This window comes from Escherichia sp. GZ89 (assembly GCF_019366485.1).
Lineage (GTDB): Bacteria > Pseudomonadota > Gammaproteobacteria > Enterobacterales > Enterobacteriaceae > Escherichia > Escherichia fergusonii.
On sequence record NZ_JAEOHX010000008.1, the window covers coordinates 172,632 to 230,302 of the forward strand.

Annotated in this window: 34 protein-coding genes and 2 pseudogenes (1 of these 36 only partly in view); 11 read left to right on the plus strand and 25 right to left on the minus strand. The window is 54.5% G+C overall.

Annotation, left to right across the window (positions count from 1 at the left end; translation table 11 throughout):
* From K0335_RS14500 to K0335_RS14515, 6 genes and pseudogenes are all read right to left on the minus strand, one after another.
* A protein-coding gene (locus K0335_RS14500) for a type I secretion system permease/ATPase (RefSeq protein WP_104919591.1) crosses the window boundary here: on the minus strand, positions 1-41 show its 5' end (the start). The gene continues 2,122 nt to the left of window position 1, outside the view; only the first 41 of its 2,163 coding nucleotides appear in the window; it begins with the start codon at positions 39-41; its stop codon lies off the left edge, out of view.
* 3 nt (positions 42-44) lie between these two features.
* On the minus strand, positions 45-17,678 hold the full coding sequence (locus K0335_RS14505; RefSeq protein WP_374940497.1) for an Ig-like domain-containing protein: 17,634 nt from the start codon (positions 17,676-17,678) through the stop codon (positions 45-47).
* 33 nt (positions 17,679-17,711) lie between these two features.
* Positions 17,712-18,005 (minus strand): annotated as a pseudogene (locus tag K0335_RS22715) (Ig-like domain-containing protein); the annotation flags it as partial.
* Positions 17,979-21,416: pseudogene (locus tag K0335_RS22720) on the minus strand (Ig-like domain-containing protein); the annotation flags it as partial. The pseudogenes K0335_RS22720 and K0335_RS22715, both read right to left, overlap by 27 nt.
* Positions 21,417-21,524: 108 nt before the next feature.
* On the minus strand, positions 21,525-22,880 hold the full coding sequence (locus K0335_RS14510; RefSeq protein ID WP_001196206.1) for a TolC family outer membrane protein: 1,356 nt from the start codon (positions 22,878-22,880) through the stop codon (positions 21,525-21,527).
* Positions 22,881-23,226: 346 nt separating this feature from the next.
* Complete coding sequence (locus tag K0335_RS14515) at positions 23,227-24,516, minus strand: APC family permease (RefSeq protein ID WP_000102764.1); 1,290 nt, start codon at positions 24,514-24,516, stop codon at positions 23,227-23,229.
* 306 nt (positions 24,517-24,822) lie between these two features.
* Here K0335_RS14515 and copA point away from each other — a divergent pair, with 306 nt between their 5' ends.
* The gene (copA, locus tag K0335_RS14520) at positions 24,823-27,327 is read left to right on the plus strand and encodes a copper-exporting P-type ATPase CopA (protein ID WP_000083946.1); all 2,505 of its coding nucleotides are present in this window, start codon (positions 24,823-24,825) and stop codon (positions 27,325-27,327) included.
* A 113-nt stretch (positions 27,328-27,440) separates the two neighbouring features.
* Here the strand turns inward: copA and K0335_RS14525 are convergent, their stop codons facing one another.
* Complete coding sequence (locus tag K0335_RS14525) at positions 27,441-27,782, minus strand: HigA family addiction module antitoxin (protein WP_000806440.1); 342 nt, start codon at positions 27,780-27,782, stop codon at positions 27,441-27,443.
* A 35-nt stretch (positions 27,783-27,817) separates the two neighbouring features.
* A complete protein-coding gene (locus K0335_RS14530; RefSeq protein ID WP_002431667.1) occupies positions 27,818-28,120 on the minus strand; it encodes a type II toxin-antitoxin system RelE/ParE family toxin in 303 nt (100 codons plus the stop codon).
* A gap of 132 nt (positions 28,121-28,252) precedes the next feature.
* Here K0335_RS14530 and K0335_RS14535 point away from each other — a divergent pair, with 132 nt between their 5' ends.
* The 4 genes from K0335_RS14535 (at position 28,253) to K0335_RS14550 (ending at position 31,054) form a co-directional block, all read left to right on the plus strand.
* Positions 28,253-29,047 carry a TraB/GumN family protein gene (locus K0335_RS14535; protein WP_046081753.1) on the plus strand — a complete coding sequence of 265 codons (795 nt, stop codon included), beginning with the start codon at positions 28,253-28,255 and terminating at the stop codon, positions 29,045-29,047.
* A gap of 203 nt (positions 29,048-29,250) precedes the next feature.
* Complete coding sequence (ybaK, locus tag K0335_RS14540) at positions 29,251-29,730, plus strand: Cys-tRNA(Pro)/Cys-tRNA(Cys) deacylase YbaK (RefSeq protein ID WP_219393891.1); 480 nt, start codon at positions 29,251-29,253, stop codon at positions 29,728-29,730.
* A 167-nt stretch (positions 29,731-29,897) separates the two neighbouring features.
* Entirely contained in the window at positions 29,898-30,554 is a 657-nt protein-coding gene (locus K0335_RS14545) for a DUF6896 domain-containing protein (RefSeq protein WP_181674165.1), read from the plus strand.
* Positions 30,551-31,054, plus strand: a complete 504-nt coding sequence (locus tag K0335_RS14550; RefSeq protein ID WP_000667001.1) for a hypothetical protein — start codon at positions 30,551-30,553, stop codon at positions 31,052-31,054. The genes K0335_RS14545 and K0335_RS14550 overlap by 4 nt, the downstream gene beginning before the upstream one ends.
* A gap of 37 nt (positions 31,055-31,091) precedes the next feature.
* On the opposite strand, the gene ushA is transcribed toward K0335_RS14550, so the two are convergent.
* Positions 31,092-32,744 (minus strand): bifunctional UDP-sugar hydrolase/5'-nucleotidase, encoded by a 1,653-nt coding sequence (gene ushA, locus K0335_RS14555; RefSeq protein WP_160193899.1) that lies wholly within the window; start codon positions 32,742-32,744, stop codon positions 31,092-31,094.
* Positions 32,745-32,918: 174 nt separating this feature from the next.
* On the opposite strand from ushA, the gene K0335_RS14560 reads away from it, so the two are divergent.
* Together K0335_RS14560 and ybaL are read left to right on the plus strand one after the other, a co-directional pair.
* Complete coding sequence (locus K0335_RS14560; RefSeq protein ID WP_001007961.1) at positions 32,919-34,127, plus strand: MFS transporter; 1,209 nt, start codon at positions 32,919-32,921, stop codon at positions 34,125-34,127.
* A gap of 233 nt (positions 34,128-34,360) precedes the next feature.
* Complete coding sequence (gene ybaL / locus K0335_RS14565; protein ID WP_219393892.1) at positions 34,361-36,037, plus strand: YbaL family putative K(+) efflux transporter; 1,677 nt, start codon at positions 34,361-34,363, stop codon at positions 36,035-36,037.
* A gap of 73 nt (positions 36,038-36,110) precedes the next feature.
* Here ybaL and gsk read toward each other — a convergent pair whose 3' ends face one another.
* Positions 36,111-37,415 carry an inosine/guanosine kinase gene (gene gsk / locus K0335_RS14570; RefSeq protein WP_000671574.1) on the minus strand — a complete coding sequence of 435 codons (1,305 nt, stop codon included), beginning with the start codon at positions 37,413-37,415 and terminating at the stop codon, positions 36,111-36,113.
* A gap of 151 nt (positions 37,416-37,566) precedes the next feature.
* Between gsk and aes the strand changes: the two genes are divergently transcribed.
* Positions 37,567-38,535, plus strand: coding sequence for an acetyl esterase (gene aes, locus K0335_RS14575; RefSeq protein ID WP_046081760.1), 969 nt, complete (start codon positions 37,567-37,569; stop codon positions 38,533-38,535).
* Here the strand turns inward: aes and hemH are convergent.
* The 7 genes from hemH to purL all read right to left on the minus strand — a co-directional run bounded on the left by hemH (position 38,510) and on the right by purL (position 48,973).
* Positions 38,510-39,472 (minus strand): ferrochelatase, encoded by a 963-nt coding sequence (gene hemH, locus K0335_RS14580; RefSeq protein WP_001250100.1) that lies wholly within the window; start codon positions 39,470-39,472, stop codon positions 38,510-38,512. The genes aes and hemH overlap by 26 nt on opposite strands.
* A 131-nt stretch (positions 39,473-39,603) precedes the next feature.
* Entirely contained in the window at positions 39,604-40,248 is a 645-nt protein-coding gene (gene adk, locus K0335_RS14585) for an adenylate kinase (protein WP_001220233.1), read from the minus strand.
* Positions 40,249-40,498: 250 nt separating this feature from the next.
* Complete coding sequence (gene glnB / locus K0335_RS14590; protein WP_000717691.1) at positions 40,499-40,837, minus strand: nitrogen regulatory protein P-II; 339 nt, start codon at positions 40,835-40,837, stop codon at positions 40,499-40,501.
* 60 nt (positions 40,838-40,897) lie between these two features.
* Positions 40,898-42,232 carry a two-component system response regulator GlrR gene (glrR, locus tag K0335_RS14595; protein WP_012599921.1) on the minus strand — a complete coding sequence of 445 codons (1,335 nt, stop codon included), beginning with the start codon at positions 42,230-42,232 and terminating at the stop codon, positions 40,898-40,900.
* Entirely contained in the window at positions 42,222-42,935 is a 714-nt protein-coding gene (gene qseG, locus K0335_RS14600) for a two-component system QseEF-associated lipoprotein QseG (RefSeq protein WP_001215896.1), read from the minus strand. The genes glrR and qseG overlap by 11 nt, the downstream gene beginning before the upstream one ends.
* Before the next feature lie 164 nt (positions 42,936-43,099).
* Positions 43,100-44,527: a two component system sensor histidine kinase QseE/GlrK gene (qseE, locus tag K0335_RS14605; RefSeq protein ID WP_001353026.1), complete on the minus strand. Its 1,428-nt coding sequence runs from the start codon at positions 44,525-44,527 to the stop codon at positions 43,100-43,102.
* A gap of 558 nt (positions 44,528-45,085) precedes the next feature.
* Positions 45,086-48,973, minus strand: a complete 3,888-nt coding sequence (gene purL / locus K0335_RS14610; protein ID WP_160193897.1) for a phosphoribosylformylglycinamidine synthase — start codon at positions 48,971-48,973, stop codon at positions 45,086-45,088.
* A 258-nt stretch (positions 48,974-49,231) separates the two neighbouring features.
* On the opposite strand from purL, the gene mltF reads away from it, so the two are divergent.
* Complete coding sequence (mltF, locus tag K0335_RS14615) at positions 49,232-50,788, plus strand: membrane-bound lytic murein transglycosylase MltF (RefSeq protein ID WP_000734229.1); 1,557 nt, start codon at positions 49,232-49,234, stop codon at positions 50,786-50,788.
* On the opposite strand, the gene tadA is transcribed toward mltF, so the two are convergent.
* A complete protein-coding gene (gene tadA / locus K0335_RS14620; RefSeq protein WP_207105686.1) occupies positions 50,785-51,288 on the minus strand; it encodes a tRNA adenosine(34) deaminase TadA in 504 nt (167 codons plus the stop codon). The genes mltF and tadA overlap by 4 nt on opposite strands.
* A 57-nt stretch (positions 51,289-51,345) precedes the next feature.
* Entirely contained in the window at positions 51,346-51,981 is a 636-nt protein-coding gene (gene yfhb / locus K0335_RS14625) for a phosphatidylglycerophosphatase C (protein WP_000190668.1), read from the minus strand.
* Between the two features lie 208 nt (positions 51,982-52,189).
* Here yfhb and K0335_RS14630 point away from each other — a divergent pair, with 208 nt between their 5' ends.
* Both K0335_RS14630 and yfhL read left to right on the plus strand, forming a co-directional pair.
* Complete coding sequence (locus tag K0335_RS14630; protein ID WP_104919595.1) at positions 52,190-53,038, plus strand: MurR/RpiR family transcriptional regulator; 849 nt, start codon at positions 52,190-52,192, stop codon at positions 53,036-53,038.
* 55 nt (positions 53,039-53,093) lie between these two features.
* Positions 53,094-53,354 carry a 4Fe-4S dicluster ferredoxin YfhL gene (gene yfhL, locus K0335_RS14635; protein WP_001196294.1) on the plus strand — a complete coding sequence of 87 codons (261 nt, stop codon included), beginning with the start codon at positions 53,094-53,096 and terminating at the stop codon, positions 53,352-53,354.
* 193 nt (positions 53,355-53,547) lie between these two features.
* Here the strand turns inward: yfhL and shoB are convergent, their stop codons facing one another.
* The 6 genes from shoB to rnc all read right to left on the minus strand — a co-directional run bounded on the left by shoB (position 53,548) and on the right by rnc (position 57,494).
* Positions 53,548-53,628 carry a type I toxin-antitoxin system toxin ShoB gene (gene shoB, locus K0335_RS14640; protein ID WP_000128779.1) on the minus strand — a complete coding sequence of 27 codons (81 nt, stop codon included), beginning with the start codon at positions 53,626-53,628 and terminating at the stop codon, positions 53,548-53,550.
* 420 nt (positions 53,629-54,048) lie between these two features.
* The gene (gene acpS, locus K0335_RS14645) at positions 54,049-54,429 is read right to left on the minus strand and encodes a holo-ACP synthase (protein ID WP_000986038.1); all 381 of its coding nucleotides are present in this window, start codon (positions 54,427-54,429) and stop codon (positions 54,049-54,051) included.
* Positions 54,429-55,160, minus strand: coding sequence for a pyridoxine 5'-phosphate synthase (gene pdxJ / locus K0335_RS14650; protein WP_010349139.1), 732 nt, complete (start codon positions 55,158-55,160; stop codon positions 54,429-54,431). Before pdxJ ends, acpS begins: the two co-directional genes overlap by 1 nt.
* A gap of 11 nt (positions 55,161-55,171) precedes the next feature.
* Positions 55,172-55,900 (minus strand): DNA repair protein RecO, encoded by a 729-nt coding sequence (gene recO, locus K0335_RS14655; RefSeq protein ID WP_000399393.1) that lies wholly within the window; start codon positions 55,898-55,900, stop codon positions 55,172-55,174.
* Positions 55,901-55,911: 11 nt separating this feature from the next.
* A complete protein-coding gene (gene era / locus K0335_RS14660; RefSeq protein ID WP_000063883.1) occupies positions 55,912-56,817 on the minus strand; it encodes a GTPase Era in 906 nt (301 codons plus the stop codon).
* Complete coding sequence (rnc, locus tag K0335_RS14665; protein WP_001068343.1) at positions 56,814-57,494, minus strand: ribonuclease III; 681 nt, start codon at positions 57,492-57,494, stop codon at positions 56,814-56,816. Before rnc ends, era begins: the two co-directional genes overlap by 4 nt.
* Positions 57,495-57,671 lie beyond the last annotated feature (177 nt).

Sequence of the window (57,671 nt, forward strand, 5' to 3'; positions counted from 1 at the left end):
GCCTCCAGCCAGGCTTCCACGGACTGGGCATTTTTTTTCATTCTCTACACCACCATCAACTGATGATTCGCCAGTAAGGTGGCGAGGTCGGTGTGCACGCCCGTCAGCGTGACCACGTTAGCTGTCGCAAAATTGCCGCCCGTGCCATCGCGGTCGATCTGCACGATGGTGTCGCTGCCGCTCTGGGTGACTTTGACAAAATCACCGATGTTTCCGGCCTGCGCATCCAGCGTTGCCACGCCGTTGACATAGCTGGCTTTGCCGTTTCCGGTGTAGCCGCTGCCCTGTAACAGTTCACGAATATCAATGCGATCGGTGTCGGCGGTGCCTTCCCAGGTGCCTACCGTAAAGCCATTCACCACGTCCGATCCGTTGCCGCCGGTAGCGTCACTGGCGCTGAGCAGTTTATAGAGCAAGGTGTCGTGACCGCCGTTACCGATATTAATGGTGTCGTTACCGCCGCGCCCTTCCAGTTGGTTATCGCCGCTGCTGCCGGTCAGAGTGTCATTAAAATTCGAGCCGGAAATCCCCTCGATATTGGTAAATGTCGAGGTATTAAAACCTGTGGCCTGGGCGGTGGTGACGCTTAAGTTAGCGGTCACGCCCACCGTTGAGAGACGGAAATCGACCACGTCCATGCCGCCGTTCGCCAGCCAGGTTCCTGTGCCGGAGCTGTACACCCAGCCGCCGGAGCCGTCGTAGGTGTCGGTGCCTGCGGTGGCGAAGAAGGTGTCGTTATAGCCAGTGCCGACAAACTTGCCGTTGTTGCTCGCCGTACCCGCTTCAGCACTGAGATCGTAAGCGTGAGTAGCATCGGTGGCCTGTAAGCCGCCCCAGCTGGTATTCACCGTCTGGTCGATATTGCTGGCGGTAGTGCCGGTGGATTTGATCAGCACCGCGTTGTAGGTTTCTCCAGCGTTAAGTCCGTAGAAGTTGACCAGCGCCGAGGTGTCGTTAACGCCCATTCCCGACTGCGGGTTGATGATTTGTGTGGCAACCAGCACGCCCGCCGAGTTGTACAGCTTCACGGTATTGCCGTAATAGACGTTAATACCGTTAGGATCGGTGATACGCAGGTGCAGCGAGGTGCCGTAGCTCACCGTGTTAGTGTTACGGATGAGGAACACGCTGCCCGACTGTTTGGTTACCAGCACATCCACCGCGCCGTCCCAGTCGTAGTCCATTGCCGCCACGCCGCTGGTGGTACCGCTCTGGCTGCCACCGAGTGCCGATTGTGTCCAGTTACTGGCGTTGCTGACGTTAGTATAAAGATACGACTGCCCGGTCTGGGCGATACGGGCGATATCCATTAACCCGTCATGATCCCAGTCGACGGCCAGGCTGAATTGACTGGCATAGGTGGTTGCCGTCGCGCCCACCGCCACCGGGCTACCCAGCACGCCGTTGGTGTTGAATAACAGCGAGCCGTAGTTAGCTCTTCCCTGGCTGGCGGGCAGGAAGAGATCCATATCGCCGTCACCATCGAAATCGGCCCATGTCATGGAAACGGATGTCGAGTTTCCCCCCGAGCCAGGACTACTGAGGAAAGTATTGATGGTGTTTTGTCCCCAGACGAAGGTGCCATTGCCCTGGCTTATCAACGATGAGAGGGTGAAGTTGTTGTTCAGGTTGAAAGTGTGCTGAACCAGGTCAATCCTGCCGTCATTATTAAGATCGACACCGGAACCTTCGTTGAGTGACAAATAACCTGTCACCGCCCCACCGACCGTAGCACTCCCCCCGTTATTAGCAGTGGTGGAGTTGCCTGTCAGGGTGCCGGCGTTGTTCCACAGGAAAGTGTTGGAGTCCGGCCCCCCGGCGTCGCCAATCCAGAAATCAAGATAACCGTCGCCCTCTTTATCAAACGCCACAATCGAGCCATACCACGTCAGGGTGCCAACGTTCACCTGGATGGCGCTGGAAAACGTACCATCGCCGTTATTAGTAAAGCCGTTGATATACCCCGTGCCGTAGTCATCGCGAGTAATAAACAGATCGCCCGTACCGTTACGGTTGTAATCGGCGATGGAGCTGGTGGCATAGTTGTTGCCACTTTGCACCAGCGTCAGGGCGGTTTTCGACCAGGTGAGCGGATCGGTGGATTGCATAATTTGCTGGTTGGCCAGCACCGTCCACATCCCGTGTGTGTCGAGGCCGTAGGTCAGCCCCCAGGCGGTGGATTTGCTGGTGGTGGTCCAGGCTGGTGTGTAATCAATTGCCGCGTTAACAGTGACTGTGCCGTTGCTGACGTTAGCGGTATTGCCGTTGCCCGCCGAGCTTTTCACCTGCGCGGTGACGTTATAGGCGGTCGCAGACGCCGCCAGCGCGTCGGTATCCGGCAGTTGCACATACCAGGTGTTGTGCGCCGGATCGACCACCACCGCACCACCCGGTTGCGAGGTGTAAGTTTTACCGTTGATCACCACTTCAACATACTGCCCGCTGGCGAGCGCGGCGGTGATCACCCCGCTGATAATCGGCGTGGTATCGCGCGTAGTTTGATTGGTGATTTGCGCAAGCGTCGTCGGAATAGAAGTATCGACCGTCAGAACAAAATCGCTGGAGGAGGTTATATTCCCTGCCAGATCCACCACTCGTGCGCTGTAGGTATAGGCACCGCTGACCAGACCACTGTCGCTGTAAGTCCAGTTCAGCGCGCCGACCATCGTTACCGCACCTAACAGCAGACCGTTACGGTAGAGGTAAACGACTTCACCGCTGGCAAGCGGCGCAGAGAGCACGCCATTGAGCAACGGCGTGGTGTCGTCGGTGGCCTGCGAATTGCTAAACGTCCCCTGCCGCTGCCCGACATCATCGGTATACGACACAATGGTCGGCGTGGCGGTGGGGTTAATCGTATCGACCACCACCGTTTTCGATACCACCGGGCCTGTATTTCCCGCCAGATCCAGCACCCGTACCTGATAAACGTAGCTGCCGTCGGTCAGCGTGCGGCTGTCAGTGTAAGTCCACTGCGTACCGTTGGTGGTGAGCGTGGTCCAGGTCGCGCCGCCATCGAGGCTAATCTGCGCCACTTCGCCGCTGGCAAGCCCCGCCCCCAGCGAACCGGTCAGCGTGAGCGTGGTATCGCTGGTGATAAAGTCGGTGGCCGAACTCCCCGTATCGGTGCTGATGCTGGCGATGGTGAGCACCTGCGCCGGGTTAACGGTGTCAATCTGCGCCGACTGGCTGCCGGTTGCGCCAACGTTGCCCGCTAAATCAACCACCCGCACCTGCCAGGTGGTGGTGCCGTTGGTCAGCGTACGCCCGTCCACATATGTCCAGTTCAGACCGTCTGCGGCAACGGTCACGTTCACCCAGGTTGCGCCGTTGTCGGTACTGATTTGCGCGAACTCATTAGCGCCGAGCGCCGCGCCCAGCACGCCGCGCACGGTAAGCGTGGTGTCGCTGGTAATAAAATCGCTGCTGCTGGCTCCGGTGTCATCGCTGATACCGGTAATAGTGATGCTTTTCGCCGCTTCCGGGCTGATGGTGTCGACCACCACATTTTGCGTCGCGGTCTGCCCGACATTCCCCGCCAGATCTACCAACCGCACCGTGTAGTTCCAGGTGCCGTCGGTGAGCGTGCGACTATCGGCATAGCTCCAGTTGGTGCCGATAACGGTTAACGTAGTCCAGGTGACACCGCCATCAAGGCTGATTTGCGCCCGTTCATCTGCCGCCAGCGCCGCGCCGAGCGTCCCGCGCACGGTCAGCGTAGTGTCACGGGTCACAAAATCGCTGCTGCTTAACCCGGTGTCATCGCTGATGCCCGCAATGACGATGGTTTTGCTCGCCAGCGGCGCGGTGGTATCCACGGTGACTATCTGGCTGGCGGTCGCGCCGATATTTCCGGCGGTGTCGATCACCCGTACCTGATAGTTGTAGTTACCGTCGGTCAGCGTGCGCCCGTCAAGATAAGTCCAGGTTAATCCATTTACCGCCAGATTCTGCCAGGTGGTGCCGCCATCGATACTGATTTGCGCGAACTCACCAGCAGAGAGCGGCGCGCCGAGCGTACCACTCACCGCAAGCGTCGTGTCGCTGGTGACAAAATCATTAGTAATCAGACCTGTATCGGTGGTGATCGCGCTAATGGCGATGGTTTTCACCGCTGGATCTGGCGCAGTAGTGTCGATCACCACATTCTGGCTATCAGTCGCCCCGACGTTGCCCGCCGCATCAATCACCCGCACCTGATAGAGATAGTTACCATCGGTCAGCGTGCGGCTGTCGTTATAGCGCCAGGTCGTGCCAGTAACGGTAAGCGTGCTCCAGGTTACACCGCCGTCGATACTGATTTGCGCCGTCTCGTTACTGGCAAGCGCGGCGGTGAGTGAGCCGTTGACCACCACCGGGCTGACGCTGGTGATAAAGTCGCTGGCGCTAAGGCCAGTGTCGGCTTGCAGGGAATCAATATTAATGCCCATCGCCGGGGCGCTGAGATCGACGGTAATGGTGTGATTGCTGCTACCGATGTTGCCAATGGCATTGCTCACCGAAGCGTTAATCACCCAGGCATTGCCGTCCGCCAGCGCGGTGACATCGGCGCTGCCGAGGGTGTAGCTCCAGCTACCACCGGTCTGCACCGTAGTGGTGTAGGTTTTGCCGTTTAAGGTCAGGGTCAGCGTCTGCCCGACCGGGGCGGTGGTGGTGCCGCTGATGGTCTGCCCGGCAAGCTGTTCGGCGTTGTTGATAATATCGTCACCCGCCACCGTAGCGATGGTGACCGTCGGCGCAACGGTGTCAACAGTCAGGGCGTGCGTGGTTTGACCGGGGTTACCGGCGCGATCGTTCACGCTGGCGGTAATGGTCTGCGCGCCTTGCCCGAGTGCTGCCAGATCCGCCGCAGGCACGTTCAGCGCCCAGGTGCCATTGGCGGCAACCGTGGCGGTATAGGTTTTGCCGCCAAAGGTGACAGTGACCGTCTGCCCCACTTCCGCGCTGGTCGAGCCGTTAAGGGTTAACGGCTGCTGCTGTTCGGCGGCGTTGAGTCGGTCATCCGTCGAAACGGTATTAATGTTGATAACCGGTGCGGTGAGATCCACGGCCACGCTGCGCGAGGCCGTGGCGCTGTTTCCTGCGCTGTCCTGGGCGGAGGCGCTAACCGTGTAGCTGGTGCCATCCGCCAGTGCCGCGACGTCTGCCGCCGACACATTCACGCTCCAGCTCCCGTTGTTCTGAATGGTGGCGCTGTAGCCCTTGCCATTAAGCAACACGGTCACCACCGTGCCTGCGGCAAAGTTCGTTCCGGTACCGCTCAGGGTCAGCGCACTGCCTGCTTCGGCGGCGTTAATAATATTATCGCCACTGATGGTGCTGACTGAGAGCGACACCACCGCCGTATTGACCTGCACGTTGTGCGTCTGCGTGCTGCTGTTGCCTGCGCTGTCGGTGATGGTGGCGCTGATGGTCACCGTACCGTCCGCAAGGCCGGAAATCACACTGGCTGGCACGCCAACGCTCCAGTTGCCGCTGGCATCGGTGCTGGTGACATACTGCTGCCCGGCGATAGTCACCACCAGGCGGTCGCCCGCCACCGCGCCCGTGGCGGTGCCGCTGATAATCTGCGCCTGAGCGTGTTCGACGTTGTTAATCACATCGTCGCCCGCCACGGTGTTGAAGCTGATGACGGGCGCGGTGGTATCGACGGTGACGCCTTTGCTGGCGCTGCCAGGGTTACCCGCCAGATCGCTGACCGTGGCGGTCAGGGTGTAGCCGTTATTGGCAAGTGCGGTTAGGTCACTGGCAGGCAGCGTTAAGCTCCAGCTGCCGTCTGCCTGCACCGTGGTCTGGTAGTTAGTGCCATTAAGCGTGACGGTCAGCGTCTGCCCGGTTTCCGCGGTGCTGGTGCCGGAAACCGTCACGCCCGCCGCCGCTTCGCTGGCGTTGATGATGTTATCGCTGGCAATGGTGTTGATGGTCACCGTTGGCGCGGCGCTATCAACGCTGTATTCATGCGTTGTCGTGGCGCTGTTGCCGTTGACGTTAGTCACCCGCACCTGGGCGCTGGCATCGCCGTCACGCAGAGCCGCCAAATCCGCAGTCGGAACGGTGGTGCTCCAGCTACCGTTAGCCGCCACCGTGGTGGTGTAAGTTTTGCCGCCAAAAGTAAGGGTAACGGTTTGCCCCGCTTCGACGCCGGATGTGCTACCGGAGAGCGTTAGTGCCGCACCTTTTTCAGTGGCGTTAATCACATCATCGCTGGTGATGCTGTTCATGCTGATAGCGACGGTAGTGAGATCAACGGTCACCGGATGGGTAATGCTGGTTTGCGTTCCGGCACTGTTCGCGCCGCTAACGCTAATATTCAGCGTTCCCGCAGGCCAGTTACTGACATCCGCCGCCGGAACGCCGACGCTCCAGGTGCCGTTCGCCAACACCGTGGCGGCATAAGTTTGGTTATTTATCACCACGGTCAGCGCCGTGCCTGCCGTAAAGCCGGAGCTGCTCCCGGTGATCACCTGCGCCTGAGCGTGTTCGATGATATTGACCACATCATCGCCTGCGACGGTATCCACCCGCAGACCAGGCAGACTGGCATCTATAGTGATATCGCGCGTGCCGCTGCCGGTGTTGCCAACGGCGTTGGTTACCAAGACATTAACGGTTAATTCACCGTTACCCAGCGCCAGCCAGTCAGCGGCAGGCACGCTCACATTCCAGCTTAAATCAGCCTGCACGGTGGCGGTGTAAGTTTTACCGCCCAGTTCAACGGTGACGGTGCTGCCCGCCGCCGCCCCGGTTACCTGGCCGCTGATAGTTTGCGCGCTGCCCGCCTCTGAAGCGTTGATAATATCGTCCGTCGCCACCGGATTAATGGTGACGCCCGGCAGCGCGGTATTGACCTGCACATTATGGCTGGCAGTACTGCTGTTGCCCTGGGCGTTGGTGACGCTCGCCGTGACGCTATATGTCGCTTCGCCCAGCGCACTGACCGCCGAGGCAGGCACGGTAACGCTCCAGTTGCCGGAGGCGTCGGTAGTGGCGCTGTAGTTTTGTCCATTCAGCGTGACGGTGATCGCCGTGCCCGCAGGCTGATCGCTGGTGCCGGAAAGCGCCAGATTCGATCCTTTTTCCGTCGCGTTGATCACGTCATCGCCCGCGATGGTGTTGATGCTAATCGCTGGCGCGGTGAGGTTAACGGTGACGGTTCGGCTGGCGTCGTCGCTGTTGCCCGCCCGATCGCTGACGTTGGCGGTGATGGTCTGTGCGCCGCTACTGAGTGCCGTAACATCCGCCGCCGGTACGCCAACGCTCCAGTTGCCGGAGGCATCCAGGGTGGTAGTGTAGGTTTTGCCGTTGAGCACAACGCTCACCACATCGCCCGCTTCCCCGCCCGTGCTGGTGCCGGAAATCACCAGCGCCTGTGCGTGTTCGGCGTCGTTAATGATGTCATCGCCTGCCACGGTGTTAATGGTGAGAACCGGCGCGGTGGTGTCTACCGCCAGATTATGGCTGGCGCTGCCGGGATTGCCCGCTTTGTCGTTGACCGTGGCGCTGACGGTGTAATTGCTTGCAGTCAGAGCGCCCAGGGCTGAAGTGGGAACGCTGACGCTCCAGCTACCGTCCGCCTGTACATTACCGGTGTAAGTTGCGCCGTTAAGGGTGACGGTGACCGTCTGCCCGGTTTCGGCGGTGCTGGTGCCGCTGATGGTGAGCGGGTTTCCCGCCTCCGTGGCGTTAAGGATGTCATCGCTGGCGATGGTATTAATGGTGAGCGTCGGCGCGCTGGCGTCAATGCTGTACGCATGAGTTGCCGACGCGCTGTTGCCGCTCGCACTGCTGACACTGGCCTGCACGGTCGCCGCGCCGTCTGGCAAGGTTGCCAGATCTGACGCTGGAACGTTCACGCTCCAGCTACCGTTGGCGGCGACGCTGGCGGTGTAGGTTTTGCCGCCAAAAGTGACGGTAACGGTTTGCCCACTTTCAATTCCGCTGGTGCTGCCAGAAAGGGTCAGGTCGGTGCCTTTTTCGGCGGCGTTAATTACGTCATCGCTGGCAACGGTGTTGATGCTGATTGCCACCGCCGTTAAATCGACGGTGAACGGATGGCTGACGCTGACCGGATTTCCGGTGCTGCTCTGGCCTGTCACGTCAACGGTTAACGGCCCCGCAGGCCAGGCGCTGACGTTTGCCGCCGGAATGCCGACACTCCAGCTCCCGTCTGCCTGTACCGTGGCAGAATAAGCCACACTGTTGATGGTAACCGTCAGCACAGCACCTGCATTCAGGCCACTACTGCCACCAGTGATCACCAGTGCCTGACCATGCTCGATGCTGTTGACGATATCATCGCCCGCGACGGTATCCACGCGCAGACCTGGCAGGTTGGCGTCAATGGTGATATCCCGCGTACCGCTGCCAGTGTTGCCATTCGCGTTGGTGACTGAGGCGGTAATGGTCAGATCGCCATTGCCCAGCGCCTGGAGATCGGCTGCCGGAACGCTGATACTCCAGCTTAAGTTGCCCTGTACCGTGGTGGTGTAAGTGTTGCCGCCCAGCGTGACGGTAACCGTATCGCCAGCGGCGGCACGAGTGACCACCCCGCTGATGGTTTGATCGGCCCCGGCTTCGGCGGCGTTGATAATATCGTCACCCGCCACAGTATTGATGGTGACGCCCGGCAGGCCACTGTCGACCAGTAAATTCGCCTGGCTGCTGGCGGTGTTGCCTGCCGCACTGGTGGCACTGGCGCTGACGGTATAGTTAGCCTGACCTAAGGCCGCCAGATCGCTCACCGGCACGGTTAAGGTCCAGTTGCCTGCTGCGTCGGTGGTAGCGCTGTAATTGTGACCGTTGAGCGTGACGGTAACCTGTGCGCCTGTCGCCAGCCCCGTACTGCTACCGCTAATGGTCAACGGCTGGCCTTTTTCATCGGCATTCAGGACGTTATCGCCGCTGATGGCGTTAAAGGTAATTGACGGCAGGCCAGTATTGACCGTCACCTGATGCGTGGCGCTGCCGCTGTTACCCCCGGCATCGGTCACGCTGGCGTTGATGGTGACCGTGCCGTTTGCCAGCGCCGAAACTACGCTCGACGGTACGCCGACGCTCCAGTTGCCGCTGGCATCCAGCACCGTGGTGAAGGTATTTGAGCCGATAGTCACCGTGACGGTGCTACCGGTTGCCGCGCCAGTGGCGGAACCGCTAATGATCTGCGCCTGGGCGTGTTCCGTCGCGTTGATCACATCATCACCCGCGACAGTGTTGATGGTGACGACCGGAACGGAAGTATCCACCGTCAGGTTGTGGTTAACCGAGGTCGGGTTTCCGGCCTTGTCGCTCACCGCCGCGCTGACGGTGTAGTTGCTGGCGGTCAGAGCGCTTAAGTCGGCTGGCGGTACGCTGATACTCCAGCTGCCGTCCGTTTGTACCGTGCCAGTATAGTTTGCGCCATTGAGCGTGACGGTCACCGTCTGCCCGGCTTCCGCCGTGCTGCTGCCGGTGATGGTCAGCGCCGCACCCGCTTCGGCGGCGTTAAGAATATCGTCGCCCGCAATGGTGTTAATGGTCACCGTTGGTGCGGTGGCATCGACGCTGTAAGCGTGGGTAGTGGTGGCACTGTTGCCGTTAACGTTGCTGACGCTGGCCTGCGCGCTGGCATCACCATCACGCAGGGCTGCCATATCCGCCGCCGGAACCGTGGTGCTCCAGGAACCATTCGCCGCGACACTTGCAGTATAGGTTTTACCGCCAAAGGTCACGGTGACCGTTTGCCCGGCCTCCACGCCAGAGGTGCTGCCGGAGAGCGTTAATGCCGCGCCTTTTTCGGCGGCGTTAATCACATCATCGGCGGTAATGGCGTTGATGCTGACAGCCACCGCCGAGAGATCGACAGTCACCGGATGCGTAACGCTGACCGGGTTTCCGGCGGTAGTGCTGCCGCTCGCCGTAATCGTCAGCGCCCCCACAGGCCAGGCGCTGACATCCACCGCCGGAACGCCGACGCTCCAGGTGCCATCCGCCAGCACTGCCGCAACATAGGTTTGCCCGTTAATGGTCAGCGTGACATTGCTGCCCACCGCCAGCCCAGAGCTGCTGCCGGTAATCACCAGCGCCTGACCGTGCTCGATAATGTTGACCACATCATCGCCCGCCACGGTATCGACCCGCAGACCGGGGAGATTCGCGTCTATAGTGATTTCGCGCGTGCCGTTACCGGTATTGCCTACGCTGTTCGTTACCGAAGCCGAAATGGTCAGCTCTCCGTTGCCCAACGCCTGTAACGCCGAAGCCGGAACATCGACACTCCAGCTTAAGTCTGCCTGTACCGTAGCGGTGTAAGTCGCCCCACCGAGCGTCACGGTCACCGTATCGCCCGCCGCGGCCCTCGTGACCTGCCCGCTGATAGTTTGAGTTGCCCCCGCTTCGGCGGCGTTAATAATATCGTCCGTTGCCACAACGTTAATGGTGACGCCCGGTAGCGCGGTATTAACCTGCACGTTATGGCTGGCGGAACCGCTATTGCCATCAACATCGGTTGCGGCGGCAGTCACCGTATAAGTCGCTTCACCGAGCGTACCAACCGCAGACACCGGAACAGTCACGCTCCAGTTCCCGGAAGCATCGGCAGTGGTGGTGTAATTTTGCCCGTTGAGCGTAACAGTTACCTGCGTGCCCGCAGGCTGGTTGCTGGTGCCGGAAATCGACAGATCCGCGCCTTTCTCCGTGGCGTTGATGATGTCATCGACGGCGATGGTGTTAATGTCGAGCACCGGCGCGCCGAGCGCCACGCTGACAGTGTGCGAGGCCGTGCCGCTGTTGCCTGCGGAGTCGGTAACCGTGGCGGTAATGGTCACATCGCCCTGGGCCAGCGCGGAAATCACGCTGGCAGGCACACCGATGCTCCAGTTGCCGTTGGCGTCCAGCACGGTGGTGTAGGTGGTCGTGCCAATCGTCACGGAAACCGTGTTACCCGTCGTCGCGCCCGTTGCCGAGCCGCTGATAATCTGCGCCTGAGCATGTTCCGTGGCGTTAATGATGTCATCGCCCGCTACCGTGTTAATGGTGACGACCGGAGCGGCAAGATCCACCGTCAGGTTATGCGTCGCCGAGGTTGGGTTGCCCGCTTTGTCGCTGACCGCCGCGCTCACCGTATAGGGGCTGGCGGTAAGGTCGGCTAAATCGCCAGTTGGTACGCTGACGCTCCAGCTCCCGTCTGCCTGCACGTTGCCGCTGTAATTGATGCCGTTTAGCGTCACGGTCACCGTCTGCCCGGCTTCCGCGGTGCTGGTGCCGCTGATAGTCAGCGCCGATCCCGCTTCGGCGGCATTAAGAATATCGTCGCTGGCGATGGTGTTGATAGTAACGGAGGGCGCGGTGGCATCGACGCTATAAACATGCGTTGCCTGGGCGTTGTTACCCGCGACGTTGCTGACGCTGGCCTGGACGTTTGCTGCGCCATCCGGCAAGGTTGCGAGATCGGCGGCTGGGATCGTCAGCCCCCAGGTATTATCCGTGGCAACCGTGGTGGTGTAGCTTTTGCCACCGAAAATAACGGTAATGGTCTGCCCCGCTTCCACGCCGGAGGTGGTGCCGGAAAGCTGCAAATCAGTGCCTTTTTCGGCGGCGTTAATTACATCGTCAGTGGAGAGTGTATTGATGGTAATCGCCACGGCAGCGAGATTGACCGTGACCGGATGAGTAATGCTGGTTGTGGTTCCTGCGGTATTGGTGCCAGAGACGGCAATATTGACCGTCCCCGCAGGCCAGTTTGTGACATCTGCCGACGGAACGCTGACGCTCCAGGTGCCATCGGCGAGTACCGTTGCGCCGTAGGTGACGCTATTGATAACCACCGTCAACGCCGCGCCCGCCGCCAGTCCGGTACTACTGCCGGTGACCACCAGTGCCTGAGTGTGCTCAATGCTGTTAATCACATCATCGCCTGCCACGGTATCAACCCGCAGACCTGGCAAGTTGGCATCTATCACAATATCGTGCGTCGCGGTGCCGGTATTATTTGCGGAATTGGTCACCGAGGCGCTGATGGTCAGTTCACCGTTACCCAGCGCCTGCAAATCTGCCGCAGGCACGCTGACGCTCCAGCTTAAATCTGGCTGCACGGTGGCAATGTATTGATTACCGCCGAGCGTGACAGTGACCGAATCTCCTGCTGCTGCCGTCCCCGTCACCTGACCGCTGAGGGTCTGGTTAACGGCGATTTCAGCGGCTTTGATAATGTCATCACCCGCCACAGTATTAATGATTACCCCTGGCAGGAGCGATTCGACATTCACCGTATGGGTAGTACTACCGCTGTTACCCGCGCTGTCGGTGGCGCTGGCGCTAATCTGGTACACCGCCTCGCCCAGCGCGCCGACCGCCGAAGCCGGCACGGTAACGCTCCAGTTGCCGGAACTATCGGTAGGGGCGCTGTACGCCAGGCCATTCAACATCACGGTGACCGTAGTGCCTGCCGCCATGCCGCTGGAGACGCCGCTGATGATCAGATCCTGGGTTTTCTCCGCATTATTAATAATGTCATCACCGGAGACAGTGTTAATGGTCAGCGTCGGGCCACTGAGATCAACGGTCACATCGTGAGTCGTGCTGTCGCTGTTGCCCGCGAGATCGCTCAGGCTGGCGGTGATGGTCTGGCTACCGGTTGCCAGCGCCGTGACATCCGCTGCCGGAATGCCGACGCTCCAGTTACCGGAAGCGTCCAGCGTGGTGGTGTAGTTTTTACCGTTCAGCGTGACGGTCACCACATCGCCTGCCGCCGCGCCCGTACTGGTTCCGCTCACCACCAGCGCCTGCCCGTGTTCGATGGCGTTGATAATGTCATCGCCCGCGACGGTGTTAATGGTGAGATCCGGCGCGGTAACGTCCACCGCCAGTGCATGATCCGCGCTTGCCGGGTTGCCCGCTTTGTCGCTCACCGTGGCGGTCACGGTATAACTGCTGGCGGTTAATCCGCTTAAATCTGTCGCCGGAACGTCCACACTCCAGGTGCCATCGGCCTGGACGGTAGTCTGGTACGTGTTGTTATTGAGCGTGACAGTCAGCGTCTGCCCGGCCTGCGCCGTGGTGGTGCCGCTGATGGTTATCCCCGCGCCCGCTTCACTCACGTTGAGAATATCGTCGCTGGCGATGGTGTTGATGGTCACAAGCGGCGCGGTGGCATCGACGCTGTACGCGCGATCGGCCTGGGCGCTGTTGCCGTTAATGTTGCTGACACTCGCCTGCACGTTGCCCGCGCCGTCCGGCAACGCAGCGAGATCGGCAGGCGGCACATTCACCGTCCAGCTACCGTTGGCTTCCACAGTGGTGGTGTAATTTTTGCCGCCAAAGGTGACGGTCACCGTCTGCCCGGCTTCTACACCGCTGGTACTGCCGCTCACCACCAGCGTTTCGCCTTTTTCGACGGCATTGATCACATCATCGCCGGAGAGAGTGTTAATGGTTATGGCGACCGCTGCCAGATCGACGGTAACCGGATGGGTAATGGTGGAGGTTGTTCCGGCGCTGTTGGTGCCGCTTACCGTGATATCCACCGTACCCGCAGGCCAGTTGCTGACGTCTGCCGCCGGAACGCCGAGGTTCCATGTACCATCAGCTAACACCGTGGCAGCGTAAGTGACGTTGTTAATCACGACCGTTAATGCCGTTCCTGCCGTCAGCCCGGTGCTGCTACCTGTTATCACCAGCGCCTGATTGTGCTCAATGCTGTTAATAACATCATCGCCCGCTACGGTATCGACCCGCAAACCAGGCAGACTGGCATCGATAGTGATATCGCGCGAGCCGCTGCCGCTGTTGCCCACGACGTTGGTGACCGAGGCGTTAACTGTCAGGTCGCCGTTACCAAGCGCCTGAATATCCGCCGCCGGAACGCTGACACTCCAGCTTAAATTAGCCTGCACCGTAGCGGTGTAGGTGTTGCCGCCCAGCGTGACGGTGACCGTATCGCCCGCCGCCGCGCCCGTCACCTGCCCGCTGATGGTTTGCGCACTGCCCGCTTCGGCGGCATTAATAATGTCATCGGTTGCCACTGCGTTAATGGTAACGCCAGGTAAGGCGCTGTTGACCAGCACATTATGGCTGGCGGAATTACTGTTGCCTGCCGTGTCGGTAACGCTCGCCGTTACCGTGTAGTTGGCTTCACCCAACGCGCTAGCTGCCGAGGCTGGCACTGTGGCGCTCCAGTTGCCACTGCTATCGGTGGTAGCGGTGTAATTTTGTCCGTTCAGCGTCACTGTAATGGTGGTGCCTGCGGGCTGATTACTGGTGCCGGTGATTTGCAGATCCGCGCCTTTTTCTGTGGCGTTAATCACGTCATCGCTGGCGATAGTGTTGATGCCAATGGTTGGCGCGGTGAGATTTACGGTGACCGTACGGCTGGCATCATCGCTGTTGCCTGCTACATCGGTAATTGCCGCAGTGATGGTTTGCGGGCCGCTGCCCAGCGCAGTGACGTCTGCTGCCGGAACGCCGACGCTCCAGTTGCCGGAGGCGTCCAGCGTGGTAGTGTAGGTTTTACTGTTTAACGTGATGGTGATGACATCGCCCGCTTCCCCGCCAGTGCTGGAACCGGAGATCACCAGCGCCTGTCCGTGTTCGGCGGCGTTAATGATGTCATCGCCGGAGACGGTGTTAATGGTTAAAACTGGCACGGTGAGATCCACCGCCAGGCCGTGAGTGGCGGTCGCCGGGTTACCCGCTTTGTCGCTTACCGAGGCGCTGACCGTGTACGGGCTGGCGGTCAGATTGCTGAGATCTGTTGTCGGCACGCTGACGCTCCAGCTACCGCCCGCCTGAACGGTGCCGATGTAAGCCACACCATTAAGCGTGACGGTTACCGTTTGCCCCGCTTCGGCGGTGCTGGTGCCGCTGATGGTTAACGGATTTCCCGCCTCAGCGGCGTTAAGAATATCGTCGGTGGCAATAGTGTTAATGGCAAGCGTCGGTGCCGTGGCATCGACGCTATAGGTGTGGGTTGCCGAAGCCGTGTTGCCGTTAATATTGCTGACACTGGCCTGTACCGTGGCGTCGCCGTCACGTAACGCGCTGAGATCGGCGGCGGGTACGGTGGTTGTCCAGCTGCCATCGCCCGCTACGGTAGCGGTATAGGTTTTGCCGCCAAAGGTGACGGTGACGGTTTGCCCCGCTTCCACGCCGGAAGTGCTGCCGGAAAGGGTTAAATCGGCCCCTTTTTCAGCGGCGTTAATCACATCGTCGCCGGAAACGGTGTTAATGGAGATCGCCACCGCCGCCAGATCGACGGTGACTGGATGGGTGATAGTCGTAGTCGTTTCTGCAGTGTTAGTGCCGCTTACAATGATATTCACTGTACCCGCAGGCCAGTTACCCACATCTGCCGCCGGAACACCAACGCTCCATGTGCCATCGGCTAATACTGTCGCGCCATAGGTGACGTTATTGATCACCACCGTCAGCGCCGCGCCCGCCGCCAACCCGCTGCTGCTACCGGTTATTACCAGTGCCTGAGCGTGCTCGATGCTGTTAACCACATCATCGCCCGCCACGGTATCAACGCGCAGACCTGGCAGATTGGCGTCGATAGTAATATCTCGCGAACCGCTGCCAGTATTACCCACGCCGTTGGTTACTGAGGCGTTAACCGTCAGATCGCCATTACCGATGGCCTGAATATCCGCCGCCGGAACGTCCACGCTCCAGCTTAAATTGCCCTGCACGGTAGCGGTGTAGGTTTTCCCGCCAAGCGTCACGGTAACCGTATCGCCCGCCGCCGCGCCCGTCACCTGGCCGCTGATGGTCTGCGCCACGCCCGATTCCGCCGCGTTAATAATATCGTCGGTCGCCACCGGATTAATGGTGACGCCAGGCAGCGCGGTATTCACCTGCACGTTATGGCTGGCGGAATTGCTATTGCCCGCGCTGTCGGTGACGTTCGCCGTCACCGTGTAACTGGCTTCGCCCAGCGCACCGACGGCAGAGGCTGGCACCGTGGTGCTCCAGTTGCCTGCGGCGTCCGTCGTGGCGGAGTAATTTTGCCCGTTAAGCGTCACCGTAATTGTGGTGCCTGTTGGCTGATTACTGGTGCCGGAAATTTGCAGATCCGCGCCTTTTTCCGTGGCGTTAATCACGTCATCGCTGGCAATGGGGTTGATGCCAATGGTCGGCGCGGTAAGGTTAACGGTGACCGTGTGCGTCTCGTTGTCGCTGTTGCCAGCCACATCGGTAACGGTCGCCGTCACGGTTTGCGTGCCGCTGCCCAGCGCAGAGACATCCGCAGCCGGAACGCCGACGCTCCAGTTGCCGGAAGCATCCAGCGTCGTGGTGTAGGTTTTACTGTTTAGCGTGACGGTGACGACATCGCCCGCTTCTCCGCCGGTGCTGGAACCGGAAATCACCAGCGCCTGCCCGTGTTCGGCGGCGTTAATAATATCATCGCCCGCAATGGTGTTAATGGTCAGTACCGGAACGGTGAGATCCACCGCCAGATTATGCGTGGTGCTCGCCGGGTTGCCCGCTTTGTCATTGACCGTCGCCGTCAGAGTGTGGCTGCCATCGGTCAGAGCGGCAAGATCTGCCGCCGGAATAGTAATACTCCAGCTGCCGTCGGCCTGTACCGTTGCCTGATAGGTCTGCACAGTTGGGCTGTTAAGCGTTACCGTAACAATCTGCCCCGCTTCAGCGGTGGTGCTGCCGCTCACCGTCACGCCCGTATCAGCTTCGCTGGCGTTAACGATATTGTCGCTGGCAACGGTATTGATAATGATGGTTGGCGCGCTGCTGTCGACGCTGTAGTTATGCACCGCCGAGGCGCTATTGCCGTTAATATTGCTGACGCTGGCCTGCGCGGAGGCGCTGCCCTCAGCTAATGCTGCCAGATCGGCGGCAGGAACGGTGGCAGTCCAGCTACCATCGCTCGCCACGCTGGCGGTGTAATTTTTCCCGCCAAAGGTGACGGTGACGGTTTGACCGGGTTCTACATTCGTGGTGGTGCCGGAAAGGGTTAAATCAGCGCCTTTTTCTGCGGCGTTAATCACGTCGTCCGTAGCGATGGTGTTGATGGTGATCGCCGCCGGCGTGAGATCGACCGTTACCGGATGCGTAATGCTTATCGGATTTCCGGCGCTACTTTCCCCGGACACGGTAACTGTCACTGTTCCCGCAGGCCAGGCGCTAACCTGCGCCGCCGTGACGCCCACGCTCCAGCCACCATCGGCCTGCACCGCAGTGGTGTATTCCACATTGTTAATCGTAACGGTAAGCGGCGTGCCTTCTGCCAGCCCCGAGCTGCTGCCGGTGACCACCAGCGCCTGCCCGTGTTCGATGATATTGACCACATCATCGCCCGCCACCGTATCGACCCGCAGACCGGGCAGATTGGCGTCGATGGTGATATCCCGTGTGCCGCTGCCGGTGTTGCCGTTTTGATTGGTGACCGAGGCGCTCACCGTTAAATCGCCATTACCCAGCGCCTGAATATCTGCCGCCGGAACGCTCACGCTCCAGCTTAAACCGGCCTGCACGGTGGTGCTGTAAGTATTACCGCCCAGCGTAACGGTTACCGTGTCGCCAACGGCGGCTCCAGTCACCTGCCCGCTGATGGTTTGCGCAACGCCCGCTTCGGCGGCGTTAATAATATCGTCGGTTGCCACCGGGTTAATGGTCACGCCGGGCAGCGCGCTGTCGACCAGCACGTTATGGCTGGCGGTGGCGCTGTTGCCGATATCGCTGGTCACCGCCGCCGTTACCGTATAGTTGGCCTGGCCCAGTGCGGTTACCGCCGATGCCGGAACGGTGACGCTCCAGTTGCCGGAGGCGTCGGTTGTAGTGGTGTAATTTTACCCGTTCAGCGTCACTGTGATGGCAGTATTGGCAGGCTGATCGCTGGTGCCGGTAATTTGAACATCGGCCCCTTTTTCGCTGGCGTTAATCACATCATCGCCCGCGATAGTGTTAATGCCAATCACCGGCGCGGCGGTATCAACCGTGACGGTCAGTGACTGGCTACCCGTATTTCCGGCGCGATCAGTCACTGAAACGTTGATCGGATAACTGCCGTCCACCAGTCCGCTGACAACGGAGGCCGGAACGCCCAGACTCCAGTTGCCGGAAGCATCCACCACCGTGGTGTAATCCACATTATTCAGCGTAACGGTGACAATATCGCCCGCCTGCGCCCCGGTGACCGTGCCGCTGATGATTTGCGCCTGGGTATGTTCCGGCGTGTTAATTACGTTATCGGTTGCCACCGGATTAATGGTCACCACCGGCGGCGTGGCATCGACCAGCGCCACCCGTGAGACGCTGGTCGGGTTACCGGCGACATCGCTCACGCTGGCGGTCACCGTGGCGTTGCCGTCAGCCAGTGCGTCAACGTTGGCGGCGGGAACGGTCACGCTCCAGGTGCCATCTGACTGCACGACGCCCTGATAGGTCTGCCCATTCAGCGTGACGGTCACCGTCTGCCCCGGCTGAGCGTCGGTGGTGCCCGTGATTTGCAGATCCTGACCACTTTCGGCGGCGTTGATGACGTTATCAGCCGTCAGCGAGTCGATGCTTAAGGCCGGAGCCTGGCTGTCGACGGTAATGGTGCGGGAAGTGTCGCCTGTGTTACCGCTGATATTAGTGACGGTCGCAGTGATTTCCGCCGCACCGTCTGCCAGGCTGCTCACCGCGCTGGCGGGGATGGTCAGGCTCCAGCCGCCACCTGCCTGAACGGTAGTGGTAAAGGTCTGCCCGGCGAATTTCACTACCACGGTTTGCCCGGTTTCCACCAGCTGCGTGGTGCCGGTCAGCGTCAATGGCGCGCCTTTTTCTGCGGCATTGATAATGTCATCGCCGGAGACGGTATTGATGGTGATAAGCACCGCGCCCGGATTAACCTCCACGTTGCGATCGATGGAAACCGGGTTCCCGGCGGGGTCTGTTGCGCTGGCATTAACCACTATCGTACCCGGCGTCAGTGCCTGTAGATCTGCCGCAGGCACGCCTACCTGCCAGTTGCCGTTGCTGTCGGTCACCCCCTGGTAGGTGTTGCCGCCGAACAAAACAGTGACCACTCTTCCGGCGGGCAGATTGGTACTGCTACCGGTGATAATCAGGTTTTGCTGCTGCTCAACGGCATTGATCACATCATCGCCCGCGATGGTGTCAATGCGCAGCCCCGGCAGCCCGGCGCTGATGGTGATATCAAGCGCACTGCTACCCGTATTGCCATGTACGGTAGTAACCGAAGCATTAATGGTTAACGCACCGTCGCCCAACGCCTGTAAATCTGCCGCCGGAACGTTCACGCTCCAGGTGAGATTGCTGCCCACCGTCGCCGTGTAAGTATTGCCGCCCAGTTCAATAGTGACCGTATCGCCCTGCGCGGCGCCCACGACGAGGCCACTCAGGGTTTGATCTGCTCCCGCTTCGGCGTTGTTGACAATGTTGTCGCCCGCAAAGGTGTTGATGATCACCTGCGGCAGCACCGTATCGACCAGCAAATTGCTCTGCGCGGTGCCGGTGTTGCCGGTCACATCGGTGGCGCTGGCAGTGACGGTGTAAGTGGTGTTCGCCAGATTGACAACATCGCTTACCGGGACGTTCAGCGACCAGACGCCGCCGCTGACCTGAGCGCTATACGTGACATTATTCAACGTCACGCTAACTGTACCGCCATCGGGCAAATTGCTGGTGCCGCTTAACGTTAGCGGCTGCTGAGACTCCAACGCATTCAGTACGTTATCTCCGCTGATCGCATCTATCGCGACTTGCGGCGCGACGCCCGCCAGGGTGATGTTATGAGTCGCTGTACCGGTATTTCCGGCGGCATCGGTCACCGTGACGATAATATCGTTAGGGCCACGCGCTAAAGTGCGAGTTACCGCCGGATCAAGCGCCACATTCCAGCTACCGTCTGCCTGCACCACGCCGGACAGAACTGTGGCGCCTAACTTGACGGTGACCGTGTCGCCAGGGGAAGCCCCACTGACCCGCCCGGAAATAATCTGCGCCACAATCTGTTCGGCGGTATTAAGAATATCGTCACCCGCAACGGTGTTAACGCTGACCACTGGCGCACCGGTGTCTACTGTGAAATTTACGCTGTTGCTGGTGGTGTTTCCTGCCCGGTCGCTGACGCTGGCATTTATGGTGTAGTCACCATCTGCCAACGCCTGCACTTCTGCGGCAGGCAGCGTCACTTGCCAGGTTCCGTCACTACCGACAGTTGCTGTGTGGCTTTTCCCGTTAACGGTCAGTGTTACGGTTTGCCCGGCTTCTGCGTTCGAAGTGCCGCTCACTACCAGCGAGGCGTTATGTTCTGAGGCGCTGACAATGTTGTCCTGAGCGATGGTGTTGATAGCAAGTGTTGGCGGCTGGGTATCGACCGTTAGCAGCTGCGCTCCGGTGACCGTATTGCCCGTGGCATCTTTCCCACTGACCAGCACCGCCTGATTGCCTTCGCCTAATGTCTGGGCGTCGGCGGTCGGCACCTGCACGCTCCACGCGCCGTTAGCGCCTACGCTGGTGGTGTAGGTTTTGCCGTTTAGCGTGACGGTGAGTTCCGTTCCCTGTGCCAGATGGCTACTGGTGCCAGAAAGGGTAAACCCTGCGGCCTGTTCGCTGGCGTTAATAATGTTATCGCCTGCGGTGGTGGCGAGCTGTACGGCGGCCTGACTATTGTCGATGGTTAACGTTATCGACCCGGCGTTGGTAATGGTGCTCCCAACAATTTGCACCACCGACCAGGTGTGTTCGCCCGCACTTTGCGTAGGCAAATCGACGCTCCAGCGTCCATCGCTACCGACCTGGGTACTGGCGATGGTGTCACCATTGCTGTCTTTAATCTGGATGGTCGCCCCCGCCTGTCCGCTGCCGCTAAAGGTTGGCGTAGTGTCATCGGTGATATCGTTGGCGGAAAGAATACCGCGTTGATCGCCCTGATTATCGGTTACTAAAAACGATGGAGTGGCATTGCCGGGTTCGGCTGGCGGAGGGTTGTTAACCACTTCAGTTTTTGAGTCATCATCACCACCGCTTGCCAGTAAAGCGCCAAGCGCGCCACCACCTACCGCGGCACCCGCTAACCATCCCCACGGGAAGGCACTGGTCTGAGCGACGGTATCAAGATACGGCGCAATGCTTTCAATTGCGGTAGTCTGAGCGGTCAGCTCCACGGGCGCTAATCCACCCGCCGCGGTATCGGCAAAGGTGACATGAGTCAGCTGTTGCCCATCGGCAAACACCAGTTCGGATTGCTCGCTGGTATTTGCCGCTTGCAGGAAATAACCATTACAGCGGATCACCGTGCCGTCCTGCATATAAATCAGCAGATCGTTTCCATCGCGCACATAACGCGCAACGGCAGATGCCTGAGCATGAACCTGCACCACGGAGGGCTCATAAATGACAACCGTAACGTCGCCTGGATTAATCAGCGTTTGTTTGACGGACGTTTTACGCGAAATAACATCAATAATCAGGCTCATAATGAGATCCCTGATAAATGGCGCAAATCCTTAGCGAGTCCATTTATCTAAATAAGACAAAGGTAATCACTTAACAACGATGCATACCTGATATTAATAATGGCAGGATTATTTCAAGTCGGGTAAGTCGTTGTATAAGCCCTGTTTAATTCCCGCTAATGGAATAAGGTTATTTACCGCAGCGGCATAATTCACTGCGGCGACCCAGCCATCATAATTGGCATTTATTTCAGCCGATTGCGCCTGAAAAACATCTTGCTCGACGGTTAATAGATCATTCAGGCTTCGGTTACCCAATTTATATTCATTTTGATAAACATCCCGCGTTCTGTGCGCACTTTCGGATTGCGCTAAACCGGCCTCTTCACGTCCCCGTGCCCCAGTCCAGTTGGCATACGCCACCGACGCCCGTTGCATAACATCTAATTTCGCCTGCTCAACCTGCGAGGCAGAGATTTTTTGTTGCCCTTCGGCCTGTTGCACCTGGGCTGAAACCGCGCCGCCCTGATACAACGGCGCGTTGACGTTCAGTTGTAACTGGTCATCCCAGTACGAGCGGTCGCTGGTCTGGTAGCGCGTTTTGCCGCCCTGAATACTGAGCGTCGGCCAGTATTGCGATTTGGTTTTCTCCACGCCGTACTGGGCAGACTGGCGTAAGTTTTCAGCAGCCAGCACCAGCGGTATGGACTGGTAATCAATATTTTTTAGCGACACTGGCTGCTCGGCTAATTCAGCAGGTGGCGCGGCTATCCTCTCCGGCTGTACACCAGTGAGCACCGCCAGTTGCGCTTTGGCGCTTGCCATTTGCGCCTGGTATTGCTCCAGCGTCGAGCGCATTGCCGCTATACGCGTCTGTGCCTGTAATTCATCGGATGATGAGTTAAGCCCGGCGTTGGCGCGCAGTGCCGCCATGTTGTAGACGTTTTCCAGCGAGTTGATATTACGCTGCGCAGCGTCACACAACGCCTGATATCGGCTCACTTCCATATAGGTCGTCGCCGTCTTTTCGGCTACGTCAGTTAAGGTTGCCATCAGTTTAAAACGGTAGCTGTCGCGTGCGGCGGTTTGTAGTTTGATATCGTTATCTGTTTTACCGAAGTCATACACCAGCTGCGTCAGGGTTATGCCATAAGAGACGTTGTTATCCAGCCTGCCGCTGGAGTCCGTTTGCCGGGACGGCCCCGCGTTGCCGGTTAATCCAACGTGTGGATACCAGGCACTTTTGGCTTCATCGATTTGCGCTTCGCCAATACCTATCTGCGCCGCCTGTTGGGTGACGTCGGGGTTGCGCGCAAAGGCGCGCAATATGCTTTCCTGTAAGGATAAACTGGCAACAGGCGTAACCGCAGGAGCATTCGCCCATTGCGGTAATGGCGCAGCAAGTGTGTTTTTCCCCATGACAATACAACCCATTAAAAAAATAAGACCTTTATTTTTACGGTTTTTAATATGTAATAGCGCCATAGTTAAGTCACTTCCTTCCAGGTCCTTATTTTAGTTGGTTTTTATAACCAACCTCTTTTTAATAAAGAAGGCCAATAACTTGCACATTTCTTTTGTTCACCACGTTATCCTGAAAAGAAATGCTGTGAAAATTTATACGTTGTTTTTTAAGATTACACTACGCCTTTTAGATTGCCATCATTCGCATTAAGAATAATCCAGGGCAGGAGGTGATGAAAATCACAGATTTAAGCGGTATATATCATTTAATTGTGACTTATTTATTAACGTTATAAAGAAAGAGATTTTTAATTAAAGCAGGGAAATAGTAGAGCGCAGTGCATTTTACACTGCGCGAAGGAAGGGTTCAGTCTGTTTTATTACGTTTCATTACCATAGCCACGATCATACTCAGTAACAGTGCGCCAATAATCCACATCAGCGCGCTACTCCCCTGAGACCACAAACTGTAGATAAAGCCAATAATCACCAGCAGCATGACCAGCATACCAACGAGAAGAATTGGCAACGAGGCGTGGATATCATGACGCAGACGGATTGCCACAACGAAAACGGCGAGGTAGCAGATCAAAAAGGTGGCACTGGCGACACTGGCCAGTGAACCCAGGTTAAGCGCTGCCGTCATCAGCATGATCAACACCACCACGATGATGTTGCCCCAGGTACTCTGCCGCCACAGCGATTTATTGAAAATTTTTGGCAGTTCGCGCTCGCTACCCATGTTATCCATGATATTGAACACGGCAAACAGGTTGGCGTTAATGGCGGATGCCGTTGCTAACAAGGCGCCAATGACCACAATCACATAACCCACGTGTCCGAGAAGCGGTGAAGCTGCTTGCGCTACGGCAGTATCAGCATATTTTTCCAGTTCCAGAGCTGAAACGTCGCTAAGCAGCACCAGTGCCAGGGAAATATAGAGCAAGGTGGTAACGCCTATCGCCAGTAAAAATGCTCGCGGCATAATGACCGCCGGATCTTTCACTTTATCTGCCGCGTTCGCCATCATGCCAAAACCTGCATAGGCGAGGAAGGTAATCCCGATACAGGAGAAGAACGCACCGGAACTGGGAGGCGCGGAAACGGAAATATGCGCAGGTTGCAGCGACCAGACGCCCGCAATGATCAACAGCAGCAGGATCATCATTTTGATACCAACGAGGATCACTTCCAGCCGACCAACCGCATGGTTGCTTAAAGAGTTGAAAAGCGTCATCAGCGCGATAATCGCCAGTGCATAAAGCAGAATCAGATGCTCATCCTGGCTTCCTTCATGCAGGAGTTGCGCAGCGTAAGCCCCGAATGCTCTGGCAACCATGGCGATACTGACAGCCAGTGTCATCAGATAAAGCAACGAGAGCGCCAGCGAAAAGACACCGTTGCCTAATCCTCTGCGAAAAAAATCAATAATACCGCCGTTACTGGGATAGCTCGCCCCAAGCCGGGCATAGGCGTAGCCGGAAAACATTGCCACGATACCGCCGAAGGCAAACGCAACCCATGTTGAGGCTTCCATCAACAACGCTGCTTGTCCCAACAACGCAAAGATCCCCGCCCCCACCATCGCCCCAATACCAATGGAAACGACATTCCACAAACCGAGAGTTTTACCTGTGTTATTTCTTTCCGTGCTCATCGTCTTCAGTCCTTAAACAAGTTACCACCTGGCTGTTAAGCGACCGATGCCACCAATAATTGCCTGAGTATCCGACTATCTGTACTGCCAGTGACAGGCATTAAGATTTAACTTAGCACCAAAATTAAAAATGAAATAAAATAATATAAAACAATGAGATAATTATCTAATGGCAATATATTTTGCTCTGATATTGATATACCGAAACGTTATTTTTCCACTACCAAATTAATTTCTTGACCTTCCCCTTGCTGGAAGGTTTACCCTTTATCACAGTCAGTCAAAACTGTCTTAAAGGAGTACGTTATGTCACAAACTATCGACCTGACCCTGGACGGCCTGTCCTGCGGTCACTGCGTTAAACGCGTGAAAGAAAGTCTCGAACAGCGCCCGGATGTTGAGCAGGCGGATGTGTCTATCACTGAAGCGCACGTTACCGGGACTGCCAGTGCAGAACAGCTGATCGAAACCATCAAACAAGCGGGTTATGACGCATCTGTAAGCCACCCAAAGGCTAAACCGCTGGCGGAGTCATCAATCCCGTCGGAAGCACTGACAGCGGTTTCTGAGGCGCTTCCGGCAGCGACCGCCGATGACGATGACAGCCAGCAGTTGCTGTTGAGCGGCATGAGCTGCGCCAGCTGTGTCACCCGCGTACAAAATGCCCTGCAAAGCGTACCGGGCGTCACTCAGGCACGGGTAAACCTGGCGGAGCGTACTGCGCTGGTGATGGGCAGTGCCTCCCCACAAGATTTAGTGCAGGCGGTGGAGAAAGCGGGCTACGGCGCGGAAGCGATTGAAGATGACGCGAAACGCCGCGAGCGCCAGCAAGAAACCGCCGTCGCTACGATGAAGCGCTTCCGCTGGCAGGCAATTGTCGCACTGGCGGTAGGTATCCCGGTGATGGTCTGGGGGATGATCGGCGATAACATGATGGTCACCGCCGACAACCGTAGTCTGTGGTTAGTTATCGGCCTGATAACGCTGGCGGTAATGGTTTTCGCCGGCGGGCATTTTTACCGCAGTGCATGGAAAAGCCTGCTGAACGGCGCGGCGACGATGGATACGCTGGTGGCGCTGGGTACTGGTGTGGCGTGGCTCTATTCAATGAGCGTCAACCTGTGGCCGCAGTGGTTCCCGATGGAAGCGCGACATCTTTATTACGAAGCCAGTGCGATGATTATCGGTCTGATTAATCTCGGTCATATGCTGGAAGCGCGCGCACGTCAGCGTTCTTCAAAGGCGCTGGAAAAGTTACTCGATTTAACCCCGCCGACGGCGCGCCTGGTCACTGACGAAGGTGAAAAAAGCGTGCCGCTGGCAGATGTTCAGCCTGGTATGTTACTACGCCTGACGACCGGCGATCGCGTACCGGTAGATGGTGAAATTACCCAGGGCGAAGCGTGGCTGGATGAAGCAATGCTGACGGGCGAACCTATCCCACAGCAAAAAGGCGAAGGCGATAGCGTTCATGCAGGTACCGTGGTGCAGGACGGTAGCGTGCTGTTTCGTGCCAGTGCGGTTGGCAGCCATACTACGCTGTCACGGATCATTCGTATGGTGCGCCAGGCCCAGAGCAGTAAACCGGAAATCGGCCAATTGGCAGATAAAATCTCTGCCGTATTTGTGCCGGTAGTGGTGGTGATTGCGCTGGTCAGTGCGGCAATCTGGTACTTCTTTGGTCCGGCACCGCAAATTGTTTATACCCTGGTGATTGCCACTACGGTACTGATTATCGCCTGCCCGTGTGCGCTGGGGCTGGCAACGCCAATGTCGATTATTTCCGGCGTCGGGCGTGCGGCTGAATTTGGTGTGCTGGTGCGGGACGCCGACGCGTTGCAACGCGCCAGTACGCTCGATACCGTAGTGTTCGATAAAACTGGGACACTGACGGAAGGGAAGCCGCAGGTTGTCGCAGTGAAAACATTTGCTGATGTTGACGAAGCGCAGGCGCTGCGTCTGGCGGCGGCACTGGAACAAGGTTCCAGCCATCCGCTGGCACGAGCGATCCTCGATAAAGCAGGCGATATGCAACTGCCGCAGGTCAACAGCTTCCGTACATTGCGTGGGCTGGGCGTGAGCGGTGAAGCAGAAGGTCATGCGTTATTGCTGGGTAATCAGGCGTTGTTAAATGACCAGCAAGTCGATACTAAAGCGATTGAAGCAGATATTTCAGCTCAGGCATCGCAAGGGGCAACGCCTGTGCTGCTGGCGATTGACGGGAAAGCGGTGGCCCTGTTGGCAGTACGAGATCCGTTGCGTAGTGATAGCGTGACGGCGCTGCAACGTCTGCATAAAGCGGGATATCGTCTGGTGATGCTAACCGGGGATAACCCGACCACCGCCAATGCGATCGCCAAAGAAGCAGGGATTGATGAGGTGATAGCCGGGGTGCTGCCAGACGGTAAAGCCGAAGCGATCAAACGTCTGCAAAGTGAAGGACGTCAGGTGGCAATGGTGGGTGACGGCATTAACGACGCGCCAGCACTGGCCCAGGCGGATGTCGGTATTGCGATGGGGGGCGGCAGCGATGTTGCCATTGAAACCGCGGCGATTACCCTGATGCGCCATAGCCTGATGGGTGTTGCGGATGCGCTCGCTATTTCCCGCGCAACGCTGCGCAACATGAAGCAGAACCTGCTCGGCGCGTTTATCTATAACAGCATTGGTATTCCGGTTGCCGCCGGTATTTTGTGGCCGTTCACTGGAACCCTGCTTAATCCTGTGGTTGCCGGTGCAGCAATGGCACTCTCGTCGATTACCGTAGTGAGTAACGCCAACCGGTTGCTACGATTTAAACCGAAGGAATAAGTAAGTCATTGCGGATGCGCTGCTTTAGGGCGGCGCATTTGGCATCGACGCATGACTGCCGGATGCGGCGTAAACGCCTTATCCGGCCTACGAGATGAAGCGATGTTTTGGCCTTACGCAACCTTCTTTGCACGCTCTTCACGGCGAGCCAAATAGTCAGCCACTGTTTCAATCCGTCCCAATTCTTCTTGTGTACGCATGTTGTTTTCAACTTCCCAAAGATCAACCGCCGCCTGGAGGTTTAGCCAAAAATCGACTGTGGTATCAAAAACTTTAGCCAGACGAAACGCCATTTCAGTTGTGAGTTTACGATTGTTATTGATCAGTGCACTGACGCTATTACGATGAACATGCAGCAACTCTGCTAACTCATTGATTTTCAAATCGAGCGGCTCCAGATATTCATAGAGAAGAATATCTCCGGGTGTCGTCGGTTTTCTTGTTGCCTGTTTCATGGTTTTACCTTTCTCGTCAATACGACAGCTATGTTTTAGTAGTTGTGTGGATCTAAATACAATTCTTCGGCCTTGCCATTAACCCATTTAAATATCAGTCGGTACTGTTTATTCACTCTAATGGAGGAGTATTCCTGTAATTTCCCGGATAACTCTTCGTATCGGTTCCCCGGAGGGGAGCGTAAATCCCGATGAGAAGTGGCAGCATTAATGATGTCCAATTTTCTTGATAATGTGGTATGGATTTCAGCAGGAATCTTTCTATGTGGCGTTGAGTGGACAAAAAAATCAGCCAGCCAGGCATCACGAAAACTCCTTATATTATTCTTTTGAGCCATTCCATTGTCATCTCTTTGTCCATTATTTAATCATTTTAATGCACACAAGCACTGTGCGCAAGTGCAATAATCAACTCCATTTGCGCCATCCCTCCCCGCGCGCTAGCATGATATTTCACAAAGGGAGGTCGTATGGATCTGTTGTACCGGGTAAAAACGCTTTGGGCCGCGCTGCGCGGTAATCATTACACCTGGCCTGCTATCGATATCTCTCTTCCCGGCAATCGCCATTTTCATCTGATCGGCAGTATTCATATGGGTAGCCACGATATGGCTCCCCTGCCCACCCGTTTGCTCAAAAAGCTCAAAAACGCCGATGCGCTGATCGTCGAGGCGGATGTTTCCACCAGCGATACGCCTTTTGCCAATTTGCCTGCCTGCGAGGCGCTGGAAGAGCGCATTAGCGAGGAGCAATTACAAAATCTGCAAAACATAAGCCAGGAGATGGGTATTTCTCCATCGCTCTTTTCCACCCAACCACTGTGGCAAATCGCGATGGTTCTTCAGGCAACGCAGGCGCAAAAACTGGGGCTGCGGGCAGAATATGGTATCGATTACCAGCTATTGCAGGTGGCGAAACAACAATATAAACCCGTAATTGAACTGGAAGGGGCAGACAACCAGATTGCCATGTTGCTCCAGCTCCCTGACAAAGGACTGGCGCTGCTGGACGATACGCTGACCCACTGGCACACCAACGCTCGTTTGCTGCAACAAATGATGAGTTGGTGGCTGAATGCACCACCGCAAAATAATGAAATAACGCTGCCGAATACGTTCAGCCAATCGCTGTACGATGTGCTGATGCATCAGCGAAATCTCGCCTGGCGGGATAAACTGCATGCTATGCCGCCGGGGCGCTATGTGGTCGCGGTCGGTGCACTACACCTGTATGGAGAAGGGAATTTGCCGCAGATGTTGCGCTAAAAAAATGGCCAATATCGCTATTGGCCCGTCAAAGAGGAATTTCATTTTTTTATTATTATGCCGTCACTTTAAGCGACGGTGTAACTCGATTGTCGCTCAATCTCACCATCCTGCCAATACTCTTAGGCAAGATGACTCTTTTTTTTGGACCGCCATCAGGCGTATGCTTGCTTCGTTTTTTTGTTTAAGGCAGGAAAATTACCATGACACCCGCAGTTAAATTACTCGAAAAAAACAAGATTTCGTTTCAAATCCACACCTACGAGCACGATCCGGCTGAAACCAATTTTGGCGATGAAGTCGTCAAAAAATTAGGTTTGAATCCGGATCAGGTCTACAAAACGCTGCTGGTCGCAGTGAACGGTGATATGAAACATCTGGCAGTGGCCGTTACGCCGGTCGCCGGTCAACTGGATCTTAAAAAAGTAGCAAAGGCGTTGGGTGCCAAGAAAGTTGAGATGGCCGATCCGATGGTTGCGCAGCGTTCGACGGGGTATCTGGTTGGGGGGATTAGCCCACTGGGGCAGAAAAAGCGTCTGTCAACGATTATCGACGCCCCCGCGCAAGAGTTTGCCACTATTTTTGTTTCTGGCGGCAAGCGCGGGCTGGACATCGAACTGGCGGCAAGCGACCTGGCGAAGATCCTCGATGCCAAATTTGCTGATATCGCTCGTCGCGATTAAGTGATGCACACGGAAGATGAGATGTGGAAAGGATTACAGAGACATTAAGTATCGCTTGTGCAGATGAGATACCGGATATCGCCTTACTTCGGCAAACATCGAGAGAGAAGGTATTACATCTGCATTTTGCCAGCGAAGCAGAGAGGTATCGTGAGGAATTCGGGCTGGTGCTGAAAGCACAGCTCGATGAATTTGTTGTTGGCATGCATTCTGCCGACCCGGTTATCAGGATCGCCAGATTAATATCGCTTGAAGAGATTAACCGCCATCAGGATTTTTTCGAACACTGCGCGAAAGAATATCGTAAGCTGGCGACAGAGCTTATATTTGCATTGGCTGAACAACTGAATGTTGAGATGGCGGAAAATAACCCGCTAGTTACCTTTGCCCCCTTCAAATGCAACCGTAAGCGAAAAGGCAAAATGGGAAAGTGGCAGTATTGTTTTCACGGTTTTCATTGTGCATTTGAGAATAAAAAAACAGAGCAAAATATTGAAGTTCCCCTCGCCTACGGCTTTGATTTCGGCGATCTGGACCCGTATTTTTTTTCCGGATTTATCAAATCGACCCCCGACTGGCAGCCTCTGCCAGTGGCTATTTACGATGATTACCACGACGGCAGCAGGATCATTCAACAACTGCTGGCGCTGGGAAAGTTAGAAAAAATCCCTTCACCGATCCCACAATACACGGGGGTTGCTGCGGTAGATCGGTCCAATGTCGACATCGCAAATTTTCGCTCAACACTGGAGAGTCGCCTGCACCGATGTAAATTACGCTGGCTTTTGAAGCGTGTAAAAAATTCACAAAGGAGCGAAAGATGAAATTTGACCATCTTGTTGATGTTAGCTTCCACAATTTTGTCTTTAACGGAAAATTCGATTTTGTCGAACCGGGGCAAACAATGGCATGGCTGGAACAAAACTTTGTTGAGCCGGACTCTAAAAATGATATGGGAAATGGTTTTTATATCTGGCTATTTGGCAATGTTGAGTTTCATTTCGAAAGCAACAAGCTATATATGATTTGGTGCGATTATTTGAGCCAAATCCATTTGGGCAAAGCGATCCGATTTGATAAAGGAATATTGAATAACGTCGCTGAGTTGAACGTTACGCGTGTATTTAACATGCTTGTTAACGAAGGCGCTGATCTGCAAATCCGCCGTCAATCGCCCCATACACTATTAATCCACGTCAATCGCTCAGGCGTGACACTTTGGTTTGAAGCAGATGAAGAACAGTCTGGTGAACCGCAGAATTATATGCTGATGGCATTTGGTTTGACACATCGCGATTACGATGCAAGATTTCAATATTCATAAATGGCGGCGTCATATCATGACGCCGCGACAGGGTTCATTACTGCCAGCTCACCTCACCTTTCGGTTCATAGACACTCACATCCAGCGGCGAGTTTTTCTGGATATACGCTTTCAGCACTTCAGCATCAATAAAGCCGGTATTCACATAGCCCGGTTTGTTATCCAGACGCGGATAGCCATCACCGCCAGTGGCATTGAAGTTTAATGTCGCCATACGGTAAGTTTTCGCCGGATCGACCGGTTCGCCTTTGATTTTCAGGTCGTTCAGTTTGCCGTCTTTCGCCACAAAGCTAACGTTGGCAAATTGCGGATAGGCACCAGAATCAGGCTTCATTTGTGCGACGGCGGTCAGGTAATCAATCACCTCTTTACCGGTCATGTCGGCATACACCACCACATTGCCGAATGGCTGCACTTTCAGCACATTTTTATAGCTGATATCACCTGCTTCGATAGAATCACGAATTCCGCCTCCGCTCATCACCGCAAAGTCGGCACCAGTGCGATCCATTTGGGCTGCCAGAATTAATCGCCCCATATTGGTCTGTACAAAACGCACTTTGCTGCGGTCGCCTTCCAGACGACCATTGGTCTCGCCTATTTTCACTTCCAGCTGCGCTTTGCCTTTGTTCTGGAACGGCGATAACAGCGAGATCATTTGCTGGTTTTCGGCGATTTCAGGGGTGTAAAGCACACGCTCGCTTTTCCCGTCTTCCCAGGTCACTTTCTTCTTCAGGTTTACCGGAATCAACTGGTAGTTGACCATTTTCATTTCGCCGTTGCGAAACTCAAAGTCGGCCCGACCAACGTACTTGCCCCACTCATGCGCCTGTACAATCCAGATGCCATTTTGTTGATCCGGTTTGCATGGCGTACCAGGAACGTAATCGACCTGTTTTTTATTTTCTGCCGCCATACAGACTGGATCTTGCGAGTGACCTCCGACGATCATCGCCAGCGATCCGGCAGGCAGCGCGCGTGCCATCTCCACATCGCCCGGTGCATTAGAGCCGTGCTCACCATTGTCGTAATGCCCCATATGGGTCGCCGCGATAATAATGTCTGGCTTTTCTGTCTGTTGCAGCTCCTGAATCACCAGCTTCGCTTCATCAGCGGGCTTACGAAATTCGATATCAGTGAAATATTCCGGATTACCAATTTTGGCTGTGTCATCGGTTGTCAGCCCAATAACGGCAATTTTCAGATCCTGACGCTTAAACAGCGCCCATGGTTTAAACAGGCGCTCACCAGTGCTTTTTTGGTAGATATTGGCGGAAAGCAACGGGAACTTAGCCCACTTTTCCTGCTGGCGTAATACGGTGAGCGGGTTATCAAATTCATGATTACCGATCGCCATTGCATCATAGCCCACCAGATTCATACCGCGAAAATCAGGTTCGGCATCCTGTAAGTCGGACTCGGGCACGCCAGTATTAATGTCGCCACCGGAAAGTAGCAGCACGCTACCACCTTCAGCCGCAACCTCTTTGCGAATACCGTCCACCAGCGTTTTTTGCGCCGCCAGACCATATTCGCCATATTCATTACGCCAGAAATGACCATGATGATCATTGGTATGCAGGATGGTGATTTTGTAGGTTTTATCCTGCTCATACGCCTGAGCGGTTTCACTCACCAGCGTAAAGGCGGCTAACAGTGCCAGTGCCACACCCCGTTGCAAAAACTTCATAATTCTCTCCCTGACCAGTTATTAACGTTTGAAATTACCGTGACCACACATAATAGACAAATCTGTTTTCAGAATTGAGGCTTCCGTCAAACGAACTGCGCAGGTATGTTAGTCAGGTAATAATCACAATTAAGATTTTCTTCACATCGCAACTCTGACAAAAGTGACTTTTCTATGGCAATCAGTGAACAAGCTCAACCAGTAGCACCTGCGAGCAAAGGACGGACATCGTTTCGAATTTTAGGCGCAATCAGCCTTTCTCACCTGCTAAACGATATGATCCAGTCGCTAATTCTGGCGATTTACCCTCTGCTACAAGCTGAATTCTCCCTGACATTTATGCAGATCGGTATGATTACGCTCACCTTCCAGCTAGCCTCTTCGCTGCTGCAACCAGTGGTCGGCTACTGGACGGATAAATACCCGATGCCATGGTCGTTGCCGATTGGCATGTGCTTTACCTTAAGCGGTCTTGTGCTGCTGGCGCTGGCGGGCAGTTTTGGCGCAGTTCTGCTGGCGGCGGCGTTGGTCGGCACTGGTTCGTCGGTCTTTCACCCGGAATCCTCACGCGTGGCCCGAATGGCGTCTGGTGGCCGTCATGGTCTGGCGCAATCTATCTTCCAGGTCGGCGGTAATTTTGGCAGTTCACTTGGGCCCTTGCTGGCGGCGGTAATTATCGCGCCTTATGGCAAAGGTAACGTTGCGTGGTTTGTACTGGCTGCTCTTTTAGCTATCGTGGTGCTGGCGCAAATCAGCCGCTGGTATGCTACGCAGCATTTAGCCAATAAAGGCAAACCAAAAGCGACGATGATAAGTCCTTTGCCACGCAATAAGGTTGTGCTGGCAGTAAGTATCTTGCTGATCCTGATTTTTTCAAAATACTTCTATATGGCGAGCATCAGCAGCTATTACACCTTTTATTTGATGCAAAAGTTTGGTTTATCCGTACAAAATGCGCAGATTCATCTGTTTGCATTCCTGTTTGCCGTGGCTGCGGGCACTATGATTGGCGGGCCAGTAGGTGACAGAATAGGAAGAAAATATGTAATTTGGGGCTCTATCCTCGGTGTTGCACCTTTTACCCTGCTTTTACCCTACGTAACCCTTTACTGGACGGGTATTTTAACGGTCATCATTGGTTTTATCCTTGCGTCTGCATTTTCTGCCATCCTCGTTTATGCTCAGGAGCTACTTCCAGGGCGTATTGGTATGGTTTCCGGGCTGTTTTTCGGTTTTGCTTTCGGCATGGGAGGCCTGGGGGCCGCAGTGTTGGGGCTCATTGCGGACCATACCAGTATCGAGTTAGTCTATAAAATCTGTGCTTTCCTGCCTCTTTTGGGCATCCTCACCATATTCTTACCTGATAATCAGCATAAAGCGTGATTTTCTTGCGGCCAAAGTTAAACTTTGGCCGCCACCTTTCCAATAGTCATAAGCCTTTCCTCTTCTTTTATCTCCACACATTCCCCATCCGTGCTTTTTTGATGGCTAATTCCATTTTTCTGCAAAATTCAACAATTATTCATAAACATAATCATTAGATTTGTCATAAACTATTACTTGTACTTTTGGTTTTACGCCAAAAAAGGATCACCACCACAACTAAAGGAGACGGAATGCATCACGCCACCCCGCTTATCACCACCATTGTTGGCGGCCTTGTGCTCGCTTTTATCCTCGGCATGATTGCTAATAAACTGCGTATTTCTCCTCTGGTGGGATATTTGTTAGCGGGCGTGCTGGCTGGCCCTTTTACTCCAGGTTTTGTTGCTGATACCAAGCTCGCGCCGGAACTGGCGGAGCTGGGCGTTATTCTGCTGATGTTCGGCGTCGGTTTGCACTTTTCGCTGAAGGATTTGATGGCGGTAAAGGCCATCGCCATTCCCGGCGCGATCGCCCAGATAGCCGTGGCGACGCTGCTGGGTATGGCGCTCTCTGCCGTGCTGGGATGGTCGTTAATGACCGGTATCGTGTTCGGTTTATGTCTTTCCACCGCCAGTACCGTGGTGTTACTGCGCGCACTTGAAGAACGGCAATTAATAGACAGCCAGCGTGGACAAATCGCCATTGGTTGGTTGATTGTGGAAGACCTGGTCATGGTTCTGACGCTGGTATTGCTGCCCGCAGTAGCAGGAATGATGGAACAGGGTGATGTGGGCTTTGCGACGCTGGCCGTTGATATGGGGATCACCATCGGCAAGGTGATCGCATTTATCGCCATTATGATGCTGGTAGGTCGCCGTCTGGTGCCGTGGATTATGGCACGCAGCGCGGCAACCGGTTCCCGCGAGCTGTTTACCCTGTCGGTGCTGGCGCTGGCGTTAGGGATTGCTTTTGGCGCGGTGGAACTGTTTGATGTCTCCTTTGCACTCGGTGCGTTCTTTGCCGGGATGGTACTGAACGAGTCTGAACTGAGTCACCGTGCTGCCCACGATACGCTGCCATTACGCGACGCGTTTGCGGTGCTGTTTTTTGTCTCCGTCGGAATGCTGTTTGATCCGTTAATTCTGATTCAGCAACCACTGGCGGTGCTAGCGACGCTGGCGATTATTCTGTTTGGTAAGTCATTAGCCGCGTTTTTCCTGGTGCGACTGTTTGGTCACTCTCAACGTACGGCATTAACTATCGCCGCCAGCCTGGCGCAAATTGGTGAGTTCGCTTTTATCCTGGCGGGGCTGGGGATGGCGCTGGATCTGTTGCCGCAGGCCGGGCAGAACCTGGTGTTGGCAGGGGCAATCCTGTCGATTATGCTCAACCCGGTGCTGTTCGCACTGCTGGAGAAATATCTGGCGAAGACCGAAACGCTGGAAGAGCAGACGCTGGAAGAGGCAATCGAAGAAGAGAAGCAGATCCCAGTGGATATTTGCAACCATGCGCTACTCGTTGGCTATGGTCGTGTAGGCAGCCTGCTGGGGGAGAAATTGCTCGCCTCTGATATTCCTTTAGTGGTGATTGAGACGTCACGTACTCGCGTCGATGAACTGCGCGAGCGCGGGGTCCGCGCAGTATTGGGCAATGCGGCGAACGAAGAAATTATGCAAATGGCGCATCTGGAATGTGCAAAATGGCTGATCCTGACGATTCCCAACGGTTATGAAGCGGGCGAGATTGTGGCGTCTGCCCGCGCGAAAAACCCGGATATTGAGATTATTGCCCGCGCCCATTATGACGATGAAGTGGCGTATATCACCGAACGTGGCGCGAATCAGGTAGTGATGGGTGAGCGTGAAATTGCCCGAACTATGCTGGAACTGCTGGAAACGCCACCGGCGGGTGAAGTGGTGACGGGGTAATACATTGATTCCATTGCCGGATGCGATGCTAACGCATCTTATCCGGCCATCGTCGTCCGGTCTGGTCGATAACTTAACGATCCCAGTACGATTCTTCCAGGCTGTCTTCACGCTCCGGTAAGCCGCGCGTTAAACGAGGTGAATGCTGGTTCAGTACCTGATAGCTCACACGGTTAGCATATTTACACACCTGCGCTAACGATGAATAAGTTAACCAGGTGAATTTATGTTTGCTGGAGTTTGGTACGTTGCTACGGTGATAACTGTTAGCAGTAATGTCATGCAACAACGCTGCCAGTGCGCCATCCCCCGCTCCGTTAGTGTTCATGATTTTTTCCGGCCCGCCCATGTACGGCGCAATGTGCGAATAGACACGCAACGGATTCTGACAATCCTTGTGGCGCATGGCGCGGCTAAACTCATACTGGTTAAATTCCGCGATAGCGCCCGGCAGCAGCGGATGCTGGGTTTTGCGTTTCGCTTCGTCTTCAGTAAAGCCCGCCATATACAAGCCGATTGGCCCGGCAGTGCATAGCACCAGATCAACCCAGTCCAGCGCCTTGTCAGATGCCAACAACGGATCACTCTCTCCGGTCAACGCTTCGGCTTCATCTTCGTTCATCGCAAGGATAGAGACGTGATCTTTGAGGAATTGCTGCCACCACTGCGGATTCTCGGCAATGACAAACTTGGTACCCAGTGTCAGTACCACCGGTACGTTATATTTCTTCGCGTACTCAATGGCTTTCATGGTTGCTTCCGGCATCGGTTCACCCGGCTTGCAGCGCACCAGATAAGAGGTGAGAACCAGCGCCGAGGCTCCGGCAATCACATCTTCCGGGATGCTTTCTGCCCGCAGCTGGTTCATATGTCCAGGGCTGATAGCAAAGGTACGTTCCCCGGACTCACCAATCAGGGTAAAGCAGCGACCAATCGGGCCGTCCACGCCTTGCAGATAGTTAAGATCGGTACGGCTGGAGGTGTTACACAGGTAACGATAGGCATAGCTGCCAATTTCAATATTGCTGCACATGACGCCCAGCAGCACCGAACGGTCGTCCGCGAGCACCGAGTAGTTGTGCATGGTGTTACCAATGGTGCCACCCGCAAACTGATGAGTAATCAGGTTTTTCTGTTTCAGCTCCTGATAAAGTGCTTCGGCAACATCATCCTCAATCACCAGTGAATGCCCGGCGCTTAATCCATAACGCTCAATGAACTCATCATCCACTTTCGCTTCAATATCGACCAGCGTTTGATCGATACCCACTACCCAGGCAGCGCTGGTTTCGTTTTCTGGCTGGAATTGCTGAAGCAGCGGATCGCGTGCGTTTACGGGAAAATAATGTTTGGATTTACGTTTGCCGGGAAATTTCATGGTTGTTTTTACGGGTGGTTAACTGAGCGGCGAATGTTAGCACATTCACACCTGAACGCGCGATACACACTCGGCTTTCAATATCGGACGGCGGGATCGCATTTTGCTGGTGGCGGTTTATTACAATGACGTAATTTGGAAGGAGTTTTTTATGAAACCGGAAAACAAATTACCCGTTCTGGAGCTCATTTCTGCTGAAATGAAGGCAGTTGTGAATACTTTTCAGGCGGATTTGCCGCCCTGGCCCGCAACGGGAACGATTGCAGAGCAACGTCAGTATTACACGCTTGAGCGCCGATTCTGGAATGCTGGCGCTCCAGAAATGGCAACCAGCGCTTACATGGTTCCCACACCTTATGGTCAGGTCGAGACTCGCCTCTACTCACCCAAAAGTCACAGCCCGGCGACACTATTTTATCTGCATGGTGGTGGTTTTATTCTCGGCAATCTTGATACCCACGATCGGATTATGCGACTGCTGGCAAGTTACACCCAATGTACAGTGATTGGTATTGCTTACACTCTTTCGCCGGAAGCACGTTTTCCGCAGGCAATAGAGGAAATTGTGGCTGCCTGTTGCCACTTCCACCAGCAGGCAGAGGATTATCAAATCAATATGTCACGCATTGGTTTTGCCGGTGATTCTGCAGGCGCAATGCTGGCGCTCGCCAGTGCGTTGTGGTTGCGTGATAAACAGATAGATTGCGGTGAAGTTGCGGGCGTTTTGCTGTGGTATGGGCTTTACGGATTACGGGATTCCGTGACTCGTCGTCTGTTGGGCGGTGTTTGGGATGGCTTAACGCAAGAGGATTTACAGATGTATGAAGAGGCGTATTTAAGCCACGACACAGACCGCGAGTCGCCGTATTACTGCCTGTTTAATAATGATCTCACCCGCGAAGTACCGCCCTGCTTTATCGCTGGGGCAGAGTTCGACCCTCTGCTGGATGACAGCCGTCTGCTTTACCAGACGTTAGCGGCACATCAGCAGCCTTGTAAGTTCAAACTCTACCCAGGCACGCTGCACGCCTTTTTGCATTATTCACGGATGATGAAAACCGCCGACGATGCTCTTCGCGACGGCGCTCAGTTCTTTAGCGATACGCTGCAACAAGACTAGCCATCATTTCGATATGTTCCGGTGCGGCATTAAGCGCCGGAATATATTCGTATTTTTTCCCGCCCGCACCGAGGAAGACTTCACGGTTTTGCTCGGCAATCTCTTCCAGCGTCTCCAGACAATCCGCCGCAAAGCCCGGACACATCACCTGGATATGACCGACACCTTTTTCTCCGAGCATTTTCAGTGTTTCGTCGGTATAAGGCATCAACCAGGGTTCCCGACCAAAGCGTGACTGATAGGTCATCATCACTTTTTCCGGTGCCATCCCCAGCGCGGAAGCCAGTTCGCGAGTCGTTGTGCGACAACGTTGCGGGTAATCATCGCCTTCATCGGCATAACGCTGGGGAATACCATGATAAGAGAGCAGCAGTAGATCCGGTTCGCCATGTTTAGCGAAAGAGGCACGTACGCTGTTCGCCAGTGCATTAATGTAATCGTGGTTATCGGCGTAATCACGAATAAACGATATCCCCGGAATGCTACGTTTGCGCGCCAGAATGCGTGCCAGCTCATCCCATACCGCACCGACCGTTGAACAGGAGTATTGCGGATAAAGCGGCAGCACCACGATATGATCTACATGTTCTGCCAGTAGTTCATCTACGGCGCTTTCCAGTGATGGCGAGCCATAACTCATTCCCAGCGCCACGGGCATATCCGGTAAGCGTTGTGCCAGCGCCTGCTGTTGCTGACGGCTGTAAACCATCAGCGGCGAGCCACCTTCCATCCAGACAGAGGCATACAACTTCGCCACACGCGGCGAGCGCAGCGGCAAAATTACGCCGCGCAGCAACGGCCACCACAACAGCCGTGAGGTATCAACCACGCGTCTGTCGCTTAAAAATTGTTTCAGGTAGCGTTTTACCGCTTCAGGAGTGGGGGCATCGGGTGTACCCAGGTTTGCCAGCAGAATACCGGTTTTAGTTTGACGCATTACCGCCTCTTATCGATTCAACTTGTTGATAATTGTAGCGGAAAAGTGAAGAAGAAGAACTAATTGCTGCAAGAGGTATTGCCTGAGGAGAATGAGCAGACCTGCCCGAAAGCAGATCTGCTGCGGCTTAATTAGCCGAGGATCTTTTCCAGATCAGCGCGAACTTCAGCAACCGGCTTGGTGCCGTCAACTTTCGCGTATTTGGTGTTACCCGCTTCCGCTTCTTTGGAGTAGTAGCCGATCAGCGGCGCAGTCATCTGATGGTATTCAACCAGACGTTTACGCACGGTTTCTTCCTGATCGTCTTTACGGGTAGTCAGTTCTTCACCGGTAACGTCGTCTTTGCCTTCTACTTTCGGCGGATTGAATTTAACGTGATATACACGACCAGACGGCGCGTGAACGCGGCGGCCTACGATACGGTCAACAATCAGTTCGTCCGGTACGTCGAATTCCAGAACGTAATCAACGTTGATGCCCGCTTCTTTCATCGCGTCTGCCTGCGGAATGGTTCGCGGGAAGCCATCAAGCAGGAAACCGTTACGGCAGTCTTCCTGAGCAATACGCTCTTTAACCAGTGCGATAACCAGTTCGTCAGTGACCAGTTTCCCCGCATCCATAATGTCTTTTGCTTGTTTACCCAGCTCGGAGCCAGATTTGACCGCAGCACGCAGCATATCACCCGTGGAGATTTGCGGAATACCATATTTCTCCATGATGAACTGAGCCTGAGTCCCTTTACCCGCGCCCGGAGCGCCAAGCAGAATGATACGCATTGCGAAAATCCCCTTAAGTGTCGAATTTTTTATAAAAGCGCTAAACGATACCACCATCAGGCGTTTGCCTCAAGAAAGGCCCCTGACGCTGAAACGGTTAAAGGTGAGATATTTTTATGGAAAGGACGATTTGCCGCTGTCTTATCAGGCGACTCAGATTTTTGCGTTGGGTTGAGAGAGGCAGTAAATGATGTCTCTTGAACAACGATTTGCTCAAGAGACAACCGAAATGACGCCACAAAATTGCGGTTTAAATTGCCGCGTCGTCCTCTTCACCAGTACGGATACGAATAACCCGCGCCACGTCAAAGACGAAGATTTTACCGTCACCGATTTTGCCGGTTTGCGCCGTGCGAATAATCGTATCTACGCAGATATCGACAATGTCGTCCGGCACGACAATCTCAATTTTTACCTTCGGCAGAAAATCCACCATATACTCCGCGCCGCGATACAGCTCGGTATGGCCTTTCTGGCGGCCAAAACCTTTCACCTCGGTGACCGTCATGCCGGTAATGCCGACTTCAGCCAGTGCTTCGCGGACATCGTCCAGCTTGAAGGGTTTAATAATCGCATCAATCTTTTTCATGCTATTCCTTGAAAAGGTCGCCTGTCTTTTGATCTGCTAAACGTAACACATAACGCCAATTCATTCCTTGAAATCGTTTGCATCCAGTTCGTGTCGGGAAAGCAGTTTATAAAATTCTGTCCGGTTGCGCCCCGCCATTCTCGCCGCGTGGGTGACATTACCTTTGGTGATTTGCAGCAGCTTACGCAAGTAGTTGAGTTCAAACTGATTACGCGCTTCGACAAATGTTGGCAGAGCCGTATTTTCGCCCTCCAGCGCCTGCTCGACTAACGCATCACTAATCACCGGAGATGATGTCAGCGCCACGCACTGTTCAATCACGTTGACCAACTGGCGCACGTTGCCCGGCCAGCTCGCGGTCATCAGGCGTTTCATTGCATCGGTGGAGAACGCGCGGACAAATGGTTTATGTCGCTCTGCCGCCTGGCGCAACAGGTGATTTGCCAGTAGCGGAATGTCTTCTGTGCGCTCCGCCAATGCCGGAATTTTCAGACTGACAACGTTGAGGCGATAGTAGAGATCTTCACGGAATTCCCCGCGCGCCATCGCCTTTGGCAGGTCACGGTGAGTGGCGGAAATAATCCGCACGTCGATATCAATATCGCGGTTGCTGCCCAGCGGGCGCACTTTGCGCTCCTGCAACACGCGTAGCAGTTTGACCTGCAACGGTGCGGGCATGTCGCCAATCTCATCGAGAAACAGCGTACCGCCTTCCGCCGCCTGGAATAAACCTTCGCGATTACTGACAGCGCCAGTAAACGCACCACGCGCATGACCAAACAGCTCGGACTCCAGTAATTGCTCGGGCAATGCGCCACAGTTAATAGCAATAAACGGCTTGCTGTTGCGCGGGCTGGCGTTGTGGATCGCCTGGGCAAAAATCTCTTTCCCGGTACCGCTCTGACCGTTAATCAAAACGCTAACATCTGACTGCGCCACCAGCCTCGCCTGTTCCAACAAGCGCAACATTAACGGACTACGAGTGACAATCGCCTCGCGCCAGCGTTCGTCGGTGGTTGGCGCGGATTGTTCCAGCGCATCATCAATTGCCTGATACAGCGCGTCTTTATCGACAGGCTTGGTGAGGAAACTGAACACGCCCTGCTGTGTCGCGGCAACGGCATCGGGAATGGAACCATGGGCGGTAAGAATAATTACCGGCATTCCCGGCTGCACTTTCTGGATTTCGGCAAACAACTGCATACCATCCATTTCATCCATCCGCAGGTCGCTGATGACTAAATCTACTTTTTCGCGATTCAGTACCCGCAATCCTTCAGCTCCACTTTCTGCCGTGACCACGCTGTAGCCTTCGCTGGTCAGACGCAGGCCAAGCAGTTTCAGCAATCCTGGATCGTCATCGACCAGTAATAAATGCGCAGGTTTATGGCTCATCAGGAGTGACCTCATGGGTAGATGGCGCGGGATTTTCACTCTCGTGCGGCGTATCCGGCGAGAAATTGCCAGCCGGTTTGCGGGTCGAGAGCTGACGTTCAATATCGGTCAGATTTTCCAGCTTGCGGGTGGTGAGCTCCAGTTGCTGCTGTAGAACGTGATGTTGCTGGCGCAAAGTATCCAGTTCGCTGTCGCTGGACTGCTGGAGTTTGCTGTAGCGTTGGCGCTCTTCCGCCAGTTGCAGTTGCAGCGCCTGACCGTCGCGCCAGAGTTGATACAGTGGGCGAACCTGTGCCGGGATCTCGGTACTTAACGCATCAATGCGCGCGACCAGCTGGCGGCGCTCATACGGCGTAATTTTGGCGTCGGCGAGCAAAATCCCTTGTTTAAAGGTATTTTGCCAGCTGCCGTCGTCATATTGGCGGGCTTGCTGACGCGACTGCGCAGGCATTAAACGATCAGCACAATCCATCGCCCGCAGCCAGTAAAGCGGATTGGTTTCGGTTGTTTTACCTTGCAGCGCCCAGATGTCGCTACATTCAGTAGAAAGATAGTCAGCCAGTTGATAAACCGGAATTTTTTCTTCTGCTGGCGTATCAATGGCTGGCTTATTGTGACTCTGCACGCAACCCAGCAATGCCAGACATGGCAGCCCTGCCAGCCATAGCCGTCGGGGCAATAATCGTTGAAAAATGTGTCGCATATTCACCAGACTTAAAACCTATCCCAGTGGGCGTAATTGTTGCAGGCAGTTTGGACATGGACAGCGCGGAGAAACCGGAGCGTACACGTAGTACGTAAGGATTTCGAGCACTGCACGGGGCCAAACTGGCAAATAAAATAGCCTGATGGGATAGGCTCTTAACATTATTTCGTGTTTTTCGACGACGGTAATTCAATGCGGAAGCAAACCTCTTGCCCGCTCTCGTCGACCAGATACAGTTCCCCCTGCATACGGCGAATACAATCCCTGGCAATGCTTAATCCCAGACCGCTGCCCTTCACCGCTCCTTTTCGCTGGTGGCTTCCCTGAAAAAAGGGTTCGAAGATCATGGCGCGTTCCTCTTGCGGAATGGGTGTGCCTGTATTGATGACATCAATATAAACCCGCGCGCCATGTAAACTGCTGCGAAGGCAAATGTTACCGGATTCAGCCCCGTAGTGCACCGCATTGGAGTAAAGATTATCCAGTACGCTCATCAGCAGCATTGGCTCCGCCAGGCAAGCAGTTGCTTTGAGATCGACGTCGGTATGCATCATTTTAGCCCGTGCGGGCAGGCTATGAGCAGAAACCACCATTTCCACCAGCGGTGCCAACTCTACACTCTCCAGTTCCACTGCACCGTCCGCCTGTTTACGGTTGTAATCAAGCAGTTGTTCGATCAGTTTTTGCAAATTGCGGCTGCTGCTATCAAGGATGCTCACCACCTCTTTTTGCTCGGGCGTAAGCGGCCCGACAACCTGGTCAGCCAGTAATTCAGTGCCCTCGCGCATACTCGCCAGCGGGGTTTTTAATTCATGAGATAAATGTCTTAAGAATTGATGGCGCTGGGATTCCAGCCATGACAGGCGCTCACTTAACCAAAGAATACGTTGCCCAACCGAGCGTAACTCACTCGGTCCACTGAACGAAACGCTATTGCCCAGAGAACGCCCTTCCCCCAGACGGTTGATCATCCGTTCAATATTTTTTACCGGGCCGATAATCATCCGCGTGAAGAGCAGTACCATCACCAGACTTACCAGAAATAACACCAGCGATTGCCAACCAAAATATTGCCCACGTTCGGCGATTTCACGCTGAAGCTGCTGTCCACGAGAGAACACCACTGTGCGCGTGGCCTGTACCATTTCGGTATTGGCGCTGGCAAAGGCTTCCAGACGCGCGGCGGCGGCAGCATCGGGACCGCTGTTGTTACACTGAAGTTGAGCCAGATTGTTCAAGTCCTGACGCAATGCCTGGTAGAGTTTATCGTCCGGCAGTACGCCTGCGTGGGCATCGAGCATTTCGCTATAACGCTTGCGCTGGCTTTGATAAACCTTCGCCAGGGTTGGGTCATCCAGCACGCAATACTGACGGTAGCTACGCTCCATCTCCAGCGCCGCGTTGGTCATCGCTTCACTGCGCCGGGCATCAATAAGCGTAGTGCGGTTAACCAGCGCCGCCTGATCGCTAAGCGCATTCAGGCTTTGCCAGGCTTGCCATGCCAGCACCAACAGGGGTAGCAGAATCAGCAAAAATGCCAGCATTACCAGTTGTCGTAATGAGCGGGGAAAAACGGGCCAGCGTTTCAAGGTGTTACTCTCGTCAGACGCGAATAGCCTGATGCTAACCGAGGGGAAGTTCAGATACAACAAAGCCGGGAATGACCCGGCTTTGTTATGGAATAAGGCGGTGCCTAACTCGACGTTTCGCCCGAGGGTTGATATAGCTAAGCTGATATCAGAAGTTGGACGGCAGGCACCTTGTTGTGCGTCATTCGAATTTTATGTAGCACGTCCCGAAGGGGCTGACATAAGTCGGTGAATGAGCCACTGATGACTATTATGCAGTAACTGTGCCAATAAATAAAATAGTTTGGTAACGTACTGATTATACGTTGTTTTGATGGATTTATGACTTCTTCGCTATTTGGCTGTAAATCAGCCATTGTGTCGCTAAAAAGCGACAGCTTAAGATAAATTTATTAGATCCAAATAAAATCAATCAATTAAATGTCGCCAAAAAGCGACACGGTAAACCACCCATTGTCGTGATTTACAGACACAAAAAAAGCTCCCGGAGCTGGGAGCTTATGATAGTGGTCGGCGTTTAATGCCACATCCGGGCAGCAAAACCAATAGTTTGACGACTTACCCCAACTGCTTACGCGCATTGCGGAAAATACGCATCCATGGGCCATCTTCCCCCCAGTTTTCCGGATGCCAGGAGTTACTGACAGTACGGAAAACACGTTCCGGGTGCGGCATCATAATGGTGACTCGACCACTTTCAGTCGTGACCGCCGTAATACCATTCGGAGAACCGTTCGGGTTAGCCGGGTAGGTTTCGGTGACTTTACCGAAGTTATCGACATAGCGCAGTGCCACCAGCCCTTTGCTTTCCAGTGCCGCCAGATGCGCCGCATCGCGCACTTCCACGCGCCCTTCGCCGTGAGAGACAGCAATCGGCATCTGCGAACCCACCATCCCTTGCAACAGCAGAGACGGGCTTTGGGTCACTTCTACCAGGCTGAAACGCGCTTCAAAGCGATCGGAGGTGTTACGCACGAAACGTGGCCACAACTCGCTACCTGGGATCAGTTCGCGTAGGTTAGACATCATCTGGCAACCGTTACATACCCCCAGCGCCAGCGTTTGCGGACGGTGGAAGAAGGTTGCAAACTCATCGCGTACACGGTCATTGAACAGGATAGACTTCGCCCAGCCTTCACCAGCCCCCAGCACGTCACCGTAGGAGAATCCGCCGCACGCTACCAGAGCGTGGAAATCCTCCAGGCCCGTGCGTCCAGCCAGCAGGTCGCTCATATGCACATCGATTGCATCGAAGCCTGCACGGTGGAAAGCTGCCGCCATTTCAACATGCGAGTTCACCCCCTGCTCACGCAGCACGGCAACTTTCGGACGCGCACCAGTGGCAATATACGGTGCTGCCACATCTTCGTTGATATCAAACGACAGTTTCACATTCAGGCCCGGATCGGCGTCGTTAGATTTCGCCTGATGTTCCTGATCGGCACACTCCGGGTTGTCACGCAGGCGCTGCATCTGCCAGGTAGTTTCTGCCCACCAGACACGCAACGTGGTGCGGCTTTCGCTGAATACAGTCTGCCCGTTGGCGGTAATTACAAAACGGTCACCGGAAACCGCCTGGCCAACATAATGGACGCAATCAGCAAGCCCATGCTGTGCCAGTACAGCTTCAACTGCTTCACGGTCAGCGGCTCGAACCTGAATCACCGCACCCAGTTCTTCGTTAAACAACGCCGCCAGGCGATCGTCACCCAGAGTGGCGATATCCGCGTCAATGCCGCAATGACCAGCAAAGGCCATTTCCGCCAGCGTTACCACCAGCCCGCCATCAGAGCGGTCGTGATACGCGAGCAGCTTACGCTGTGCAACCAGCGCCTGAATCGCGTCATAGAAGCCTTTCAGTTGCGCGACATCGCGTACATCTGCCGGTTTGTCGCCAAGCTGACGATAAACCTGCGCCAGCGCCGTTGCACCCAGCGCGTTATTGCCTTTGCCCAGATCAATCAGCAGCAGTGCGTTATCTTCGGTAGAAAGCTGCGGCGTGATGGTGTGACGCACATCTTCCACGCGGGCAAATGCAGAAATCACCAGCGAAAGCGGCGAGGTCATTTCGCGCTCTTCGCTACCTTCCTGCCAGCGGGTTTTCATCGACATGGAGTCTTTACCCACCGGAATCGTCAGGCCCAGCGCCGGACAAAGCTCTTCGCCCACCGCTTTAACAGCTTCATACAGGCCCGCATCTTCACCTGGATGACCTGCTGCCGCCATCCAGTTAGCGGAAAGTTTGATGCGTTTGATATCGCCAATCTGCGTTGCGGCAATGTTAGTTAACGCTTCACCAACCGCCAGACGAGCAGAGGCAGCGAAATCCAGCAGCGCAACCGGCGCACGTTCGCCAATCGCCATCGCTTCACCGTAGTAGCTGTCGAGGCTGGCGGTAGTGACTGCGCAGTTAGCGACCGGCACCTGCCACGGACCCACCATCTGATCGCGCGCCACCATGCCGGTTACGCTGCGATCGCCGATGGTCACCAGAAAGGTTTTCTCCGCCACAGTCGGCAGATGTAACACACGTTTCACCGCGTCAGCGATGGTGATCCCTTCACGGGCCAGCGCGTCGCCTTTCGCTTTCAGCGTTTGCACATCGCGGGTCATCTTCGGCGTTTTGCCAAGTAGTACGTCGAGCGGCAGATCGATGGGTTGATTATCAAAATGACGATCGTGCAGAGAAAGATGTAATTCTTCGGTGGCCTCACCAATCACCGCGTACGGTGCGCGCTCACGCTTACACAGTTCGTCAAACAGCGGTAACTGATCGGCAGCAACGGCCAGCACGTAGCGTTCCTGGGATTCATTACACCAGATTTCCAGCGGGCTCATGCCCGGTTCGTCGCTCAGGATATCGCGCAGTTCAAATTTACCGCCGCGTCCGCCGTCGCTCACCAGCTCCGGCATAGCATTAGAAAGACCACCCGCGCCGACGTCGTGGATAAACAGAATCGGGTTCGCGTCGCCAAGCTGCCAGCAGCGATCGATCACTTCCTGACAGCGACGCTCCATCTCCGGGTTATCGCGCTGTACGGAAGCAAAGTCGAGGTCGGCATCAGACTGACCAGACGCCATGGAAGACGCCGCGCCGCCGCCAAGACCGATGTTCATTGCGGGGCCACCGAGAACGATCAGTTTCGCACCGACGTTGATCTCGCCTTTTTGTACGTGATCGGCGCGAATATTGCCGATCCCACCCGCCAGCATGATCGGTTTGTGATACCCGCGCAGCTCTTCGCCGTTGTGGCTGTTCACTTTTTCTTCATAGGTACGGAAGTAGCCGTTCAGTGCCGGACGACCAAATTCGTTGTTAAATGCCGCGCCGCCCAGCGGACCTTCTGTCATGATGTCCAGCGCGGTGACAATGCGCTCAGGCTTACCGAAATCTTCTTCCCACGGTTGTTCAAAGCCAGGAATACGCAGGTTGGATACGGAGAAACCGACCAGGCCAGCTTTCGGCTTCGCGCCGCGGCCGGTGGCACCTTCATCGCGAATTTCGCCACCGGAACCGGTTGCCGCACCCGGCCACGGAGAAATCGCCGTTGGGTGGTTGTGGGTTTCGACTTTCATCAGGATGTGCGCCGGTTCCTGATGGAAGTCGTAGCGGCCCGTTTCGTGGTCAGCAAAGTAGCGGCCCACTTCGGAACCTTCCATCACGGCGGCGTTATCTTTATAAGCAGAAAGAACGTGATCCGGCGTGGTTTCGAAGGTATTTTTGATCATCTTGAACAGCGATTTCGGCTGTTGTTCTCCGTCGATAATCCAGTCGGCGTTAAAAATTTTGTGGCGGCAGTGCTCAGAGTTCGCCTGGGCGAACATATACAGCTCGATGTCGTTCGGGTTACGACCCAGCTTTGTGAACGCATCCTGCAGATAGTCAATTTCATCTTCCGCCAGTGCCAGGCCAAGACGCAGGTTAGCGTCGATTAGCGCCTGACGGCCCTGCCCCAGCAAATCAACGCTGGTGACCGGAGTCGGTTGATGGTGTGCAAACAGCTGCTCTGCATCATCTAAAGCAGAAAAGACCGTTTCCATCATGCGGTCGTGCAGTTCAGCGGTCACCTGCTGCCATTGTTGATGGGTCAGCGTACCGGCTTCTATATAGTAAGCAACGCCGCGCTCAAGGCGGTTTACCTGTTGCAGCCCGCAGTTATGGGCGATATCGGTCGCTTTCGAAGACCAGGGAGAGATGGTACCAGGACGCGGAGTCACCAGCAGGAGTTTGCCTTGCGGGGCGTGGCTGGCGAGTGCCGGGCCATATTTCAGCAGGCGTTCAAGTTGTGCGTGCTCATCATCGTTTAACGGCGCATTGAGGTCAGCAAAATGGACATACTCGGCGTAAATATTGTGAACCGGGAGCCTGGCAGCCTGAAAACGTGCCAGCAGTTTGTTGATTCGGAATGCCGACAATGCAGGCGAACCACGCAGAATTTCCATCATAAGTCTCTCGTCTTCTAAGCTTTCGGTGTACCCAAGGGGGGGGAAACGGGCGTCATTATAAAGAATCTGATGCGCTGACGAAACCGTTTGCGTGGAAATAAAATCACCATCGTGAATTAGCAACGCGTGCCGCCAATGGCTGTAATAAGTTGCCAACTGGCGCTGGTTTACGCAAAATGCCGCTCATTTATGAGTAAACCTTTCACTATTATTACGTTTTTTCAAGCTGGGATGCGCACGACACAGAGAATTAACTAATTGAAAAAATTAAAGATTAATTATCTGTTCATCGGCATTCTGGCACTGCTGCTCGCGGTCGCTCTCTGGCCATCCATTCCCTGGTTTGGTAAAGCCGACAACCGTATCGCCGCCATTCAAGCGCGGGGAGAGTTGCGTGTGAGCACTATTCATACCCCACTGACTTATAACGAAATCAACGGGAAACCTTTTGGCCTGGATTACGAACTGGCGAAACAGTTTGCCGAGTACCTCGGCGTAAAACTGAAAGTGACCGTGCGGCAGAATATCAGCCAGCTGTTTGACGACCTCGATAACGGCAACGCCGATCTGCTGGCTGCAGGACTGGTTTATAACAGTGAGCGGGTAAAAAATTATCAGCCTGGCCCTACCTACTATTCCGTGTCACAACAACTGGTTTATAAAGTGGGTCAGTATCGCCCGCGTACGCTGGGCAATCTGACAGCGGAGCAACTTACCATCGCACCAGGCCATGTGGTGGTTAACGATCTCCAGACCCTGAAAGAAACAAAATTCCCGGAATTAAGCTGGAAGGTAGACGACAAAAAAGGCTCAGCAGAATTAATGGAAGATGTCATCGAAGGAAAACTCGATTACACCATTGCTGATTCTGTCGCCATCAGCCTGTTTCAGCGCGTTCACCCGGAACTCGCTGTAGCGCTTGATATCACCGACGAACAGCCGGTGACCTGGTTTAGCCGATTAGATGGCGATAATACCCTTTCTGCCGCTCTGCTCGACTTCTTCAACGAAATGAATGAAGACGGTACGCTGGCACGCATTGAAGAGAAATACCTGGGGCATGGCGATGATTTTGATTACGTCGATACGCGCACGTTTTTACGCGCCGTCGATACCGTACTGCCGCAGTTGAAACCGCTGTTTGAGAAGTACGCCGAAGAAATTGACTGGCGTTTGCTGGCCGCTATTGCTTATCAGGAATCGCACTGGGATGCACAGGCCACTTCCCCGACGGGTGTGCGTGGCATGATGATGTTAACCAAAAATACCGCACAAAGCCTCGGCATTACGGATCGTACCGATGCCGAACAGAGCATCAGCGGCGGTGTGCGTTATTTGCAGGATATGATGAGTAAAGTGCCGGAAAGTGTGCCGGAGAACGAACGGATCTGGTTTGCCCTCGCCGCGTACAATATGGGCTATGCGCATATGCTGGATGCCCGCGCCCTGACGGCAAAAACTAAAGGTAATCCTGACAGTTGGGCTGACGTGAAACAGCGCCTGCCTTTACTTAGCCAGAAACCCTATTACAGCAAGCTGACTTACGGCTACGCACGTGGGCATGAAGCCTACGCTTATGTCGAAAATATTCGTAAGTATCAGATTAGCCTGGTGGGGTATCTGCAAGAGAAAGAGAAGCAGGCTACAGAAGCGGCGATACAACTGGCGCAGGATTATCCGGCAGTATCGCCAACGGAGCTGGGCAAAGAGAAATTTCCTTTTCTCTCGTTTCTTTCCCAGTCGTCATCAAACTATTTGACCCACTCTCCTTCTCTGCTGTTTTCCAGGAAAGGGAGTGAAGAGAAACAAAATTAATCCGTCGAGGATTGCGCTTTTTTCTGCGCTTTAATTTCCTGGCGGCGCATGCGAAAGAAGTCACTGAGCAACGCCGCGCACTCGTCTGCCAGTATTCCTTCCGTTATTTCCACTCGATGATTCATACCCGGATGGCGCAGCACATCCATTAAAGATCCCGCAGCGCCCGTTTTCGCATCACGCGCACCAAAGACCACGCGACCAATGCGACTGTGGATCATTGCTCCGGCACACATTACACAGGGTTCAAGCGTGACATACAACGTGGCGTCGATCAGACGATAATTTTGCATCACCAGACCGCCCTGCCGCAGAGCCATGATTTCTGCATGTGCGGTGGGATCATGTCGACCAATCGGACGGTTCCAGCCTTCGCCGATTACCCGATTGTTATGCACTAATACCGCGCCGACCGGCACTTCCCGCTCATCCCAGGCACGCTTCGCCAGCGTCATTGCATGACGCATCCAGTATTCGTGGCTAAATTCGACTTCAGACAAAAAGAAAACTCCGGTTATAAAAGCGCGGCGCATTATACACGGACGCTATGCTTTACTCTATTCCAGTTGCTGGAGTTCACCGCGCGGGGTTACCCGCCAACGATGCTGGCAGAAATAAAGCAGTGGATTGTCCTGATTACTGTCGCTATAGCCACTGTACAGCCGCAGCGGCGTGCCAATTTTGCGCTCCAGTTGCGCGACCTTTTCATGTCCCAGACAACGCATCGTCAATATCCAACCGCCATAACCCCGCTGGATCTGACTGGCAATAAGATTAACCCGCGGCAACCAGGGCGTATCATAATAAACCGCTTCAACCAGCGGCTGCGGAGAGCCTGTGATCAACCAAATATCCGCATCGGAACTTAACAGGTAGGTAGTCAAACGCTCCTGGACAAGCGGAAAAGCTGTAACATTGTCGCGAAACCAGTGCACAAAATCGGCCTGCAACGCCTGTAAACGCGCTTCACTGTGACCAAAAGTGCATCCCCAAAGAAGCAGACTCATCGGCCATCGTGCTGCACGACCTTTTATCAATAACGCGATGGCAATGACCGGCAACAACGGCAGGACAAGTAATGCATTCAGCGGTTGGCGACGCAGTAAATAACGCATAAAACTGCCGAACATATCCTGCTGATGCAATGTTCCATCTAAGTCAAAAAACACCACACGACGCTCGTGAGTTGCCAAACCATACTCCTCTGGACTGAAACATCCTGATTAATCTTCGCTACTACATAGCCTAACAGATAGATCATCACTTTTCCGGCAACAATCGACTGCATCATGGCTATCTGGAATTTTTAATTCATGGCAATTAGCAGCAATGGAATATAAAATTCACTCGCGTGTGTTTCATATTGCCTGTTGTCGCCATAATTTCATCGCGAGGAAAGATATGAACGGCTTACTTCGTATCCGTCAGCGTTACCAGGGGCTTGCCCAGAGTGATAAAAAACTGGCGGATTATCTGCTGCTACAACCTGATACGGCGCGCCATTTAAGCTCTCAGCAACTGGCCAACGAAGCCGGAGTCAGTCAGTCCAGCGTCGTGAAGTTCGCGCAAAAACTCGGCTATAAAGGTTTTCCGGCATTGAAGTTGGCGTTGAGTGAAGCGCTGGCAAGCCAGCCGGAATCCCCTTCTGTACCCATTCATAACCAAATCCGTGGTGATGATCCGTTACGGCTGGTCGGCGAAAAACTGATTAAAGAAAATACTGCCGCCATGTACGCAACGCTAAACGTTAATAGTGAAGAGAAACTACATGAAGGCGTGGCAATGTTGCACTCTGCGCGGCGGATAATTCTGACCGGTATTGGCGCTTCGGGTCTGGTGGCGCAAAACTTTGCCTGGAAGCTGATGAAGATTGGCTTCAATGCCGCCGCAGTGCGCGATATGCATGCGCTACTCGCCACAGTCCAGGCGTCGTCCCCTGACGATCTGTTATTAGCCATTTCCTACACCGGTGTACGACGCGAGTTAAACCTGGCGGCAGATGAGATGCTGCGAGTGGGCGGAAAAGTGCTGGCGATTACCGGCTTTACTCCCAATGCCCTGCAACAGCGTGCTTCTCACTGCCTGTATACCATTGCCGAAGAACAAGCGACAAACAGTGCTTCAATCTCTGCTTGTCACGCTCAGGGAATGTTAACGGATTTACTGTTCATTGCGCTGATTCAGCAGGATCTGGAACTGGCACCAGAACGTATTCGTCATAGTGAAGCGCTGGTGAAAAAACTGGTTTGAGTAAAGAATGCGCGTATAATGCCCGCCCGGTTTGTGTTGTTTTGAGAGTTTCCTTATGGCGCTGTTAATCACTAAAAAATGCATCAATTGTGATATGTGTGAACCCGAATGCCCGAATGAGGCGATTTCGATGGGTGAACATATCTACGAGATTAACAGCGATAAGTGTACCGAATGCGTAGGCCACTACGAGACGCCCACCTGCCAGAAGGTGTGCCCGATCCCTAATACTATTGTGAAAGATCCGGCGCATGTCGAGACAGAAGAACAGTTGTGGGATAAATTTGTGCTGATGCACCACGCGGATAAAATTTAATATTCTGCTCTGGAAGTAGAGTATTAATTATTTTACAGGAAAGCCTTAACGCCATTATATTTATTTAATTGATGACATTAGCATAATTATTCACCAAATGAATTTATATAATATCTGCCCAGACATTTATTTATAATTATTAAAGGCGCGCCTGGCTGGTTAACCTGACGCGCCTTAAGTACGTTTCATGGTGTTACAAGAACAGAAGGATCAGCTGTAAAACAGCAATGACGACTTTAATGACCCGTTTAATCAGGTATCGGCAATCAGTCATTCGTTTTTCCTTAAACAAGGAATGCAGCCGTTCAGATTAGCCCTTACATCTCCCCAAAACTGAACGTGCGAGTTATTGGAATCGAGTGCCGCACTCCACACCAGAGCTTTGACGACACCACTCGTTTCAATGGGGGAATTCAGTGGCATGGCGTAGAACACAGCAAAATTGCCAATAACGAAACCGATTTTAATGTACTTATCAAAAAGCGGTCACGTTAATCTTTTCATCAATGTCGATTTCTTCGTAAAGGCTCGCGTTTTTTATGTCAGAGATTGCAAGTTGCTTGTACAGGATAACGAAATTGATCCATAATCATTTCCGTTGGAATCGTGTGCTGCACAAAATTAAAGTTGTAAAGTAAAACCCCCGTTCCTTACCAGTTCGGGGGTTTTACTTTTTAAAGAGAACGGTATTATTTTAACTTTCGATAATTACCGTGGCACAAGCATAGTGGCGCTCATCTGCCAGCGTTACATGCATATTTACAACGCCGAGTTTTTCCGCCAGTTTTAACGCCTCACCCCATAGCCGCAACCGTGGTTTGCCGAGCTCATCGTTGAATACTTCAAACTGATTAAACGCCAGACCATTGCGGATCCCGGTGCCAAACGCTTTTGCCGCCGCTTCTTTCACGGCAAAGCGCTTTGCCAGAAAACGCACCGGCTGGTGGTGCGTTTTCCAGATTTCCCATTCGTTATCGCTTAATACGCGACGTGCCAGGCGCTCACCGGATCGGGCGATCACCGCTTCTATGCGAGCGATCTCCACGATATCCGTGCCTAAACCTAATATTGCCATTAGCCACGCGCTTCCAGCATCAAACGCTTCATTTCTGCCACCGCATCTTTCAGTCCGGTCATCACTGCACGACCAATAATGGCATGACCGATATTCAGTTCGTGCATCTCAGGAATGGCGGCAATGGCTTTCACGTTGTGATAGGTCAGACCGTGACCAGCGTTAACTTTCAGACCGAGACTTGCGGCAAAGGTCGCGGCTTTCGTAATGCGCGCCAGCTCCTGCGCCTGTTCAGCGTCAGTTTTGGCATCGGCATAGCAACCGGTGTGGATCTCGATGAACGGTGCGCCAACCTCTGCCGCGGCTTTGATCTGCTCTTCATCGGCGTCGATAAACAGAGAAACCTGAATCCCGGCATCCGCCAGACGTTTACAGGCATCGCGCATTTTGTCACGCTGCCCTGCGACGTCCAGGCCACCTTCGGTTGTGACTTCCTGGCGCTTTTCAGGTACCAGGCAGCAAAAATGCGGCTTTGTTTCAACGGCGATCGCCAGCATCTCTTCGGTCACCGCCATCTCCAGATTCATGCGGGTATCCAGCGTCTGACGCAGGATGCGCACGTCGCGGTCGGTAATGTGGCGACGATCTTCACGTAGATGCACGGTAATGCCATCCGCCCCCGCCTGCTCAGCAATAAACGCCGCCTGCACCGGATCCGGGTAAGCAGTACCACGTGCGTTACGCAGCGTTGCAATATGGTCAATGTTGACGCCTAACAGTAATTCAGCCATGACAATCCTCATCATTCATAATGTGTTTTCACCGTTCGCTTTGGCATAAACTGCCGGAACAGTTCCCTGCTCTTTAATGGTTTACCGCCAAGATACGGCTTAAGCGCCATGCGGGTAAAGCGTTTCGCGGCGCGTAGTGTGTCTGCGTCAGGAAATTCCCGCGCGTTTAACGCTTTTAACTGCCTTCCAGTGAACGTTTTATTGTCGATAACGACGCTTGCGATAAACCCTTTTTCTTCGCGATAACGATACGTCATGGTGTCATCTACCGGCTCGCCGCTACCCGCACAATGGGTAAAATTGACGCCATAACCCAGATGACCGAGCAGTGCCAGTTCAAAGCGGCGCAGCGCGGGTTCTGGCGTACCAGTGGCACCTGCAAGAGACTGAATGCAGTGCAAGTAATCGAAAAAGAGTTCAGAGAAGCGCGTCTCGTATTCCAGCACGCGGGAGAGAAGTTCGTTAATGTACAAACCACTGTAAAGGGTGATACCGCTTAATGGCAGCGCCAGCGAGACAGCTTCAGCACTGCGCAGCGTTTTGACTTCGCCACGCCCGCCAAAACGTAGCAAGAGAGGGGTGAAAGGCTGTAATGCACCTTTCAGGGTAGAGCGTTTAGAGCGTGCGCCTTTGGCAACCAGACGCACGCGACCCGATTCCTCCGTGAAGACGTCCAGCATCAGGCTGGTTTCGCTCCACGGGCGACTATGCAGGACAAATGCGCGCTGCCAGCCTTCCATCGGAGTTACTCTTAAAGATCGTCAACATAACCGAGACTGCGCAGTGCGCGTTCGTCGTCGGCCCAACCGGATTTCACTTTTACCCACAGCTCAAGGTGAACAGGCGCTTCGAACATTTCCTGCATGTCTTTACGCGCTTCAATCCCGATGGTTTTGATCTTGGCCCCTTTGTTGCCAATGACCATCTTCTTCTGCCCTTCACGCTCAACGAGAATCAAACCGTTGATGTCATAACCTCCGCGTTCGTTAGAGACGAAACGTTCGATCTCCACGGTCACGGAGTACGGCAGTTCAGCGCCGAGAAAACGCATCAGTTTTTCGCGGATGATTTCAGACGCCATAAAACGCTGCGAGCGATCGGTGATGTAATCTTCCGGGAAGTGATGGGTCGCTTCAGGCAGATGCTTACGCACAATTGCCGCGATAGTGTCGACATTCAGCCCGGTTTCGGCAGAGATCGGCACGATATCGAGGAAGTTCATCTGGCTTGCCAGGAACTGTAAGTGTGGCAGCAGATCGGCTTTTTCCTGCACGTTGTCCACTTTATTCACCGCGAGGATTACCGGCGCTTTGCCATCGCGCAGTTTGTTGAGCACCATTTCATCGTCCGGCGTCCAGCGGGTGCCTTCAACGACAAAAATCACCAGCTCAACGTCGCCAATGGAGCTGCTTGCCGCTTTGTTCATCAGGCGGTTAATGGCGCGTTTTTCTTCCATATGCAGGCCTGGGGTATCGACGTAGATCGCCTGATACGCGCCTTCAGTATGGATCCCTACAATGCGGTGACGAGTTGTCTGCGCCTTGCGGGAGGTGATGGAGATTTTCTGCCCCAACAATTTATTCAACAATGTGGATTTGCCAACGTTCGGACGTCCGACGATAGCAATAAATCCGCAGTAACTTTTATCGTTGCTCATTCCAGCTCCAGTTTTTTCAACGCCTGTTCGGCGGCAGCCTGCTCAGCCTTACGACGGCTTGAACCTGTGCCAACCACCGGTTCACTCAGGCCGCTGACCTGGCAGTGGATAGTAAATTCCTGATCGTGCGCCTCACCACGTACCTGGACTACCAGATAAGTCGGTAGCGGCAAATGACGACCCTGCAAATATTCTTGCAAGCGCGTTTTCGGATCTTTTTGTTTATCGCCTGGGCTAATTTCGTCCAGACGGGTTTGATACCAGTTAAGGATTAATTTCTCGACGGTTTGAATGTCACTGTCGAGGAATACGCCACCAATTAATGCTTCGACGGTGTCGGCGAGAATAGATTCACGACGAAATCCACCGCTTTTAAGTTCACCTGGCCCTAAACGTAAGCACTCGCCTAACTCAAATTCGCGCGCCAGTTCAGCCAGCGTATTGCCACGAACCAGCGTGGCGCGCATCCGGCTCATATCGCCTTCATCCACGCGAGGAAAACGGTGATAAAGCGCATTGGCGATAACGTAGCTCAGAATAGAGTCGCCTAAAAATTCTAAACGCTCGTTATGTTTGCTGCTGGCACTACGATGGGTTAATGCCTGCTGCAACAGTTCCTGATGATTAAAAGTGTAGCCCAGCTTCCTTTGAAGCCGATTAATTACGATGGGGTTCATGCGATACCAATAAATAAATGCGTCAACAATTCAGCACACGAAACAGACCTGATATACATGGCTCTACTAACTGCTTCGCTGCAGTTTCAGTTTACCGGTATATGGGGACCAACGCTGTTTCGTGTGCCGTGGCAACCTGGAGGTGCCAACCTTAAACTTCGGGGGAATATTCTATAC

What these genes read in the sequence shown, in the direction of transcription:
- shoB (WP_000128779.1), bottom strand. Translation starts at nt 53,628, where the DNA reads ATGACTGATTGCCGATACCTGATTAAACGGGTCATTAAAGTCGTCATT.
- qseG (WP_001215896.1), bottom strand. Translation starts at nt 42,935, where the DNA reads ATGCGACACATTTTTCAACGATTATTGCCCCGACGGCTATGGCTGGCA.
- K0335_RS14510 (WP_001196206.1), bottom strand. Translation starts at nt 22,880, where the DNA reads ATGGCGCTATTACATATTAAAAACCGTAAAAATAAAGGTCTTATTTTT.
- ybaK (WP_219393891.1), top strand. Translation starts at nt 29,251, where the DNA reads ATGACACCCGCAGTTAAATTACTCGAAAAAAACAAGATTTCGTTTCAA.
- ushA (WP_160193899.1), bottom strand. Translation starts at nt 32,744, where the DNA reads ATGAAGTTTTTGCAACGGGGTGTGGCACTGGCACTGTTAGCCGCCTTT.
- copA (WP_000083946.1), top strand. Translation starts at nt 24,823, where the DNA reads ATGTCACAAACTATCGACCTGACCCTGGACGGCCTGTCCTGCGGTCAC.
- yfhL (WP_001196294.1), top strand. Translation starts at nt 53,094, where the DNA reads ATGGCGCTGTTAATCACTAAAAAATGCATCAATTGTGATATGTGTGAA.
- K0335_RS14630 (WP_104919595.1), top strand. Translation starts at nt 52,190, where the DNA reads ATGAACGGCTTACTTCGTATCCGTCAGCGTTACCAGGGGCTTGCCCAG.
- K0335_RS14550 (WP_000667001.1), top strand. Translation starts at nt 30,551, where the DNA reads ATGAAATTTGACCATCTTGTTGATGTTAGCTTCCACAATTTTGTCTTT.
- adk (WP_001220233.1), bottom strand. Translation starts at nt 40,248, where the DNA reads ATGCGTATCATTCTGCTTGGCGCTCCGGGCGCGGGTAAAGGGACTCAG.
- glrR (WP_012599921.1), bottom strand. Translation starts at nt 42,232, where the DNA reads ATGAGCCATAAACCTGCGCATTTATTACTGGTCGATGACGATCCAGGA.
- era (WP_000063883.1), bottom strand. Translation starts at nt 56,817, where the DNA reads ATGAGCAACGATAAAAGTTACTGCGGATTTATTGCTATCGTCGGACGT.
- ybaL (WP_219393892.1), top strand. Translation starts at nt 34,361, where the DNA reads ATGCATCACGCCACCCCGCTTATCACCACCATTGTTGGCGGCCTTGTG.
- pdxJ (WP_010349139.1), bottom strand. Translation starts at nt 55,160, where the DNA reads ATGGCTGAATTACTGTTAGGCGTCAACATTGACCATATTGCAACGCTG.
- acpS (WP_000986038.1), bottom strand. Translation starts at nt 54,429, where the DNA reads ATGGCAATATTAGGTTTAGGCACGGATATCGTGGAGATCGCTCGCATA.
- recO (WP_000399393.1), bottom strand. Translation starts at nt 55,900, where the DNA reads ATGGAAGGCTGGCAGCGCGCATTTGTCCTGCATAGTCGCCCGTGGAGC.
- gsk (WP_000671574.1), bottom strand. Translation starts at nt 37,415, where the DNA reads ATGAAATTTCCCGGCAAACGTAAATCCAAACATTATTTTCCCGTAAAC.
- hemH (WP_001250100.1), bottom strand. Translation starts at nt 39,472, where the DNA reads ATGCGTCAAACTAAAACCGGTATTCTGCTGGCAAACCTGGGTACACCC.
- K0335_RS14515 (WP_000102764.1), bottom strand. Translation starts at nt 24,516, where the DNA reads ATGAGCACGGAAAGAAATAACACAGGTAAAACTCTCGGTTTGTGGAAT.
- aes (WP_046081760.1), top strand. Translation starts at nt 37,567, where the DNA reads ATGAAACCGGAAAACAAATTACCCGTTCTGGAGCTCATTTCTGCTGAA.
- purL (WP_160193897.1), bottom strand. Translation starts at nt 48,973, where the DNA reads ATGATGGAAATTCTGCGTGGTTCGCCTGCATTGTCGGCATTCCGAATC.
- K0335_RS14525 (WP_000806440.1), bottom strand. Translation starts at nt 27,782, where the DNA reads ATGAAACAGGCAACAAGAAAACCGACGACACCCGGAGATATTCTTCTC.
- K0335_RS14535 (WP_046081753.1), top strand. Translation starts at nt 28,253, where the DNA reads ATGGATCTGTTGTACCGGGTAAAAACGCTTTGGGCCGCGCTGCGCGGT.
- glnB (WP_000717691.1), bottom strand. Translation starts at nt 40,837, where the DNA reads ATGAAAAAGATTGATGCGATTATTAAACCCTTCAAGCTGGACGATGTC.
- K0335_RS14530 (WP_002431667.1), bottom strand. Translation starts at nt 28,120, where the DNA reads ATGGCTCAAAAGAATAATATAAGGAGTTTTCGTGATGCCTGGCTGGCT.
- rnc (WP_001068343.1), bottom strand. Translation starts at nt 57,494, where the DNA reads ATGAACCCCATCGTAATTAATCGGCTTCAAAGGAAGCTGGGCTACACT.
- K0335_RS14560 (WP_001007961.1), top strand. Translation starts at nt 32,919, where the DNA reads ATGGCAATCAGTGAACAAGCTCAACCAGTAGCACCTGCGAGCAAAGGA.